Below are 55,494 nucleotides of genomic sequence, written 5' to 3'. Positions count from 1 at the left end.
GGGCCGCGCAGACCGCCGGCGCGGTCGCCGAACGCCTGCCGTCCGTCGCCCCCGAGGCATCCGCTCTGCTCTTCGACTGCGTGCCGACGGGCATGACGCCCGAGACCCCGGCGGCGTACGAGCCGTTCTTCGGTGCGGTGACCGAGGCCGAGATCGAGGCGGGGCGCGCGCAGATGGCGGATGCCACGGCCGAGTTCCTCGCGCGCAAGACGGGCGAAGTGCACGAACTCCTCATCACGCACAACTTCGTCATCGCATGGTTCGTGCGCGAGGTGCTGCAGGCTCCCGACTGGAGATGGATGACGATCAACCAGGCGTACTGCGGCCTGACCGTGATCGCGCAGAAGAAGGGCCGCCCCTGGACCCTGCTCTCGCACAACGACCTCGCCCACCTTCCGGTCGAGCTGCGCACGGGGCTGGTGGACCCGCTTCCGGTCTGAGGTCAGAGCGCGACATCGGTGAGAGAGGCTGACGACGCGGCCTCCCGACGTCGCCGGGCGAGGACGAAGCCTTGCGGGTGCTTCTCGTGCGCCCGCGGACCGCGTCGCTGCGCCGAAACGATGTCGAAGCCCGCGTGGTCGAGCACATCCGCGACCTCGTCCGGCTCGTGCAGGACGGCGCGCAGGAGCACGTCGTGTCCGTACGCCCGCTCGACGACGCGATCTCCCGTCCCCGCCTGGAAGCCGAGGAGGAACGGGCCACCGCCGACCAGGACCCGGGCGGCTTCCTTCGCGATCGCGGCGAGCTCGACGGCGTCGCTGTGGATGATCGCGTACCAGCACAGGATGCCGCGTACCCCGCCATCCGCGAACGGGAGCGCCGTCAACGCCGCGACCTCGATCGCCGCCGTGGGTGCGACCCGGCGGGCGTGCGCCGCCATCGCGGGGGAGAGGTCGACGCCCGCGAGCGGCGCGAGGCCGAGGTGAGACAGGTGGGGGAGCAACCGTCCGGTGCCGCATCCCGCGTCGAGAACGGGCTCGCGCCCTTCCGGCACGATGCCGGCGAATGCGGCGATCAGGTCGAGTTCGGACGCAGCCTCGGCGCCCAGGTCGGGCAGCACCCGCGCGTAGGTGTCGGCGACGGTGTCGTACAGATGCCGCGTGGAGTCCGTCACCCGTCTACAGCGCCTTCGCGTACCACCTGGTGGCGTTGGCGTTGTCGTTGTACGCCGGGATCGCGACGAACCCCGAGCGTGCGTACAGGCCGCCGGCGGCCTCGAGGGTGTGATGGGTGTCGAGGACGAGTTCGGCGGCGCCGCGCTCGCGGGCCCGGCGCTCGAGGTCGTCGAGGATCATCCGTCCCCAGCCGCGACCGCGGCCGGCGTCGCCCACGAAGAGGTGCTTCACCTCGTCGCGCGGTCCCCGCGGTCCGTCGGCGATCCGACGGATGCCACCGCACCCGGCGGCGCGGCCCTCGTCGTCGTCGAGCACGACGAAGACGCCGTCGGGTTCGACGAACGTCGCGGGCGACGGGAAGACCGTGCGGTACCCGCCGCCGGGGAAGATCGAGGCGCGCAGGGCGAAGTATTCCTCGAGCAGCGCGTGAGCATCGGGGGCGTCCACGGGGGATGTACGGAGCGAGACCACCCTTCGATGCTAGGCGAGCGCGGTCCCGGCGCGTCCGTGTGCAGGACCGGTCCGACCGTCGCGCCGCCGCTTAGGCTGGCAGCATGACCACACGCGTTGCCATCGTGGGCGGAACCGGAAAGCTCGGCGGAGTCATCCGTGACGTCGTCGAGGCCGAAGAGGGGTACGAGGTCTCGGCGGTGCTCGGCTCCGGCTCCGACCTCGCCGAGCTCGACGGTGCCGACCTGGTGATCGACGCGTCGACACCGGCGGTGTCGATCGACGTCGTGCGTGCGGCCATCGAGCGCGGCATCAACGTGCTCGTGGGCACCTCCGGCTGGTCGAATGAGCGGATCGCCCTCGTCCGCCCCCTCGTGGATGCCAGCGGTACCGGTGCGGTGTTCATCCCGAACTTCTCGCTGGGATCCGTGATCGGCAGCGCTCTCGCCGCGGCCGCAGCCCCGTTCTTCCCCTCGATCGAGATCATCGAGGCGCACCGCGAGACCAAGGTGGACTCCCCGAGCGGCACGGCCGTGCGGACGGCGGAACTCATCGCCGCCGCGCGCGAGAAGGTCGGTCCGGTGCAGTCGCCGCACGTCGACCAGCGCGCCCGTGGCCAGCAGGTCGCCTCCGTTCCCATCCATTCGCTGCGGCGGCCGGGTGTCGTCGCCCGGCAGGAGACCGTGCTCTCGGGGAGCGGGGAATCGCTGTCGATCGTCCACGACACGATCGACCCGGCCACGGCATATGCTCCCGGCATCCGGATCGCGATGGCCGCCGCGCACGAGGCGCGGGGCGTCGTCGTGGGGCTCGACAGCTTCATCGACATCGGCGTGCGGACGCGGCCCGCCCGGGCAGAGGCCCCCATCGCCGACGGGGACGTGTCGGGGCAGGTCGCCGGCGTCACGAGCGCATGAGGACGCGCGTCGCCGTCGCGGTGATGACGGCGCTGCTGCTGCTCTACATCGTGCTGGCCGGTCAGCGCGCGCTGATCCTGCTCACCAGCGGCGACGGCGTCGGCGTGACCATGGGGGTCGCCCTCATCGTGCTGCCGCTTATCGCCCTGTGGGCCATCGGTCGCGAGCTGTGGTTCGGCGTGCGCGCTCAGCGACTGGGCGAGACTCTGGATGCCGAGGGCGGGCTGCCCGACGAGGAGGTCGAGGTACGGCCGAGCGGACGAGCGACCCGTGAGGACGCCGATGCGCTGTTCCCCGCCTACCGGGCCGACGTGGAGGCGCATCCCGTGGACTGGCGCGCGTGGTACCGGCTGGGGCTCGCCTACGACGCGGCCGGCGACCGCCGACGTGCGCGCGAAGCCGTGCGGAAAGCGATCTCCCTGGAGGCCGCCGAACGCCGGGCCGCCTGACGGCCGGGCCGCTGGACGCGGATCCCGACCACCGCGGCGACCCAGCCCCGCGGAGGTCAGTGCGCGGCGGGGACCGAGGACGCGACGGCGTCCTCGACGGTCTGATGCAGGAACTCGAAGCCGCTGTCCTGCAGCGCGGCGGGGCGCACATCGGCATCCGAGGTCAGGAGGGCATCCGTCGCATCGCGACCGAGGGCGAGCCGCATGCCCCACACGGGGGCGCGGAGGACGTACGGCCGGTTCATCCGCCGGGCGAGCGCGAAGCCGAGGTCGTTCGCGGTGGCGCGGGTCGGCCCGCTGAGGTTCACGGGGCCGTCGATGTCGGAGTCGATGACGTGGCGGATGGCGCGGACCTCGTCCTCGAGCGTGATCCACGGCCACACCTGTGTGCCGCGTCCGATCGGGCCCGACACGCCGGCTGCGGTGAGAAGGAGCAGAGGTTTAAGGACACCGCGCGCGTGTACGAGGGGCGCCGTACGCAGCAGGGCCACGCGCGCCCGCGGCCCGGCCGCGCGGGCGGCGTTCTCCCATTCCTCGCAGATGTCGGCGAGCAAGCCGTCACCTCGCCGCGACGACTCGGTGAGCACCGCGCCCGGCTGCGAGCCGTAGTAGCCCGTGGCAGAGGCGTTCACGAGCGCGGGAGCCTCCTCACCGAGCTTCCGGATGGCCGTGGCGAGCGTGCGCGTCGGGGTGATGCGCGACCACAGCAGTTGACTCTTGTACGACGGCGTCCAGGGAAATCGCCCGATCGACGCACCGTTGAGGCACACCACGGCGTCGGCACCGGCCAGAATGCCGGGGTCCAGCGGGGTGGCATCCTGCAGCCACTGCACCTCGTGAGGGTCAGATGCGGGATGCCGAACGAGCGACGTGACCTCGACACCGTCCGCGCGGAGCGACTCCGCCAGGGCCGAACCGATCAGGCCCGACGCGCCGGCAAGGACGACGCGTCGGGCCGAGGAGGACTCAGGCAAGCGTCGCCTCGAGCGTGATGTCGATGCCCGCGAGCGCCTGCGAGACCGGGCAGTTCGCCTTGGCGTCGTTCGCGATCTTCTCGAACGTTGCGGCGTCGATGCCGGGGACGACGGCGTTGACGTTCAGGTGGCTGCCGGTGATCCCGGTCCCGGGCTTGAAGGTGACCGAGGCGGTCGCGTCGATCGACTCGGGCGGGGTGCCGTTCTCGGCGAGGGCGTTGGAAAGCGCCATGCTGAAGCACGACGAGTGCGCACCGGCCAGGAGCTCTTCCGGAGTGGTGACCGAGGTCGAGCCCTCGCTGCGGGCCTTCCAGTTCACGTCGAACGTGCCGATCCCCGACGACGTGAAGGTGACCTCGCCCGATCCCTCGAAGAGGCTGCCCTTCCAGGCTGTGGTGGCTTCGCTCGTGACGGACATTCGAACCTCCGCGGTTTTTTCCGCGCAACCCGGAATGGCTGCGGCGAAGGTCAGCCTAGCCACGGGCCCCGACACGTCGGGGGTCTTGACAGCCGGTGCAGAGGAACCGGCTCAGGCCGCCGACGGACGGCGGCGCCCGATGAGCCCCGCCCGCTGCAGAAGCAGGTAGAGCTGGCATCCCAGGCACAGTCCGAACGCCGCGTTCAGGAAGGCGGCGAGGAACGCCGCGGCCGCGGCGATGGGCAGCGCCCAGGGCACTCCCGCGAGGTGCAGGAGCAGGCCGACGGCGGTGACGAACAGTCCGACGCCCTGGGCGAAGCGCGGAGGTCGCGGGTCCTCGAACTCCGTCGCCGGAGCGAGCCGCGGCTGCACGACGCGGCGGTAGAGGACGCCCCACGGTGCGGTCCGCGGTGACACGACGCCCCAGAGGAACAGCGCGGCGATGACGAGTACCAGGAGGAAACCGGGGTCCGCGACGCGCGCGGCGATCGGTGCGGACGAGACCGCCCAACTGCCCGGGACGAACGTCTGGTCCGAGAGGGGCTGATACGCGAACCATCCGACGTCGGCGCGAGCCGTCGCGATGCCGATCAGCGACAGGAACGTCGCGATCAGCAGCAGGACGGCGGTGAGGGATGCCGCGAACCGCGGGCCGCGGACGTCGATGCGCTGGACCTCAGGCATGGGCGGACTCCTCCTGCAAGCGGGTCAGTTCGAGCTCGACCACGGCGCGGCCCGGTGTGCCGCCGAAACGCGTGCGGATGGCGCCGTTGCGGTCGAGGACGAGGGTGGTCGGTGTCTGCAGCACCCGGAAGTGCTGGGCGATGTCGGGGCGATGGGTGAGGTCGACGTCCAGGTGACGCACACCGTCGCGGGCCTCGGCGATGTCGGAGAGCATGCGGTGCACGCCGGGGCATCGGGAGCACATCTCGGTGCTGAACTGCAGCAGCGTGGCTTCTTCGCCGAGTCCGTCGGCACCGAGGCGGCGCGGGTCGACGAGCTCGGCGGAATCCACGGTCCGCGCGCGGCCCTGGGCCCGGCGGAAGACGACGCCGGCGCCCACGGCGACCACGACGAGCGCGGCGGTCATGAGGAGAGCGAGAGTCAGGTCCACGACCGACAACGCTAACGCGCGAACGAGGGGCGAAGGCCGATGAGTCGCCGAATGACGCTCTCCTCCGGCGTTTGCTCAGCCCGCATCCAGCCTGAGCCCTCCTCCCCGGCCGCACGATCGACCACATCCTCCGCACCCACCGCCCCCGTGTCGGGGTCCCCGGGTATCGTGAGGGCCGTGACCGCCGACATCGCCACCCCGTACGAAGATCTCCTCCGCGACGTCCTCGAGACGGGCGTGCACAAGTCCGATCGCACCGGCACGGGGACGACGAGCGTGTTCGGTCGGCAGATCCGCTTCGACCTCGCGAAGGGGTTCCCGCTCGTCACCACCAAGCGGGTGCACCTGAAATCGATCGTGTACGAGCTGTTGTGGTTCCTCCGCGGCGAGTCCAACGTGTCCTGGCTGCAGGAGAACGGCGTGACCATTTGGGACGAGTGGGCGGATGCCGACGGCGAACTGGGGCCCGTGTACGGCGTGCAGTGGCGGTCCTGGCCCACCGCCGACGGCGGTGAGATCGACCAGATCTCGCAGGTGATCGAGCAGATCCGCCGCGACCCCGACTCCCGTCGCCTCATCGTGTCGGCGTGGAACCCGGCCGACATCCCCGAGATGGCCCTGGCTCCGTGCCACGCCCTGTTCCAGTTCTACGTCGCTGACGGCAGACTGTCCTGCCAGCTGTACCAGCGCAGCGCCGACATGTTCCTCGGGGTGCCGTTCAACATCGCGTCTTACGCGCTGCTCACGCTCATGATCGCGCAGCAGACGGGGCTCGAGCCGGGTGAGTTCGTCTGGACCGGGGGCGACTGCCACGTCTACGACAACCACCGCGAGCAGGTCCAGGAGCAGCTCTCGCGCGACCCCTACCCGTACCCCACTCTGCGGTTCGCCCGGAAGCCCGCGTCGATCTTCGACTACACCTATGACGACGTCGTCGTCGAGGGCTATCAGCACCACCCGGCGATCCGAGCGGCCGTCGCGGTATGACCAGGCTCGGGCTCGTCTGGGCCCAGGCCCGCGGCGGCGTCATCGGCGCGAAGGGCGGGATGCCGTGGCATGTGCCCGAAGACCTCGCGCACTTCCGCGCCGTGACGGGGGAGTCCGACGTCATCATGGGGCGCCGCACGTGGGAGTCCCTCCCGCCCCGGTTCCGTCCCCTCCCGGGACGCCGGAACATCGTCGTGTCCCGTTCCGCGAACTGGACGGACGAGGGTGCCGAACGCGCCGGCTCTCTGGACGCGGCCCGCGCGCTGTCCACCACGCTCGAAGTCTGGGTGATGGGCGGTGGTCGGCTGTACGCCGAGGCCATCGGGCACGCCGACGTGCTCGAGGTGACGCAGCTCGATCTCGAGGTCGAGGGCGACACGTTCGCCCCGCCCCTCGCGGGGTGGACGCGCACCGCCGCCGACCCGGACGACGGCTGGCGCGTCTCGCGGACGGGCATCCGGTACCGCTTCGAGACGTACGAACCGGGGGATCGGTGACCACGCGGACAGCGCTCGTCACCGGCGCGAGCTCGGGCCTCGGCGCCGAGTTCGCCCGGCAGCTCGCCGCCCGCGGTGCCGACGTGGTGGTCGTCGCACGCGACCGCGCGGCGCTCGCCGCAGTCGCCGATGACATCCGCGCGGTCTCCCGCAGCCGGGTGGAGGTGCTCCCGGCCGACCTGCTGGACGACGACGACCGCGCCGTGGTCGAAGCGCGCCTGTCGGCCGGCGTCGACGTCCTGGTGAACAACGCCGGATTCGGTCTCGACCTGGCGTTCGAGAAGAACGACGTCGCCGATGAGGTGCGCCACCTGCGTCTGCACGTCGAGGTCGCGTTGCGGCTCACGCACGCGGCTCTCCCGGCGATGCTCGAGCGGGGCGGCGGCCGGATCATCAACGTCGCCTCGGTCGCCGGCTTCGTCCCGCGCGGCACCTACGGTGCGGTGAAAGGATGGCTTATCTCCTTCAGTCGCTGGGCGAACGTGGCCTACGGCCCGCGCGGCGTGACCGTCACCGCGGTGTGCCCGGGCTTCGTCCACACGAACTTCCACGAGCGGCTCGGGCTTCCGCCGGGGCAGGAGGGCGTTCCGCCCGGGGTGTGGCTCGACGCCGAGACGGTCGTGGGCGAGGGACTGCGCGACGCAGCCCGCGGGCGCGCGGTGTCGATCCCCTCACTGCGCTACAAGATGCTCGTCGCCGCGTCCCGGCTTCTGCCCGACGCAGTCGTGGTGCGCGCAGCCTCCCGCGGCCGCTGAGTTCAGCGGAAGCGACCGGCGTGAATGCCGGCGAAGGCCAGCGCCGCGATCGTCTCGCCATCGGTGATCGTGCCGTCGGCGATGAGCCCGAGCACGTCGGCGAACGGTACCCACCGCACGGCTTCGATGCCCTCCTCGCGCTGCGAGGACGAGGCATCCGCGATGTCCAGGGCGCGCGCGAGGAACACGTGCTCCGGGGCGTCGGCGATGCCGTTGAGCGCGTTCATGCGGCCGAGATAGTCCCAACGCGCGGCCGTCACCCCGCTCTCCTCCCGGAGCTCGCGACGCGCGGCGACGAGGGGGTCCTCGCCGTCGCTTCCGCCGGCGGGTATCTCGAGCGAGCGCCCGGTGGTGTACCGCTCGAGCTCGACCAGGCACACCCGGTCGTCGTCGTCGAGCGCCACGACGAACACCGCGGGCTGTTGCATCTGCACCACACCGTAGATCCCGTCACCGTCGGGCCCGGTCACCTCGTCTTCACGCACACGGATCCAGCGGTTCTCGTAAACGGTGCGGGAGGAGCGGGTCGACCAGGCCATGAGGCGAGCCTAGGGCGCGGCGGGCCCGGTCCGGACGATGTTCCCTCTCTGCGGGGGCGCGGCCGGAGGGAGGGCGGGCCGAACCGATAACCTGAGAGCATGACGCACTCCGGCAACCCCTTCGGTCAGGTGCTCGTCGCGCTCGTCACCCCCATGACGGCCGACGGCGAGGTCGATTGGCCTGCCGTCGAGAAGCACATCGACGACGTCGTCAGCGCGGGCGCCGACGGCGTCGTCGTCACCGGCACGACCGGCGAGACCTCCACCCTCACCGACCCCGAGAAGCTCCGTCTCGTCGAGGTCGGCAAGGACGTCGCGGCCGGCCGGGCAAAGATCATCACGGGTGGCGGGTCCAACGAGACCGCGCACGCGATCGAGCTCTACAAGGCCAGCGAGAAGGCCGGCGCCGACGGGATCATGATCGTCACGCCGTACTACAACAAGCCGACGCAGGCCGGCATCCTGACCCACTTCCGTCTCGTCGCCGACGCGACTGACCTGCCGGTGATCCTGTACGACATCCCCGGCCGCACCGGCGTCGAGATCAAGTACGAGACGATCCTGCGCCTGGCCAAGCACCCCAACATCCTCGCCGTCAAGGACGCCAAGGGCGACTTCAGCGAGGTCAGCCGCGTGCTCAACCAGACCGACCTGATGTACTTCTCCGGCGATGACGCCAACGTCCTGCCGCACCTGTCGATCGGTGCGGCCGGGCTCATCGGCGTCACCGCCAACATCGCCGCCGCGCCCTACCGGACCATCGTGGATGCCGTGAACCGCGGCGACCTGGCGACGGCCACGGCCGAGCACAAGCGCCTCGAGCCCCTCGTGCGCGCGGTCATGACCCACGTGCCGGGCACGGTCGCGGCGAAGTACATCCTGCACGGCCTGGGTCGCATCGGGAGCCCCCGCGTGCGTCTGCCGCTGGTCGGACCCGAGGAATGGGAGGCCGCCATCATCGAGGACGAGCTCGCGCTCGTCACCGATGTGCCCGGCGCGGACTTCTCCAACTTCCGCCCCGACCGCAACGTGGCCGCCGGCGGTGCCCTGCCGAAGGTGCACGGCACCACGAGATAAGCATCGGCGTCCGCCGAACCGCGGCCAGGGACGCCACACGAAGGGATGCCGCGCGGCGGCGTCCGAGGAGGCACCGAATGCCCACGACCGTCTACGATCCCCCCGCGCTCGCTCCGGGCACGCTGCGCGTCATCCCGCTCGGCGGCCTCGGCGAGGTCGGACGCAACATGACCGTCTTCGAGTACGAGGGCAAGCTCCTCGTCGTCGACTGCGGCGTGCTCTTCCCCGAGGAGCACCAGCCCGGTGTCGACCTGATCCTGCCCGATTTCGAACCCATCCGGCACCGCCTCGACGACATCGTCGGTGTCGTGCTGACGCACGGTCACGAAGACCACATCGGTGCCGTCCCGTACCTGCTCAAGCTCAAGTCGGACATCCCGCTCATCGGGTCCGGGCTCACGCTCGCCCTGATCGAGGCGAAGCTCAAAGAGCACCGCATCCGTCCGTACACGCTGACGGTGCGGGAGGGGCAGCGCGAGCAGGTCGGACCCTTCGATCTCGAGTTCATCGCGGTGAACCACTCGATCCCGGATGCCTTGGCGGTGGCGATCCGCACGCCCGCGGGACTCGTGCTGGCCACGGGCGACTTCAAGATGGACCAGCTGCCGCTGGACGGTCGCATCACGGATCTGCGCGCGTTCGCCCGCCTGGGGGAGGAGGGCGTCGATCTCTTCCTCGTCGACTCCACCAACGCCGACGTCCCCGGATTCACCCCCACCGAGCGCGCGATCGGCCCGGTGCTGGACCAGGTGATCGCGAAGGCTCCTCGGCGCGTCGTCGTCGCGAGCTTCTCGAGCCACGTCCACCGTGTCCAGCAGGTTCTCGACGCCGCGCACGCTCACGGACGCCGCGTGGCGCTGCTCGGACGCAGCATGGTGCGCAACATGGGCATCGCAGCCGACCTCGGCTACCTGAACGTGCCCGAGGGCGTCCTCATCGACTACAAGAAGGCGCGCGACCTGCCCGACGACCGGATCGTCTACATGTCGACAGGGTCGCAGGGCGAGCCGATGGCGGTCCTCAGCCGCATGGCCAACCTCGACCACGCGATCGAGCCGGGCGAGGGTGACACCGTGATCCTGGCATCCAGCCTCATCCCCGGAAACGAGAACGCCGTCTACCGCGTCATCGACGGACTGACCAAGCTCGGCGCCACCGTCGTGCACAAGGGCAACGCCAAGGTGCACGTCTCGGGTCACGCGGCCGCCGGCGAGCTTCTGTACTGCTACAACATCCTGCAGCCCAAGAACGTCCTCCCCGTGCACGGCGAATACCGCCACCTCATGGCCAATGCCAAGCTCGCGCAGGACACGGGGATCCCGGCCGAGCGGACGATCCTCGGCGAGAACGGCACGGTGGTCGACCTGCGCGACGGTCGCGCCGAGGTCGTCGGCCAGCTCGACCTCGGTTTCGTCTACGTCGACGGGTCGTCCGTGGGTGAGATCACGGATGCCGACCTCAAGGACCGCCGCATCCTGGGCGAGGAGGGCTTCATCTCGGTGATCGTCGTGGTCGACCGCCAGACGGGCAAGATCATCTCGGGTCCCGAGGTGCACGCCCGCGGGTTCGCAGAGGATGCAGCGGTGTTCGAGAGCGTGAAGCCGAAGATCGCCGCCGCGCTCGCCGAGGCCGCCCAGTCGGGCGTGCGCGACAACCATGCCCTCTCGCAGGTCGTCCGCCGCACGATCGGCCGCTGGGTCAACCAGTCGCTGCGTCGCCGACCCATGATCGTGCCCCTGGTCATCGAGGCCTGACGCGAAGGCGCACTTCACACCGTCACGGGCGCCGTCCGCGGGGGACGCGCGGGCATCGGTATCATGCGGGCATGCCCGCCATCCCGATCCGCGCGGCACTCCCGTCGGACGGCGCGTTCCTCGCCGATATGACGGTCGAGGCCGCCAACTGGCGCGCTGGAAGCGCCCGCCCGCGCCACGAGGTGCTCAGCAACCCCGACCATCAGCGGTACGTCGCCGGGTGGCAGAGGCCGGGGGATGCCGGGTTCGTGGCGGAGTCGCCCACGGGCGAGGCGATCGGGGCGGCGTGGTACCGGATGCTGCCGCGCAGTGAGCCCGGGTTCGGGTGGGTCGGCACGGGCGTCCCGGAACTCATCATCGGTGTCCGTCCCGTGTGGCGGGCCCACGGCGTGGGGCGGGCGCTGCTGCGGCGCTTGGTCACCCACGCGCGCGACCAGGGCTACTCCCGGATCAGCCTGAGCGTCGAACGGGACAACTTCGCCCGCACGTTCTATCGGAGTGAAGGCTTCGCTGTGACCCGCGCCGGCCAGGGACGCGACGTCATGGTCAAGACGCTGCGCTGAAGTCTGCCGCGTATCGGTCCTGTCTCAAACCTCGCGTCGGTCCGCGCGAATGTCGGACTCCCCGCCTACCGTGGAGGAATGCCCCGCAGTTCGTCCACCTCCGGCGGTCGCGCCCCCGCGAAGGGACAGGCGCGGCCGAAAGCGTCGGCGCCCGCGCCCAAGCGGTACGTCGACGAGCCCGATAAGCCGCCGGTCGCCGTTCGCGCCTGGACGGCCCTGGCCCACGGGGTCGGCGGAATGTTCCGCGTCTTCGGCCCCGAAACCCTCGAACGCGACCAACGGCGCGACGGGTTCCCGTTCCTCCTGGTGGTGCTCGCGGTCCTCGGCGCGGTGGTGGAGTGGTTCTTCATCGGAACCGACGTCGCCGCCACGATCAGCGCCTACAGCTTCGGCGGACTGATCGGCCGCGTGGCGTTCGTCTTCCCGGTGCTCCTGCTCCTTCTGGCGGGGTGGCTGTTCCGGCACCCGTCGTCGGTGCATGACAACGGCCGCATCGGCATCGGTTTCGCGCTGTTCGTCATCTCCATGGCCGGCTTCTGTCATGTGGCCGGAGGCCGGCCGGCGCCGAGCACGGGCCTGCCCACGCTGAGCCTGGCGGGAGGCCTCGCGGGGTGGCTCAGCGGCGAGCCTCTGGCGCTGGTGCTGAGGGACGTGGGGGCCTACATCGCTCTGTCGCTCCTGACGATCCTGAGCGTCCTGATCCTCACGAAGACTCCGCCGAACAGGATCGGTCAGCGCCTCGGCGACCTCTACGCGTGGATGTTCGGCGCCGAGCGCGTCGAGAAGGAGGCGCCGACGGCCGTGCTGCCCGTGGACGCCGACGACGAGACGCCCGCGGAGAAGTCGCTGCCGTGGTGGCGCCGGAACAGGTCGGGCCGCGAAGAGGACGTCGACGGCGATCTCGGCTCCGACGACCTGACCACCCTGCTCTCCCCGGGGGCGACGCAGGGCGGCTTCGAGTCGGCCGTCGTGGCCCCCTCCGCGCCCGCCGCACCGCCCGCACGGCCCCCGCTCCCGCCTGCGCCCGACGCGGTGACGGAGATCATCGACCCGTCCGCGCTCGCCGGCGTGACCACCGGCCGCGGACTCCAAGACGACTCGCCCACCGCGGACGACGTCACCGACGATCTCCCCGGCATCTCGGGTCTCGGCGGCGACAACGCCGGACTACCGCCCTCGGCGAACTATCGTCTTCCGTCGGTGAACGCTTTGGCCGCCGGGACGCCGCCGAAGGAGCGGTCGGCCGCGAACGACGCCGTCGTCCGCGCCATCGAGAGCGTCATGGAACAGTTCAAGGTCGACGCGCGCGTGACCGGCTTCTCGCGCGGTCCGACGGTGACCCAGTACGAGATCGAGGTCGGACCCGGGGTGAAGGTCGAGCGCATCACGGCGCTGACGAACAACATCGCCTACGCGGTCGCCTCGAATGAGGTGCGGATCCTCGCTCCCATCCCGGGGAAGAGCGCGATCGGTGTCGAGATCCCCAACACCGACCGTGAGATCGTCACGCTCGGCGATATCCTCCGGTCGGATGCCGCGGCATCCTCCACGCATCCCATGACGATCGGCGTCGGCAAAGACGTGGGCGGCGGGTTCGTGGTGGCCAACCTCGCGAAGATGCCTCACCTTCTGGTGGCCGGTTCCACCGGTTCGGGAAAGTCCAGCTTCGTCAACTCGATGATCACCAGCCTGCTCATGCGGGCCAAGCCGTCCGAGGTGCGGATGGTGTTGATCGACCCGAAGCGTGTGGAGCTGACGTCCTACGCCGGCGTACCGCACCTCATCACGCCCATCATCACCAACCCCAAGAAGGCCGCCGAGGCGCTGCAGTGGGTCGTGAAAGAGATGGACATGCGCTACGACGATCTGGCGTCGTTCGGCTTCCGTCACATCGACGACTTCAACAAGGCCGTCGTCGCGGGGGAGATCCAGCTGCCGGCGGGCAGTGAGCGCGTCCTCAAGCCCTACCCCTACCTGCTGGTCGTCGTCGACGAGCTCGCCGACCTCATGATGGTCGCACCGCGCGACGTCGAGGACTCGATCGTGCGCATCACGCAGCTGGCCCGCGCCAGCGGCATCCACCTGGTGCTGGCGACCCAGCGCCCGTCCGTCGACGTGGTCACCGGTCTGATCAAGGCGAACGTGCCGTCGCGGCTCGCGTTCGCCGTCACGAGCGTCACCGACTCGCGCGTCATCCTCGACCAGCCCGGTGCCGACCGGCTGATCGGGCAAGGTGACGGTCTGTTCCTGCCGATGGGCGCTTCCAAGGCGCTGCGCGTCCAGGGCGCGTGGGTCAGCGAGCAGGAGATCGAGCGCGTCGTCGCGCACGTCACCCAGCAGGCACGGCCCGAGTATCGGGCCGATGTCCAGGCGGCCGCCGAGAAGAAGGAGATCGACGCCGACATCGGTGACGACCTCGAACTCCTGCTCGCCGCGGCCGAGCTCGTGGTGTCCACCCAGTTCGGATCCACCTCGATGCTGCAGCGGAAGCTGCGTGTCGGTTTCGCCAAGGCCGGGCGCCTCATGGATCTGCTCGAGTCGCGCGAGATCGTCGGCCCGTCCGAGGGTTCGAAGGCCCGCGACGTGCTCGTGACCAACGAGCAGCTCCCTTCCGTTCTCGCCCGCCTCCGGGGTGACGAGCCGCCCGCCGGGTCCGACGCCGACCCCTATGGTCCCGATGCCGTCGAGGCGCAGTTCGACGGGATCCCCGTCGCCGAGGACGACGAAGGTTCGGAAGACGCCTGGCAGCTGACGGGACGCGACTGATGGCCGTCCATCCGCAGCTGCCCAACGCGATCACGATCGCGCGCATCCTGTGCGCACCGGTCTTCCTGTGGATGCTGCTCGCTGACGGGGGCACCGGGGGAGGCCTCCGATGGGCCGCCGCGGCCGTGTTCATCGTCGCCATCGCCACGGACGGCGTCGACGGCTACATCGCCAGGCGGTACGAGATCGTGAGCGACCTCGGCAAACTTCTCGATCCCATCGCGGACAAGGCGCTGACCGGTGTGGCGTTCGTCGGATTGTCCATCCTCGGCGAGCTGCCCCCGTGGGTGACGATCGTCGTCCTGGTCCGCGAGATCGGGATCACGATCTACCGCTTCATGGTCGTCAGCGACCACGTCCTGGCCGCCGCCTGGATGGGAAAGCTCAAGACCGTCGCTCAGGCCGTCGCCTTGTCTATCGCGCTGCTGCCGTTCGCGTCGCTGTCGGATGCCGCGGTGTGGCAGTCCACTGTGTGGTGGGTCGGCGCGACGACGATGACGATCGCGGTCGTGCTCACGATCGCGTCGGGTATCGACTACGTGGTGTCCGAGGTGCGGGGTGCCCGGGCGAAACGGAGTGCAGGGTGATCGACGGCGTCCCCGACGATCTGGATGAGACGCTCGCTCGGGATCCGCGCGAGAGCGCGGCCGTCCTGCTGGACCGGCTCGTGGAACTCGGCTGGACCGTGGCCGTCGCCGAATCCCTGACCGGAGGGATGGTCGTGTCCTCGCTGGTGGACGTTCCGGGCGCCTCGCGCGCGGTCCGTGGCGGCATCGTGGCGTACGCGACCGATCTCAAGCACAGCGTGCTCGGCGTCGACCCGGCACTCCTCGACGCACACGGCGCGGTCCATCCGCGCGTCGCTCGCCAGATGGCGCGAGGCGTCCGCGACGTCCTGGGTCACGACGGGGTCCCCGCCGACGTCGGTATCGCCACCACCGGCGTCGCCGGCCCTGAGCCGCAGGACGGTCAGCCGGTCGGGACGGTGCACATCGCCGTGTCGACGCCTCTCGGCACGCGCGTGGACTCGCTGGTCATCTCCGGCGACCGCGACCGCATTCGACGCGAGGCCACGCATATCGCTGTACGTCGTGCCCTCGCGGCGCTGTGACATCGTGCCGGACCCGGCGATGAAGGGAACATATGATGACACATCCGGGTTGTTCTCAGCGATTCCCATCCAGTGCCCAGCGCGCGGCATTAGGGTGACCTGAAACGGTGTTGTACCGTTGTCCACCCGGGCAGCGGAGGAATCGGTAGTGAGGAGGGGTTCACATGATCCTGGTCCGTCAAGAGATCGGCGAGGTCCTGCGTGAGCTCCGCCAGCAGAAGGGCCGTACCCTTCGCCAGGTAGCCAGCCGCGCCAGTGTCGCGCTCGGGTACCTGAGTGAGGTCGAGCGCGGCCAGAAGGAAGCGTCGAGCGAGATCCTCGCATCGGTGGCGGAAGCCCTCGACGTCCCCATCTCCACGATCATGCGCGAGGTCGGCGACCGTCTGTCTGTTCTCGAGGGTCTTCAGACCTTCCCCGATGTCGTTCCCGACGATCTGGTCGCCGCGGTCGAGCCCGAGCTCTCCCTGCACTGACCCCCGGCATGCGTCGTAGCGAGTTCGATCGCGCGGTCGCCGACGAGTTCGGCGCGCGTGGGAGTTCCCTCATGACCGACCTCGTGCTGTCATCCGTAGGGGGTCGCACGAGTGCGGACGCCCTCGCCGCCGGCGTCGACCCGCGTGAGGTGTGGCTCGCGCTGTGCGACGAGACCGACGTGCCCGCCGAGCGTCGGTACGGTGTCGGGCGGTTGGATCCACGCCGGCGCTGACCTCGATCGGGCAACGCCCTTCTCGCGCTCGGATCCGGCGGGGGTTCGGTACTGACGCTGTTCTTCGCGGCGTGTCATCGAATCTTCGTTCGATTCCGGCGTAGGCTCCTGCACATCGGAGTTTGGGGTGCATCCATCCCCGGAAGGTCGGGTTTCCTCCCTCGATGTCGGAGGCCCTCCCTAACGTGATGGACGTCGAACGACACTCTGAACGCCTTGTCGTGAACGGCCACCGTCGGTGGGCGGCGCGACAGCCTATAGGCGACGGAACGCGAGCAGAAAGAAGACGTCATGCCCTCACCCGCAGAGCGCGAGAAGGCCCTCGAATCGGCCCTCGCCCAGATCGACCGTCAGTTCGGAAAGGGCTCGGTCATGCGACTGGGCAGCGACGAGCGCGCACCGATCGAGACCATCCCCACCGGTTCCGTCGCTCTCGATGTGGCGCTCGGCATCGGCGGTCTCCCTCGCGGCCGCATCATCGAGATCTACGGTCCCGAGTCCTCCGGTAAGACCACCCTGACGCTGCATGCCATCGCCAACGCCCAGCGCGCCGGCGGCATCGCGGCCTTCATCGACGCCGAGCATGCCCTCGACCCCGAGTACGCCAAGAAGCTCGGCGTCGACATCGACGCTCTCCTCGTGTCGCAGCCCGACACCGGTGAGCAGGCCCTCGAGATCGCCGACATGCTGATCCGTTCCGGTGCCATCGACCTCGTCGTCATCGACTCGGTGGCCGCTCTCGTACCCGAGGCCGAGATCAAGGGTGAGATGGGCGACTCGCACGTGGGTCTGCAGGCTCGCCTGATGTCCCAGGCGCTGCGCAAGCTGACGGGTGGTCTGAACACGACGAAGACCACTGCCATCTTCATCAACCAGCTGCGCGAGAAGATCGGCGTGTTCTTCGGATCGCCCGAGACCACCGCGGGCGGAAAGGCGCTGAAGTTCTACGCGTCGGTCCGCCTCGACATCCGGCGCATCGAGACCCTGAAGGACGGCACCGAGGCTGTGGGAAACCGCACCCGCGTGAAGGTCGTCAAGAACAAGATGGCTCCGCCCTTCAAGCAGGCCGAGTTCGACATCCTCTACGGTGTCGGCATCTCGCGTGAGGGCAGCTTGATCGACTTCGGTGTCGAGCACGGCATCGTGAAGAAGTCGGGCGCGTGGTACACCTACGACGGCGAGCAGCTGGGTCAGGGTAAAGAGAACGCGCGGAACTTCCTCATCAAGAACGCCGATGTCGCGGCCGAGATCGAGTCGAAGATCAAGGGCAAGCTCGGTATCGGTGCCCCCGCTGCTGCGGCGCCGACCACTGACGAGCTGGCTGCCCGTCGTCCCGCCTGATGACCGACGACGCTCACCGTCCGCGTCGGGGCTCCCATCCCACGGAGCACGACGCGGGCGGGGGCCGCGGCCCGGACACCCGAGCGCGCTCCGTCGACGCGGCGGGCGACGAACAGCTCGCCCCGGTGATCCCGCTCTTCGGGGCACGCGAGCGCACGGCGGGGTCGCCGGTCGCTCCCGAGTCGGCGGCGCGACATCCCCACTTCGAGGACGCAGCTGCGCACTGGACTCTCCCGGGGGGAGCGTTCGACGCATCGCCGGAAGCGGAGTCGCTCGACGAGATCCGCGACCGCGCCGAGACCGTGCTTCTCCGCAAGCTCCGCAGCCGGTCACTCTCGCTGGCCGAGGCCCGCGCGGCACTGAGTGGTGTCGAGGGTGCAGACGATGCGGTGATCGACGCTGTCGTGGCCAAGTTCGTCGACCTCGGCTATCTCGACGACGAGGCGTTCGCCGAGCAGCTCGCGCTCTCGGCGATCGAACGTCGAGGTCAGGGCCGTCGAGCCGTCGTCCAGACGCTCCGCAAACGCGGAATCCCGCGCGACGTCGCCGACGCGGCGATCGCCGATCTACCCGATGACGACGCCGAGCGTGCGCTGGAGTTCGCCCGCTCCAAGGCGCGCAGCGTGGGCGGGAAGGACTACGACGCGAGCCTGCGTCGACTCGCCGGCCAGCTCGCGCGGAGGGGCTACTCGTCCTCCGTGTCGCTCGATGCCGCCCGGCAAGCCCTCTCCGAGGCGGGGGTGCGCCGAGCCCCGTCCTCGCGGCCCGTGCCGCCGGCATCGGGCGTGCGCTTCACGCCGGATGATTGAGCGTCCTCGACGCGAACGGTCCCCGTGGACGCCCCGCGACCGCCGGGTCTGGGCTGCTCCCGTCCGCCCCCGACGTCGGTGCGACCGGCGCTTAGAATGGCACCCATCATGACGACCCCCGTATCCACGCCGACGCTCATCGCGCCCTCCGCTGCCGCCCGCACGGCAGAAGGGCGCGCCCGCACTTATGAGGTGCGGACGTTCGGCTGCCAGATGAACGTCCACGACTCCGAGCGCCTGTCGGGTTCTCTCGAGAGCGCCGGCTACGTCCGCGCAGAGGCCGGAACCGACGCCGATGTCGTCGTGATCAACACCTGCGCGGTTCGCGACAACGCCGCCGGCAAGCTCTACGGAACTCTCGGACACCTGAAGTCCCGCAAGGACGCTCACGACGGCATGCAGATCGCGGTCGGCGGATGCCTGGCACAGATGGACAAGGACGCCGTTCAGCAGAAGGCGCCGTGGGTCGATGTCGTGTTCGGTACGCACAACATGGGCTCCTTGCCCGGGATGCTCGAGCGTGCCCGGCACAACGGTGAAGCCGAACTCGAGATCCTCGAGTCCCTCGAGGTCTTCCCTTCCACGCTGCCCACCAAGCGCGATTCGATCCACAGCGGCTGGGTGTCGATCTCGGTCGGCTGCAACAACACCTGCACGTTCTGCATCGTCCCGAGTCTGCGCGGGAAGGAGAAAGACCGCCGGCCCGGTGACATCCTGAACGAGATCCGTCTCCTCGTCGAGGATGGTGCGATCGAGGTCACGCTGCTCGGTCAGAACGTCAACTCGTACGGCGTCGAGTTCGGTGATCGACTCGCCTTCGGAAAGCTGCTGCGGGCGGCCGGCGAGATCGAGGGGCTCGAGCGCATCCGCTTCACCAGCCCGCACCCCGCCGCCTTCACCGACGACGTCATCGCCGCCATGGCCGAGACGCCGTCCGTGATGCCCCAGCTGCACATGCCCCTGCAGTCCGGCTCCGACCGGATTCTGAAGGCGATGCGCCGCTCGTACCGCAGCGAACGGTTCCTCGGCATCCTGGACCGCGTGCGCGACCGCATCCCCCACGCCGCCATCACGACCGACATCATCGTCGGCTTCCCGGGGGAGACGGATACCGATTTCGAAGAGACGATGCGCGTCGTCGAAGCATCTCGCTTTGCCAGCGCCTTCACCTTCCAGTACTCGATCCGCGAGGGTACCCCGGCCGCCACGATGGCGGACCAGGTCCCGAAGGCCGTGGTGCAGGAACGCTACGAGCGTCTCATCGCCCTGCAGGAGCGCATCTCGCTCGAGGAGAACCAGAAGCAGCTCGGCCGTTCGCTCGAGGTCCTGGTCTCCACCGGCGAGGGCAAGAAGGATGCCGCCACACGTCGTCTGACCGGCCGTGCCGAGGACAACCGCCTCGTGCACTTCGAGGTGCCGGACGGCTCTGTGCTTCCGCGCCCGGGAGATGTCGTCACGGTCGACGTCACCCACGCCGCGCCCTTCTACCTGCTCGCCGACGCCGCTGCCGGTCGACCGCTTCGGATCCGTCGCACGCGGGCCGGTGACGCCTGGGATCGGTCGCAGGCGGAGTCCTGCGGTGTCCCCGCACCCGTCGGCGAGGAGGGCGGTCCCCGACCCGTCTCCCTCGGCCTTCCGACGCTGCGCATCGGCGGGTGACCGCCGCCGCGCCCTCCGCGCCACGGCTGTGGGTCGTCGTCGGTGCGACCGGCACGGGCAAGACCGGCCTGTCCCTCGATCTTGCCGACGCGTTGCGCCAGCGCGACCGCCCGGTCGAGATCGTCAACGCGGATGCCATGCAGCTGTACCGAGGCATGGACATCGGTACCGCGAAGCTCCCCGTCGCCGACCGGCGCGGCATCCCGCACCACCTGTTCGATGCGCTCGCGGTGACCGACGAAGCGGCGGTGGCCTGGTATCAGAACGTGGCACGCGAGACCATCGCCCGGGTGCACGCGCGCGGCGCCGACGCGATCCTCGTCGGCGGTTCCGGACTGTACGTCTCCAGCGTGCTGTGGGACTTCCGCTTTCCTCCGCGTGACGCCGCCGTGCGCGCCGGTCTCGAGAGCGAGCTCGAGAGGCTCGGACCCGGTGTCCTGTACGAGCGACTGCGCGCGGCGGATCCGGTCGCGGCGGAGCGCATCGACCCGCGCAACGGACGGCGGGTCGTCCGGGCGCTGGAGGTTCTGGCCCAGGGGGGAGACACGCACGGGGGCGCCCTCCCCGCGCAGCCCGAGCCGTGGCATCCGCGGACGTCGATCCTCGGAACAGCTATCGATCGCGACGCTCTCGTCCACCTGCTGGACGCACGGGTCGAGCGCATGTGGGAGCAAGGACTGCTCGACGAGGTCGCCGCGCTGCGCGCCGACGGTATCGAGAGGGGGCCGACCGCCTCGCGCGCCATCGGCTACGCCCAGGCGCTCGCGGAGCTTCGGGGCGAGATGACGCGCGTCCAGGCCATCGCCGAGACCCAGGCTCTCACCCGCCGGTACGCGCGGCGTCAGGTGTCATGGTTCCGTCGTTACGCCGGCGTGCGGTGGGTCGATGCGAGAACCGTTCGCGCGGACGCGATCGTCGAGGAGGTAGCCAGGTGAACGTGCACATCCGTGCATTCGAGGTCGCGGACGAAGACGCCGTGGTGACGTTGTGGGAAGGCGCCGGGCTCACCCGCCCCTGGAACGATCCGCGCGCCGACATCCGCCGCAAGCTCACCGTTCAGCCGGAGCTGTTCCTCGTCGCCGTCGACGGCGACGAGGTGGTGGGCAGCGTGATGGCCGGCTACGACGGTCACCGCGGCTGGCTCTATTACCTCGCCGCGGCCCAGACGCATCGCGGGCAGGGCGTCGGCCGCGCGCTCGTCACCGAGGCGGAGCGGCTGCTGGAAGCGCTCGGCTGTCCCAAGGTCCAGCTCATGGTGCGCCCCGACAACACCGGCGCGCGCGGGTTCTACGACGCCCTCGGATACGAGCCGTTCGAGACGTGGGCCACCGGACGCCGGCTCATCGTCGATGGGCCGGGCGGTCCGGCCTGACATCCGCGCGGCTCGGTTCGTGCCCCGCTCGACCCTCCTCGGCAGGCGGGCAGCACCGGCTCGCTCCCTAGACTGGATGCCATGGCGACTCTCGCGTTCACCAAAGGCCACGGCACAGGCAACGACTTCGTGATCGTGTCCGACCCGGACGGGGAGCTCGACCTCGCCGACGACCAGGTCGCCATCCTCTGCGACCGCCACTTCGGCATCGGCGCCGATGGGCTGCTCCGCGTCGTGCGCTCGGCCGCCATCGACGAGGGAGCGGATGCCGCTGGCTCCGGCGCGGAGTGGTTCATGGACTACCGCAACGCCGATGGCTCGAAGGCCGAGATGTGCGGCAACGGCACGCGCGTCTTCGCCCGGTACCTCACCGACACGGGATTGGCGGATATCTCCGGTGGCCTGCGCATAGGTACGCGGGCCGGAGTGAAGACCTTGACCCGCAGCGACCGCGGCTTCGAAGTCGACCTGGGGGAGTACCGCATCGACCCCGGCGACGTCCTGGTGCGCGCCAAGGGACTGTCGGTCGCCCGCCCAGGTGTCGGCATCGACCTCGGCAACCCGCATGTCGTCGTGGCGTTGTCATCCGACAGCGAGCTCGACGGCCTCGAGTTGACGTATCAGCCGGTGCTCGACCCCGCGCCGGCCCGCGGCGCGAACGTCGAGTTCGTCGTGCCCGCCGACCCGCTCGTCCACGACGGCGTCGGCGCGATCGGCATGCGGGTGTTCGAACGCGGCGTCGGCGAGACGCTCAGCTGCGGCACCGGCGTGGCGGCGGCGGCATTGGCGGTCCGACACTGGGCCGGATCGGCGGCGCCGGATACCTGGGTCGTCGACACGCGCGGCGGCACCCTCGGCGTCCGTGTCGCCGAGGGGCGCGTGTACCTCTCCGGACCGGCCTCCCTCGTCTTCAGCGGCGAGGTCGCTCTGGCCTGACTCGGGCGTGCCACGCCAGACGGCCGTGAGACGATCCACGCCGGCGGAAGCGGGAGTCGACCCGACCCGTGTGCGTCGCGTCAAAGGGGATCGGCGACGATGTCGATGGGTTCGCTCGGCGGCGAGCCATGGCGACGTACCCGCAGCACTCGATAGCCGCGTCCGGTGGCGGCGCGGTGCACGGAGTATCCCGTCGTGAACGTGGCGGCGAGCCACCGCTGCAGCGAGTCCGAGCCGAGGTTGCGTTGCACGACGAACCAGCCGTCGGATCGTTCGGCCAATCGGGGGATCCATCGCTCGAGCATGCCGTGGAGTTCGTTCTTGCCGACCCGGATGGGCGGGTTCGAACGGATCGTGCGGAACGAGATGCCCTCGGGAACATCCTCCGGGCGCACGGCGTTGACATTGTCGAGGCCGAGCCGCTGCGCGTTCTGCCTCACCAGGTCGAGAGCTCGCTCGTTGACGTCGACCGCCCAGACCGTCGCGTGCGGTGCGTCGAGGGCGAGGCTCAACGTGATCGGACCCCAGCCGCTTCCCAGGTCGAGGAAATTCCCGCCGGCGGGCGGGGCCGGGGTGTTGGCCAACAGCACCGATGTGCCGGCATCCAGGCGATCCGGACTGAAGACTCCGCCCGCGGTCACGACTTCGAGCTCACGCCCGGCGAGGGTGACGCGGAGGCGGCGGAACTGTTCGGGACTCGACGGCGACGCGCTGAAATAGTGGTCGCTCCCCATGCCGGAAGCGTAGCGGACCGGAGCCCCCGACGTGGGGGCGACTAAAGTGCGAGAATGCCGCGGCACCGTCCGCGGCCGAAAGGAACACATGACCGAACAGACCACACCCCCGAGCACCAACGTGTCGCCGGCGGACCCGGTCGACCGTGTGCTTTCGCGCGCCGATGCGCACCGAGGGGTCCGGGTCTTCGGAGCGGCGCAGGCCCTGCAGGATGCCGCGACCGCGTATGGCGGGTCCACCGACGGCGACCAGTGGGATCGTGAGGAGCGCGCTGCGCTACGCCGCGTGCCCGGACTGTCGACCGAACTCGAGGACGTCACCGAGGTCGAGTACCGTCAGCTGCGGCTCGAGAACGTCGTGCTGGTGGGCGTTCACCCGCAGGGCGAACAGGCGGATGCCGAGAACTCGTTGCGCGAGCTGGCCGCCCTGGCTGAGACGGCCGGGGCCGTCGTGCTGGACGGCGTGCTGCAGCGCCGACCGCACCCCGACCCCGCGACCTACGTCGGTCGCGGCAAGGCCGAGGAGCTGCGTGACATCGTGGCCGCGGTGGGCGCGGACACCGTCATCGCCGACACCGAGCTGGCGCCCAGTCAACGACGCGCGCTGGAGGACGTCGTGAAGGTGAAGGTCATCGACCGCACCACGGTGATCCTCGACATCTTCAGTCAGCACGCCAAGAGCCGCGAGGGCAAGGCGCAGGTCGAGCTCGCGCAGCTCGAATACCTGCTCCCGCGCCTGCGCGGATGGGGTGATTCGATGTCCCGTCAGGCCGGTGGTCAGGTGGGTGCCGGCGGTGCGGGCATGGGTTCGCGTGGTCCGGGTGAGACGAAGATCGAGCTCGACCGGCGACGCATCCGCACGCGCATGGCGCAGCTGCGTAAGCAGCTGCGCGACTTCGCGCCCGCGCGCGCCGCGAAGCGAGCCGAGCGGAAGCGTCACACCATTCCGTCGGTCGCGATCGCCGGGTACACCAACGCCGGCAAGTCGAGCCTGCTCAATCGCCTCACGAGCGCCGGCGTCCTGGTCGAGAACGCGCTGTTCGCGACCCTGGATGCCACCGTCCGCCGGTCTGAGACCACCGACGGTCGCGTGTACACGCTCACCGACACCGTCGGGTTCGTGCGCAACCTCCCGCACCAGCTGGTGGAGGCGTTCCGGTCGACGTTGGAAGAAGTCGGCGACGCCGATGTCATCCTGCACGTCGTGGACGCGTCGCATCCGGATCCGGCGGCTCAGCTGTCCACGGTGCGCGATGTGATGGGCGACGTCGATGCCGACTTCGGCCACGAGATCGTCGTGTTCAACAAGGCTGATCTGCTCAGCCCGGACGATCGGCTGGTGCTGCGCGGACTCGCTCCCGCGGCCCTGTTCGTCTCGTCGCGCACCGGTGAGGGCATCGACGACCTGCGCGCGGCGATCGAGGAGGCTCTGCCGCTGCCGGCGGTCGAGGTGCAAGCGGTCGTGCCGTACGACCGCGGCGACCTCGTGTCGGCGGTTCACGAGACGGGCCTCATCGTCGCGCAGGAGCACCGCGAGCAGGGCACGTTCCTGCACGCGCACGTGGGCGCGCGTCTCGCCGCGGAACTCGCGCCGTTCGCGGCCTGACCCACGACGACGCCCCCTCCGGCGGGGCGTCGTCGTGTGCGGGGGCTTCAGCCGAGTTCGATCGGAGGGATCCCCGGAGCAGCGAAGCCGAACACCGCACCGAGGAACCCCAGTTCTCGCCGCAGCGAGTCGACGACCGTCTCGGCCCGGCGGAATCCGTGGCCCTCGCCCTCGTACAGGACGTAGGAGTGCGCGACGCCGTGTGCGGCGAGAGCGTCGCGGATCGCCTCGGCCTGCGATGGCGGGACGACGCGGTCTTCCGCACCCTGCAGAATGAGCAGGGGCACGCGGAAGCGCTCGGGGCGCGACAGGGGCGAACGCTCGACGTAGACGGCTTCCGCCTCGGGGAGCGGCCCGATGAGACCGTCGAGGTAGCGGGCCTCGAAGTCGTGGGTGTCCTCCGCCAGCGCACGCGCGTCGCCGACACCGTAGCGGGAGATTCCCGCGGAGAAGACGTTCGTGCGCGTCACCGCGGCGAGCACGGTCCATCCGCCCGCCGACCCTCCGGCGATCGCGAGGCGATCGGGGTCGGCCAGCCCGGCGGAGGCGAGAGCGGATGCCGCCGCCGCCACGTCATCCACATCGACGACGCCCCACTGACCGAGGAGCCGCTCGCGGTAGGCGCGGCCGTAGCCGGTGGAACCGCCGTAGTTCACATCGAGCACGCCGATACCGCGGCTGGTGAAGAAGGCCGTCTTCGCCGACGGTGCGGGCCCGACATGCGACGTCGGTCCGCCGTGGACGAGGACGACGTACGGCGGACGCTCGCCATCGGGGGCGACGACGTCGGGGTTGGTCGGCGGATAGGCGAAGGCGTGCACCGGTCCATGCGGACCCTCGGAGGTGAGGGCGCGGGCGGTGGGCATCCAGCCGGGCCCCGGATGGTCGCCACTGGTGACGAGCGAGGCATCTCCCGTGTCGAGGTCGATCTCCCACAGCCCCGACAGGCCTGACGCCTCCGCTCCCGAGATGAGCGCGTGCGATCCGCGGACGTCCTCGACCGAAGCGCCCGCGACGACCGGGACACCGAGGGGGCGTATGCCGCTGGGGGCGATCTCGACGACCTCGTCGTCGCCGTCGGTGCGCACGGCGATGATGCGTCCGTCGGCCGTGGCGGCGAACCAGCGGGTCCCGAGGACCCACACCGGACCGCCCGTGTCCGCATCGGCCGGAGCGACGGGCTGCGGGTCGCCGTCGAGTCGGCGGCGGAAGAGGTTCCAGCGTCCGCTCGGGTCATCGGCGTACAGCAACTCGTGATCGCCGATCCACACCGGCTGCAGCGGCGCCCGTCGATCGCCGCCCGCGAGTTCGTGGACGTCCCCGGTGGCGAGATCGGCGACCCGGAGCACGGTGGCATCCCAGGGCATGTCGGGATGGTTCCACGCGATCCACGCCAGGTGGCGACCGTCCGGGGAGAGCGCCGGGTGCGCGAGGAACACGCTGCCCTCGGCAAGCACCTCCGTGTCGGACCCATCGACGGGGACGCGCACGATCGCGCGGGCGGGGACGCGCTCGGTTCCGTGGGCCTCGCGGATCGCGAGGAGGTTTCCGTGCTGCCACGACAACCCGCCGTGCCGGACGTCGCCGGCGGCGGGCGTCAGCGCACGCGGCGTGCCGCCCGGTGTCAGCGCATAGATGCGCTGATCGGTCTTCTCGACGTAGAACAGCTCACCGTCGTCGGAGGCGGTCCAGGCACCGCCGCCGTACTCGTGCACCGACGAACGCGCATTCCCCGGTGCGGGCAGGACCGTCTCGACCGATCCGTCCGAGCGCCGCCGCCGCACGGTGACACGTCCCCCCTCGCTCGGAACGGACTCGCCCCACCACACCTCGTCGCCCACGAAGCGCGCGCCGTCCAGCCGCGGTGACGACTGCGCCACCAACTCGGGCGTCAGCGGAGAAGGCCAGGATCCGTAGGGGAGCGTCTGCGGCATGGCATCCACCCTACGGAGAGGGTCGGACATGGCGCACTGAAGGTTCGTCCGACGGTCGGTGGACGGCCGCCCGCGGGGCCATGGAGGAGGGCCCGTCGGTCCGAGGACCGGTCAGCCGCCGACGACCTGACGCGTGACGCCCAGGCGATCCACCCAGTCGCGGATGACCTGTCGCTGTCCCGCGTCGCACGTGTAGCCGTACCCCACATCGACCTCGTAGTACGAGAACTCGTCGATGGCGACCTCGTGGGCGAGCGACCATCCGTCGAGGAACGTCAGTGCGTAGCAGTCGGCCATCGTCTCCACGTCGCCGCCGAACGCCGCGAGGGCGTCCGCGGTCGGCTGAGGGTTGGTGAGCTGCAGGACGTGGGCGTATTCGTGGTACGCGGCGCCGGTGCGGATCCAGTCCGTCACCGTCGGATCGGTCTGGGAGTCAGCCTGCACGTGGACGGTGAAGGGCGCCGTGCTGGACACGCACGCCAGGGCCGTGGTGCCGCACGGCGCGGATTCATCGACGACGGTCGACACCCACCCCCGTCCGAGACGGTCGAGCGTCGTCTCCCACACGGTGCCCGACGCGTTCGAAGCCGCCTGGTCGGCGACCCCGGCCGAGCGAGCGGAGATCTCCGACGTCAGCCTCGTCAGGTCCGCGACGTCCTGATCGAGGGCGGCAGGGTTACGCCGGTGGATCCAGGCGCGATCGGCGAGGTCCTCGACGCGGTACCACGGCACGATGGTCGAGTAGGGCAGCCCCACCAGAGGGTCGACGGTCGCGTACAGGTCGCCCATCGCCGCACCGAACTGCTCTTTGCGATCGATCATCTCCTGCTGTTCGTCCAGGCGTCGCTGCTGATCGCTGATCTGCCGCTGCTGGTCGGAGATCTGCGTGCGCGCCTCCTGCAGCTGCGTGGCCACCCAGACGAAGCCGAGCCCGCCGATGGCGACGGCGACGGCCAGCAGGACGGCGAGGACGACGACGCTCGTCCGCGATCGACGCATTCGCTTCGACCGGGGGAGCGGTGCGTCCTCGGGCTCCGGGGGCGGCGCGCCGCCCGGGTCGGAGGACACGGTGGCCGGAGTGGCAAAGCCTGGGGAAGGTTCGGAGGGCGGGGGCTCTGCGGCGGCGGGACTGGACGACACGGGACTCGCTCTCTCGAGGTGTCCTGTCATGCTAGGGGCGCTCCGCCGTCGGGGAGGGGCACCTGTGGACAAACACCACCCTCGCCGACGGAACTGGATGCCGCTGGTCCCCGGCCTCGGGAGGCGCCGCGCCGACGTCAGACCGCGCGCAACACCGCCACGACCCGGCCGAGGACGACGGCTTCGTCGCCCAGGATCGGTTCGAACGCCGAGTTGCGCGGGAGCAGCCAGATGTGGCCGTCGCGGCGGCGGAACGTCTTGACGGTCGCCTCACCGTCCAGCATCGCGGCGACGATCTCGCCGTTCTCGGCGCTGGACTGCGCTCGGACGACGACCCAGTCTCCGTCGCAGATGGCGGCGTCGATCATCGAGTCGCCCACCACCTTCAGCATGAACAGCTCGCCCTTGCCCACGAGCTGGCGCGGAAGGGGGAAGATCTCCTCGACCTGCTGGTCGGCGGTGATCGGGACTCCCGCGGCGATGCGGCCGACCAGGGGGACGAGGGCGGCATCGCCCACGGCGGGCGCGGTCTCGGCCGGGTTCTCGGCGGCGGTGCCGGGCAGGTCGATGAGCACCTCCATCGCCCGTGTCTTCCCGGGGTCGCGGCGCAGATACCCGCTGAGCTCGAGCTGGTTGAGCTGATGCGTGACGCTGGAGAGCGACTTCAGCCCCACGGCGTCGCCGATCTCGCGCATGCTCGGCGGATAGCCGTGCCGCGCGATCGAGCGCTGGATCACCTCGAGGATGGCGAGCTGCTTGTCGCTGAGGCTCTTCCGGCGCCGGGTCTGCGGCCGCTCGCGGCCGGCCGCGGTCGTCGCGTCGGTCATGTGTGCTCCCCTCGCGCCGCGCTGTCGATGCGGCGGAAATTCGAATGTCGGAGGTCCGTGGTGGGGTCTCCTCGTCGAAACCGTATCCGGTAGACCACTCGATCGCAGCGGAGCTTCCCGCGTGTCGCGTTCGATCGTTTTCCGAGAGCCCCGGTGTTGACACCCTCACAGTATCGAAGATAGATTCGGAATACAGATTCGCACCACCGCCCTCCCGGCCGAGGGCGGGGTGCGAATCTCTCCCCACAGAGGAGCACACCATGAGCAGCATCACCGTCACCGCCGCCCCCACCACCCGTCTGCGTCTGACCGCGCGCGGGCGTCGCGTGTTCGCCTTCCTCGCCGCGTTGCCCGTGGTCGTCGCGCTCGCTCTCGCCGTCGTCGGTGGTGGCGCCGCCCTCGCTTCGAGCGAGACGGGCGCTCCCGCCGATGCCTTCACCGAGATCACCGTCATGAGCGGTGAGACCCTGTGGTCGATCGCGGAAGACGTCGCTCCGGGGTCCGATCCCCGCGATGTGGTTGCCGAGATCACGCGGCTCAACGCGCTCGAGGGCGGTTCGGTCGCCGCGGGGCAGCGAATCGCGATCCCGGCGGCATACGCATCGGCACGGTGAGGAGGGGGCGCGTCGCCGCCTACGATGGGTGAGGTGACCGTGCGCCTCGACGACCTCCCTCTTCGCGACGACCTGCGCGGGATGACTCCCTACGGAGCACCCCAGGCCGCGCTTCCCGTGGCCCTCAACGTCAACGAGAACACGCATCCGGTTCCGTCCGAGGTGGCCGACGACATCCTGGATGCCGTGGCCCGAGCCCTGCGCGACGTCAACCGCTACCCCGACCGTGAGTTCACCGGCCTGCGCGAAGCGTTCGCCGACTACCTCGGCCACGGCTTGGTGCGGGAGCAGATCTGGGCGGCCAACGGTTCGAACGAGGTGTTGCAGCACGTCCTGCAGGCTTTCGGTGGGCCTGGCCGTCGGGCGATGGGCTTCGCGCCCACGTACTCGATGTACCCGATCCTGACGCGGGCGACCGGCGCGGAGTGGATCGCGGGGGAGCGCGAGCATGACTTCGCCTTGAGCCCGGCGTTCGCGGCAGACCAGGTCGTGCGCGAGAACCCCGACATCGTCTTCCTGTGCGCCCCGAACAATCCGACGGGCACGCCGCTGGGTCTCGACGTCATCGAGGCCGTCTACGCCGTGACGGATGGCATCGTGATCGTCGACGAGGCGTACCAGGAATTCGCTCCCCACGATGAGCCGTCCGCCGTGACGTTGCTGCCCGGCCGCCCGCGTCTGGTGGTCTCGCGCACGATGAGCAAGGCGTTCGCCTTCGCCGGTGCTCGCGTCGGGTACCTCGCCGCCGATCCCGCTGTCGTGGACGCCCTGCGCCTGGTGCGCCTGCCCTACCACCTCAGCGCCCTCACCCAGGCGGCCGCGACGGCGGCCCTGGGTCACGCCGACATCATGCTGTCGATGGTGGACGAGATCGTCGCGCAGCGCGACCGCATCTCGGCCACGGTGGCGGCGCTGGGCTTCACGGCACACGAGTCCTGGACGAACTTCGTGCTCTTCGGTGGGGTCGACGATCCCGCGGCCACGTGGAAGGCCCTGTACGACCGCGGCGTACTCATCCGCGACGTGGGCATCGCCCATCACCTCCGCGTCACCGCGGGCACGGCCGACGAGACCACCGCGTTCCTCGACGCCCTGGCCTCGGTAGGATCGCGAGCATGACCGGACCCGCCTCGCCCCGCACCGCCTCGATCGTCCGTGAGACGAGCGAGTCGCGCGTCGAGCTCGCCCTCGACCTCGACGGCACCGGGTCCAGCGAGATCTCCACGAGCGTGCCGTTCTTCGACCACATGCTCACGGCGTTCGCCAAGCACTCGCTCACCGACCTCCGTGTGACGGCGACCGGCGACACCCACATCGACGCGCACCACACCGTCGAAGACACCTCGATCGTGCTCGGTCAGGCCATTCGCCGTGCCCTCGGCGACAAGTCCGGTATCGCCCGCTACGGCGATGCGCTCGTCCCGCTGGATGAGGCTCTCGCGCAGGCGGTGGTGGACATCAGTGGGCGCCCCTACCTGGTGCACACCGGCGAGCCTGCGGGCTTCGAGCACCACCTCATCGGCGGTCACTTCACCGGCTCGCTCGTCCGCCACTCGTTCGAGGCCATCTCCATCCACGCCGCGCTCACGGTCCACGTCCGCGTCCTCGGCGGTCGCGACCCGCACCACATCGCCGAGGCCGAGTACAAGGCGCTCGCGCGCGCCTTCCGCCAGGCGAAATCCCTCGACCCGCTCGTCGACGGCATTCCGAGCACCAAGGGTGCGCTATGAGCAAGCCGATCGTCGCCGTCCTCGATTACGGTTCGGGCAACGTCCACTCCGCCGTGAAGGCTCTCATCGAGGCGGGTGCCGACGCGCGCCTGACCTCGGATCGTTCGCTCCTGCTCGACGCGGACGGTCTGCTCGTCCCCGGTGTCGGTGCATTCCGAGCCGTGATGGATGCGCTCAACGCCAGCCGCGGGGGCGAGATCATCGACCGTCGCCTTGCGGGCGGGCGTCCGGTCCTCGGCATCTGCGTGGGCATGCAGGTCATGTTCGGTCGGGGCATCGAGCGCGGCACCGACACCGAGGGGCTCGGCGAGTGGCCCGGGACGGTGTCGGAGCTGGCTGCCCCCGTCCTGCCGCACATGGGCTGGAACACCGTGTCCGCGGGCGAGGGGTCTCGCCTGTTCGACGGGATCGCCGACGAGCGGTTCTACTTCGTCCACTCTTACGGGGCCCAGCAGTGGGAGCTCGAGGTGACGCCCCCGTTCCCCGAACCCGTGCTGACCTGGTGCACGTACGGTGCGCCGTTCCTCGCGGCGGTCGAGAACGGTCCACTCGCGGCCACGCAGTTCCACCCCGAGAAGTCGGGCGAGGCCGGCATCCGGCTGCTCGCGAATTGGATCGACGGGCTGCGCGCGACTACTGTGTGACCTCGTGCCCGGGCCGGCGAGAGGCGCCTGCCGGCACGAGGAGTTATGAACGATTTCGCGTCCACGCCCGAGCTTGTCCTCCTGCCGGCGGTCGACGTCGCCGACGGCAAGGCCGTCCGACTGACCCAGGGAGAGGCCGGCACCGAGACCAGCTATGGCGATCCGGTGGATGCCGCCGTGGACTTCGCGCGGCAGGGTGCGGCGTGGATCCACCTCGTCGATCTGGACGCCGCGTTCGGCCGCGGCAACAACACCGCGGTGATGCGCAAGGTCATCAAGCAGGTGAAGGGGGTGCAGGTCGAGCTCTCCGGAGGCATTCGCGATGACCGGTCGTTGGAGGCCGCTCTCGAGAGCGGCGCGACCCGTATCAACCTGGGCACCGCGGCGCTCGAGAACCCCGAGTGGGCGGCCGACGTCATCAACCGCTACGGCGAGGCGATCGCGGTGGGGCTCGACGTGCGCGGTACGACCCTCGCCGCCCGTGGGTGGACGCGAGACGGTGGCGATTTGTGGACCGTGCTCGAGCGCCTCGAGGACGCGGGCTGCAGCCGCTATGTCGTCACCGACGTCACCAAGGACGGCACGCTTCGCGGACCGAACCTGGAGCTGTTGCGCGAACTGACCCAGCGCACCCCGAAGCCCATCGTGGCCTCCGGCGGCGTTTCGAGCCTGGACGACATCGCCGCGCTGCGCGAGCTGGTGCCGCTCGGCGTCGAAGGGGCGATCGTGGGCAAGGCCCTCTATGCGGGCCAGTTCACCCTCGCCGAGGCGCTGGATGTCGCCGGGCACTGACGATCACCGCGCCGATTCGGCGGGCGTCCCCTGGGAGGGGCGTCGGTTCGAGTCGAACCCGCACTCCGGCGACGACGGCTCGGCCGATCCCGCGCTCCTTTCGGCCCTGCTCGCTGTCGCAGCGGGCGAGGGCGACGCGGGCGCCGTCGTCGAGGCCTACCGCAGCGCGCGTCTGCTGATCCCGCTGATCGCCGAGAAGGGTGATCACGGCATCGGAGCGCACGGCCTCGAGGTCGACAAGACGCAGGAACTGTCGATCGTGACCGTCGCCGCCCCGGACGGCCGGAAGGTTCTGCCGGTGTTCAGCTCCGTTCAGGCGATGCAGCGGTGGGATGCCGCAGCCCGCCCCGTCCCCGCGGACGGCCGGCGCACGGCAGTGGCGGCAGCGTCCGAGGGCACGGAGCTGATCGTCATCGACCCGGCGTCGGAGACGGAGTTCGTCCTCCGCCGTCCCGCCGTGTGGGCGATCGCGCAGGGCGAGCCCTGGGAGCCAGCGCATGTGTCGCCCGCGGTCTTCACGGGGCTCCAGGAGAGCATCTCCGGTGAGTTGGCGGTTCTCGACCTGGCTGTGCAGCCGGGAGATCCGACAGGACGCCTGCGCGGGCCCGAACTCGTCGTGCACCTGCGACTCATGGCCGGACTCGCCCAGGAGGAGCTGGATGCCGTTCTCGCGCGCCTCGCGCGCCGCTGGGCGGCCGACGATCGCGTGGCGGTGCTCGTGGACTCCCTGACGGTGAAGCTCCACCGGCCCACCGACATCTGACCGGCAGGACGAGAACGGGCTGGCGCCGGCAGCGCCCGGTCACACGGTCGTAAGTCGCCCCGAGGGGCCTAGGTGACGGGACCCGTCCACTTCTCGCCCGGGCCCTTGCCGATCGGGTCGGGGATCACGGATGCCTCGCGGAACGCCAGCTGCAGGGAACGAAGGCCGTCGCGCAGGGACCGTGCGTGCATGTCGCTGATCTCGGGGGCGCCGGCGGTGATGAGACCTGCGAGCGCGTTGATGAGCTTGCGAGCCTCGTCGAGGTCGATCTGCTGCTGCGGATCGTCGGCGAGTCCGACCTTCACAGCGGCGGCGCTCATGAGGTGCACGGCGGTCGTGGTGATGACCTCGACGGCGGGGACATCGGCGATGTCGCGGGTGGCGGAGGCGGAGGCGCGCTCCTGCTCCTCCCACCGGGCGAGGCGCTCGGCATCCTGGTCGGCTCGGGCGTCGTCGGGGGGAATCGTGTCCACGTAGTTCTCTCTGCTAGACTGTGGCGGGCTTCGGAGCGTTCTGCTCCGTACGAAAGAGGATCACATCCCACCCGCGCTTGCCGCTCCAGGCTACCGGGTTCCCGCACTCCGCTCCGTCCTGCACGGGGTTGCTCGGGTGCAGAAGCCGGTGCTCATCGCACCGAGCCGGGTGGCGTGTACTCCTCTTCGCCCGCGATTCACCAGGATCGCGGCGGCCGTCATCCGCAGACAAGAGGAGTTCCGCATCAGCGATCCCCGCACCAACGAGCGCATCCGAGTCCCGGAAGTCCGCCTCGTCGGACCCAACGGCGAGCAGGTCGGCATCGTCCGCATCGAAGCTGCGCTACGTCTGGCCCAGGAAGCGGACCTCGACCTGGTCGAGGTCGCGCCGAACTCGAGGCCGCCCGTGGTCAAGATCATGGACTACGGCAAGTTCAAGTACGAGGCCGCTCAGAAGGCCAAGGAAGCGCGTCGCAATCAGGCGAACACCGTCCTCAAGGAGGTCCGGTTCCGTCTGAAGATCGAGGCGCACGATTACATCACCAAGCTCAAGCGCGCCGAGGGCTTCCTGCAGGCGGGCGACAAGGTCAAGGCGATGATCCTGTTCCGTGGTCGTGAGCAGTCCCGTCCCGAGCAGGGCGTGCGCCTGCTCCGCAAGTTCGCCGAGGACGTCGCCGAGTTCGGCACGGTCGAGTCGAACCCCACGATCGACGGTCGCAACATGGTCATGGTGATCGCGCCGCACAAGAACAAGTCCGAGGTCAAGACCGAGCAGAACGCGCAGCGCGCGGCCAACCGCGAAGCGGCCCGCAGCGCCGCCCGCGGTGACTCGGCTCCCGCGGACCAGCCGACCTCGGCACCGGCCGAGTAAGGCCCCCCGACTCCCGCCCGGCGGGAAACACAACGAAGGAAGAGACATGCCGAAGCAGAAGACCCACTCGGGTGCCAAGAAGCGCTTCAAGGTCACCGGCAGCGGAAAGATCAAGAAGCAGCAGGCGAACCTCCGCCACAACTTCGAGGGCAAGCCCACCAAGCGCACCCGTCGTCTGTCGGCGGACAAGATCCTCGCGCCCGGTGACGCCAAGGTCGCCAAGAAGCTGCTCGGCATCTGAGCGTCCGCGAGATTTAAGGAAGAACAGTCATGGCTAGAGTCAAGCGGGCCGTCAACGCCCACAAGAAGCGTCGCGTCATCCTCGAGCGCGCCTCCGGTTACCGGGGTCAGCGTTCGCGCCTGTACCGCAAGGCGAAGGAGCAGGTCACCCACTCGCTCGTCTACGCGTACCGCGACCGTCGCAAGCGCAAGGGCGACTTCCGTCGTCTGTGGATTCAGCGCATCAACGCCGCGAGCCGTCAGAACGGCCTCACCTACAACCGCTTCATCCAGGGCCTCGGCCTCGCGGGTGTGCAGGTCGACCGCCGTATGCTCGCCGAGCTCGCGGTGAACGAGCCCGCCGTGTTCGCCTCGCTCGTCGCGACGGCCAAGGCCGCGCTGCCCAGCGACGTGAACGCTGCCAAGTCCGCGTAATACGCACCTCACGAACGGGCGCCCTCCTCGGAGGGCGCCCGTTCGGCGTTTCTCCGCTCGTCCCTGGCGCATGCCGGTGGCGTCATACACTGGGGGCGTGCTGGAGAACCCTCGTTCGCCGCGGGTGCGCGCCGTGGCCAAGCTGAGCAAACGCGCGGCTCGGCAGGAGACAGGTCTGTTTCTCCTCGAGGGGCCGCAGGCCGCTCGCGAAGCCCTCGCGTGGGCGCCCGAGACCGTGCTCGAGCTCTACGCCACTCCGACGGCGCTCGAGAAGCACGCCGACGTGCGCGACGCCGCCGTCGACGCGGGCGTCGACCTGCAGTACACGACCGAGACGGTCCTGGATGCCATGGCCGACACCGTCACCCCGCAGGGCATCGTCGCCGTGGCTCGGCAGTCGCCGACGGCTTTGAAGGACGTCCTGTCTGCCGGACCACGGCTGCTCGCCATCTGCGAGGAGGTGCGCGATCCCGGCAACCTCGGCACCATCATCCGCGCCGCCGATGCCGCCGGAGCGGATGCCGTGATCCTCACGGGGCGCACGGTCGACCCGTACAACCCCAAGGTGGTGCGCTCCACCACCGGTTCTCTGTTCCACCTCCCCGTGGCTGTCGACCTCGAGCTGGACGATGTCATCGAGCGCGTGCATGAGGCGGGACTGCGCGTCGTGGCGGCTGATGTCGGAGGTCAGGACTTCGTCGCCTCCCGCGGGCTGCTGTCGGAACCGACGGCGTGGCTGTTCGGAAATGAAGCGCGGGGGCTCGAGGAGTCGGCGCTCGCCCAAGCGGACCTCGCTCTGCGTCTGCCCATCTACGGCCGCGCCGAGTCGCTCAATCTCGCCACAGCGGCGAGCGTCTGCCTCTACGAGACCGCCTTCGCCCAGCGCGCGGGGTGATTCACCCGCTGTTACAGATCGGTTAAGGCGCCCTCGTCGATGTGGTCGCTGTCTCGGCCGTCTCATAGGGTGGGGGAATGGCATCCGTTCCCCCGGCGGGCCTCGAGCCCCTCGTCGTCCTTTCTGGCGTCCAGAAGCACTATGGGCAGTTCCAGGCGCTCAAGGACATCGACCTCTCGGTCGAGCGTGGTGAGGTCGTCGTCGTCATCGGGCCGTCCGGCTCGGGCAAGTCGACCCTCTGCCGCACCATCAACCGCCTCGAGACGATCACGAGCGGCTCGATCACCATCGACGGCAGAGAACTTCCGAAAGAAGGAAAAGGCCTGGCCGAACTCCGTGCCGACGTCGGCATGGTGTTCCAGTCCTTCAACCTGTTCGCCCACCTGACGATCCTCGAGAACGTCACGCTCGGTCCCATCAAGGTCCGCAAGATGAAGAAGGCGGATGCCGAGAAGGAAGCGCGCGCGCTCCTGGATCGCGTCGGCGTCGGGCACCAGGCCGACAAGCTCCCGGCTCAGCTCTCGGGCGGTCAACAGCAGCGTGTCGCGATCGCCCGGGCGCTCGCGATGAAGCCGAAGGTCATGCTCTTCGACGAGCCGACTTCGGCACTGGACCCGGAGATGATCAACGAGGTCCTCGACGTCATGGTGGGCCTGGCGGCCGACGGAATGACGATGATCGTCGTGACCCACGAGATGGGCTTCGCCCGCAAGGCCGCCAACCGCGTCGTCTTCATGGCCGACGGGCAGATCGTGGAGCAGGCCGCGCCCGAGCAGTTCTTCACCCATCCCGAGTCCGACCGCGCGAAGGATTTCCTCTCGAAGCTGATCACCCACTGAATCCGGCGTGGAACGACGGTGTTCCCCTGCCCATCGCCTCCGGCCGAAGACGTGCCGTTCCCCCGTATCCCCTCCGCACAGCACACGTAACCAAGGAGACATCACATGCGCAAGACACGCTTCCTCGCCGGCGCGAGCATCGTCGCGGCCGGCCTGTTGGCCCTGACCGCCTGCAACAGCGGAAGCCCCGGAGCGGCTCCCGGCGCCGACGGCACCGACGGCGGCTCCGACTCCACGCAGCTCTGGGAGGTCGCCTCGGACGTCTCCCTCGACGGCAGCCCGACGTACGACCGCATGGTCTCTGCGGACAAGGTGGTCGTCGGTGTGAAGGAGGACCAGCCCGGCCTCGGCTACAAGGACCCCATCACGGACGAGCGCGGCGGCTTCGACGTCGAGATCGCCCAGTGGATCGCTGCGTCGCTCGGCTTCGACGCCGACAAGATCGAGTACAAGACGATCCCGTCGGCGAACCGCGAGCAGGAGCTGGTCAACGGGAACATCGACTACTACGTCGGCACCTACTCGATCACCGACAAGCGCAAAGAGTCCATCGACTTCGCCGGCCCGTACTTGATCACCGGTCAGGGCCTGTTGGTCGCCGCCGATGACGACAGCATCTCGAGCCCGGACGACCTCGCGGGCAAGATCGTCTGCTCGGTGACCGGCTCGACCCCGCTGCAGCGGATCCGCGACGAGTACGCGCCCGGCGACACGGTCGAGTACGACACGTACACGCAGTGCCTCGAGCAGCTCCGCGCCGGCTCGGTGGACGCGGTCACCACCGACCAGGCGATCCTGGCCGGCTACGTCGCACAGGAGCCGGAGACCTTCAAGATCGCCGGAGAGACCTTCAGCGAAGAGCGCTACGGCGTGGGCGTTCCGAAGGGCGACACCGTCCTGAAGGACCACATCAACGCGCTCTTCAATGACGGCGGCGACGTCTGGACCGCGCTGTTCGACAAGAACCTCGCGCCGGCCGGCATCGAGGGCGAGCAGCCCACCGCCGACGAGTGACCCGTTCGGGGGCGGCGTGGCGCCGCCCCCGAACCCCTCCCGAGACAAGGACCACGCATGGGTGTCATCACGGACAACCTCGACATCTGGAGCGAGGCGCTCGTCGGCACGCTCGTGCTCTTCTTCGCCGGCGGCGCCCTCGCCCTCGTCCTCGGCATCATCGTGGGCGCGATGCGTGTCTCGCCCGTACCGATCGCACGGGGCGTGGGCACCTTCTATGTCAGCGTCATTCGCAACACCCCACTGACGCTGGTGTTCTTCGCCTTCGTCTTCGCCCTTCCGCCGCTTCTCGGACTTCGCTTGACCGGTGACGTCTCGCTGACCCTCGGCATCTGTGCACTGGGCATCTACACCGCCACCTATGTCGCAGAGGCCATTCGATCCGGTGTCAACACCGTCCCGATCGGTCAGGCGGAGGCGGCGCGGGCGCTCGGGCTGACCTTCGGCCAGGTGATGTCGCTCATCGTCCTGCCGCAGGCGTTCCGATCGGTCATTCCCCCGATGATGAGCGTCTTCATCGCCCTTCTGAAGAACACCACGGTCGCCGCCGGCTTCTCGATCGTGAACCTCGGCTCCGTCCGCAACTACCTGAGCGAACGCGGAGAGAACGCGTTCATCGTCATCCTGTGGGTGATGGTCATCTTCGTCGCGCTCGTCCTGCTGCTGTCGTGGCTGCAGCGAACGCTCGAGAACCGATGGAGGGTCGCCCGATGAGCAGCGTCCTGTACGACGTCCCCGGTCCCAGGGCAATCGTCCGCAACCGGATCCTCGGAGTTCTCACGGTCCTGGTCGTGCTCGCGATCGTCGGCTTCTTCGTGTGGCGTCTGGCCGACACCGGGCAGTTCACCGCGAAGAAGTGGTCGGCCTTCACCTACACCAACGTGTGGACGAGCATTCTCGATGCGACGCTGGCGACGCTGGCGGCTTTCGGTGCGGCCGCGATCGGGGCGCTCGCGCTCGGATTCGTCCTGTCCATCGGCCGGTTGTCCGACCACGCCTGGGTGCGCCGACCGTTCACCGCGGTCATCGAGGTGTTCCGCGCCATTCCGGTGCTGGTGTTCATGTTCCTGCTCTACTACGGCTTCCCCGTCATCGGCATCCGTATGGAGCCGTACTGGGCGGTCGTCATCGCGCTCGTCTGCTACAACGGGTCCGTGCTCGCGGAGGTCATCCGCGCCGGCGTGGAGTCACTGCCCCGCGGTCAGGCAGAGGCCGGGTACGCCATCGGCCTGCGCAAGGCCGGCGTCATGCGCCTGATCCTTCTGCCACAGGCGATCCGGGCCATGATGCCCGTGATCATCGCCCAGCTCGTCGTGACGCTCAAGGACACGGCGCTGGGCTTCGTCATCACCTACCCGGAACTGCTGTTCTACGCCAAGTACATCGGGGCGCAGCCCGTCGTGGGCTCTCCGATCGTCCCGGCGACCATCGTCGTGGGCGCCATCTACATCGCCCTGTGTCTGCTGCTGTCGTTCGTGGCGACCCTCGTCGAGAAGCGGCTGCGCCGTTCCCCGCGCGTCGCCGGGGTGGCAGCGGCCGCGCCGGTGGCGCAGCAGGGCGGCACCGACACCGCACTGATCGTTGCCCAGCGCGGGGGACCCGGCCAGGAATGACACCCCCGACGGGCGGGGGAGTGTCCTCGCCCGTCGGTAGACTCGGTTCTCGTGTCTGACGCACCCGAGATCACCCCAGAGGCTGTCGCCTCGGCCGTCGACGCCGCGCTCGCGGCCATCGCCGACGCCGCGACCACGGCCGACCTGAAGGCCGCCCGCTCCGCGCACGCCGGGGAGCAATCGCCCCTGGCGCGTCTCAACGCCCAGCTGCGCAACGTCGCCCCCGAGAACAAGGCCGAGTTCGGCAAGCTGGTCGGCCAGGCGCGGGGCCGCGTGAACCAGGCGTTCGCCGCGCGCGAGGGCGAGCTCGCCGCAGCCGAGACCGCCGCCCGACTGGAGGCCGAGCGCGTCGACGTCACGGCGCTGCCGCAGCGCGCACGTATCGGCGCACGGCATCCGATCTCCCTGCTCCAGGAGCAGGTGTCCGACATCTTCGTCGGCATGGGATGGGAGATCGCCGAAGGCCCCGAACTCGAGCACGAGTGGTTCAACTTCGACGCGCTGAACTTCGACGTCGACCACCCGGCGCGGCAGATGCAGGACACGTTCTTCGTCGACCCCGTCGCCCGCCACCTGGTGATGCGTACGCACACCAGCCCCGTGCAGGTGCGGTCGATGCTCGAGCGAGAGCTCCCGATCTACGTGCTGTGCCCGGGTCGGGTGTACCGCACCGATGAATTCGACGCGACGCACCTCCCGGTGTTCACGCAGTTCGAGGGCCTCGTCGTCGATAAGGGGATCACGATGGCCCACCTCAAGGGCACGCTCGACCACGCGGCCCGCGTGCTGTTCGGCCCCGAGGCCAAGACGCGCTTCCGCGCCAACTTCTTCCCGTTCACCGAGCCGAGCGCCGAGCTCGATCTGTGGCACCCCACCTTCAAGGGCGGAGCGCGCTGGATCGAGTGGGGCGGCTGCGGAATGGTGAACCCCAATGTGCTGCGCGCCGCGGGCATCGACCCCGAGGAGTACTCGGGCTTCGCCTTCGGGATGGGCATCGAGCGCACGCTCATGTTCCGCAGCGACGTGCAAGACATGCGCGACATGGCCGAGGGCGATGTCCGCTTCAGCGAACAGTTCGGAATGGTGGTCTGATGCGCGTCCCGCTCTCCTGGTTGCGCGAATACGTCGACGTGCCGGCGGATGCCACGCCGGACGACGTCCTGGCGGCGCTGGTGTCCGTCGGGTTCGAAGAAGAGGACGTGCACCGCTTCGAGCTCAGCGGACCCATCGTCGTCGGCGAGGTGAGGGAGTTCACCCCCGAACCCCAGTCCAACGGAAAGACGATCCGGTGGTGCCAGGTCGACGTCGGCGACGAGCACGGCGGCGTGCGCGGCATCGTGTGCGGTGCGTCGAACTTCTTCGCGGGCGACAAGGTCGTGGTGACCCTTCCGGGGTCGGTGCTTCCCGGGCCGTTCCCGATCGCCGCGCGCAAGACGTACGGCCACGTCTCCGACGGCATGATCGCCTCGGCGAAGGAGCTCGGCCTCGGCAGCGAGCACTCCGGCATCCTGCGCCTGGTCGACCTCGGCATCGATGCGCCGGTGGGGACGGACGCGATCGCCCTGCTCGGCCTGGACGACATCGCCGTGGAGATCAACGTCACGCCCGACCGCGGCTATGCGCTGTCGTTGCGCGGCGTGGCGCGCGAGTACTCCCACGCCACCGGTGCGGACTTCCGCGACCCCGGCGCGGGCCACGCCGCCGCCCGCGATCGTACGCCGCAAGGATTCCCGATCGCCGTCGAGGACGCGGCCCCGATCCGCGGCCGCGTCGGCGCCAGTCAGTTCGTCGCGCGGATCGTGCGTGACGTCGATCCCTCGCGCCCCACGCCGCCCTGGATGATGACGCGTCTGTCGCTGGCCGGCATCCGCTCGCTCGGTGTCCTGATCGACATCACCAATTACGTGATGCTCGAGCTCGGCCAGCCGATCCACGGCTACGACCTCGATCGCCTCGAGGGCGGCATCACCGTGCGCCGTGCGACGCCGGGGGAGAAGCTCGAAACCCTCGACGGGCAGGTGCGCACGCTGCACGGCGAAGACCTCCTCATCACCGACGAGTCCGGTCCGATCGGCCTCGCCGGCGTCATGGGCGGTGGTCCGACCGAGATGAGCGACCGGACGCGGAACGTCTTGATCGAGGCGGCGACCTTCGACCAGGTCTCCATCGCCCGGACCGCTCGTCGCCACAAGCTGCCCTCCGAGGCCTCCCGTCGTTTCGAACGCGGCGTCGACCCGCTCGTGGCCTTCGTCGCCGCCGAGCGCGTGGCCACCCTGATGGTCGAGCTCGCCGGGGGAACACTGGACACCGACCTGGGCGGGTCGCTCGCCGAGCAGTATGCGCGTGAGTCGATCGCGCTGCCCCCGGGCTTCGTCGGAGGACTCATCGGCGTCGACTACACCGACGACGAGATCGAGCGCGCGCTGCGCCTGATCGGCTGCACCGTCGACCGGAGCGACGCGGGGTGGGACGTGGTGCCACCGTCCTGGCGGCCCGATCTCACCGACAAGTGGACGCTCGCCGAAGAGGTGGCGCGCATCGAGGGGTACGACCGGATCCCGTCGGTGTTGCCCACCCCGCCCTCCGGACGCGGGCTCACCACGGCTCAGCAGGGTCGTCGCCGCGTGTCCACTGCGTTGGCGGCCGCCGGCTTCGTCGAGACGCCGTCGTTCCCGTTCACCACGGCGGAGCAGAACGACCTCCATGGTTCGCCATCCGGCGAGACCCTTCCGAGCGTCAAGCTCGCCAACCCGCTCGATGGTTTGGCCCCGTTCCTCCGGCGTTCGCTGGTTCCGGGTCTTCTCCAGGTGGCGCACCGCAATCTCTCCCGCGGCATCGTCGACCTCGCGCTGTTCGAGACCGGCACTGTCTTCCTGCCCAAGCCCGGGGTGCAGTACGGCACGGCGTCGGTGCCGCCGCTCGCGGTGCGTCCGGACGCGGCGACCCTGACGGCGCTGGATGCCTCGATCCCGCCGCAGCGCCGTCACGTGGCCGTGTTGCTGACCGGCCACCTCGTCGCCAAGCAGCCCGGCCAGGCCGCCGTTCCCGCTGAGCTGGCCGACGCGGTCGACGCGGTGCGTGTGCTCGCCGGTGCGGCGGGTGTCGACATCGAGCTCGTCCAGGCGCAGCGCGCGGCGTTGCACCCGGGCCGGACCGCTCGCGTCCTCGTCGCGGGGGTCGACGTCGGCTACGTCGGCGAACTCCTCCCGACGGTGGCTGCGGCGGCCGATCTGCCGGGGCGCGTGCTGGTGGCGGAGCTCGACCTCGATGCGCTGCTCGAACGCGCGCAGGGGCGCGTGGTCGCGGCATCCCTGTCCGGGTTCCCGGCGGCGACGCAGGACGTCTCCGTGGTCGTTGCCGTCGAGGTGCCCGCGGGCGAGGTGCGGGCGGCTCTGCTCGAAGGCGGTGCGCCGCTCGTCGAGGGCGTGCGACTGGTCGACGATTACCGCGGGCCGGGGGTCGCGGAGGGCGTCAAGAGTCTGACCTTCGCGCTGCGCTTCCGCGCCGACGATCGCACGCTGACGGCGGCGGAGGCGACGGATGCCAAGCTGGCCGGCGTCGCCGTGGCGGCCGAGCGATTCGGCGCCGCCATCCGCGACGGCGAACCGGGCGCCTGATCCGCGGACGGCGGGCCGGGAACGTGCCTGCCCTCATCGCCGACGAGGGGGCAGTCGGAAGTGGTCGGCGATGAGGGCAGGTGCCATGAGCATATCGCGAATTTGTCCCCCAAATGGGGGACAAGCTGCGAGATGTCCCTGTGTGCCGTCTCCGCGCGCCGTGACCGGGGCTTGCCTGCGCGGATTTGCCCCGGTCCGGTCGCGACGGATACTCTCGCGGAATGTCGTCGATCGTCGTTCGCAACGAGGAGCTCTCCGTGAGCACCGTTGCCGCGCGTCGACGTCGGGTCGCACGCCGAGTTTCGGCGACCTCGTAACCCGCCGTCGGTCGGGCATACGGGCGTCGCCGCCCCGGTTCACGCTGATTGCAGCCACAGCCCCGACTCCTAAGGTGGATCCATGACCCTCTCGGTCGCCGTCTCCGGCGCCTCCGGCTATGCGGGCGGCGAGATCCTTCGCCTGCTCGCCGATCATCCCGACGTCGAGATCCGAACCGTGACCGCGCACTCCAGCGCCGGTCAGCCGCTGATCGCCCATCAGCCGCACCTGCGTTCGCTCGCTCACCTCGAACTGCAGGCGACAACACCCGAGGTCCTCGCCGGGCACGACGTGGTGTTCCTGGCTCTGCCGCACGGGCAATCGGCGGTCTACACCGAGTCCCTGGGAGACACCCCCCTCGTCATCGACGCCGGAGCGGACCACCGGCTCACCTCGACCGCCGACTGGTCCGCGTTCTACGGCGGAGAGCACGCGGAGCCCTGGGCCTATGGCGTGCCGGAGCTGCCGGTGGCCGGCGGCAAGCAGCGAGACCTGTTGCGGGATGCCGCTCGGATCGCGGCTCCCGGATGCAACGCCTCCACGGTCTCGCTCTCGCTCGCCCCGGGCGTGGCCGCCGGGGTCATCGACGCGGGTGACATCGTCTCGGTGCTGGCGGTCGGACCCAGCGGTGCCGGCAAGGCCGCCAAGACCAACCTGCTGGCCAGCGAGATCCTGGGCACGGCGAATCCCTACGCGGTCGGCGGCACCCACCGGCACATTCCCGAGATCCGCCAGGCGCTGGCCGCGGCCGGAGCGCCTGCCGACGGCATCCGGATCTCCTTCACCCCCGTCCTGGTTCCGATGGCGCGCGGGATCCTCGCCACGTCCTCGGCACCCATCCGTGAGGGGGTGACGGATGCCGAGATCCGAGCCGCGTGGGAGGCCGCCTACGCCGGCGAGCCCTTCGTCGAGGTGCTTCCCGCGGGGGTCTTCCCTCGCACCGCCGACGTGCTGGGGGCCAACGTCGCGTCGATGGGGCTGGCGATCGACCGCGCGGCGAACCGGGTGGTGGTGGTCACGGCCGTCGACAATCTGGTGAAGGGCACCGCGGGAGCCGCGGTGCAGTCCATGAACATCGCGCTGGGTCTCGCCGAGACCACGGCGCTTCCGACGAACGGAGTCGCCCCGTGAGCGTGACCGTCCCCGCAGGATTCGAGGCGGCCGGGGTCGCCGTCGGCCTGAAGTCGACCGGCGCGCGCGATGTCGCCGTGGTGGTCAACCGTGGGCCGCTCAAGGTGGGGACGGCGGTCTTCACGTCGAACCGGGCCAAGGCCAACCCGATCCTCTGGTCGGAGCAGGTCGTGCGCGACGGGGTCGTCGAGGCGATCGTGCTGAACTCCGGCGGAGCCAACTGCTTCACCGGGTCGTTCGGCTTCCAGACCACGCACCAGACGGCAGAGCGTGCCGCCGAGCTGCTGGGTGTGGGCGCGGGCGATGTCGTCGTCTGCTCGACGGGGCTGATCGGCACGGGAGACGAGGTCTTCCGCGCCAAGGTGCTCGACGGGGTCGAGAAGGGGGTCGCCGCGCTGTCCGAGGACGGGGGCGAGGACGCCTCGCTCGCGATCATGACCACCGACTCGCGGCCGAAGCGCGCCGTGCACCGCGGCGACGGCTGGAGCATCGGCGGGATGGCGAAGGGCGCCGGAATGCTCGCGCCCGGGCTCGCGACGATGCTCGTCGTGCTCACCACCGACGCGGTGCTCGACGCGGCCGCGGCCGATGCGGCCCTCCGCGCGGCCACGCGGGTGAGCTTCGACCGCCTCGACTCCGACGGCTGCATGTCGACCAACGACCAGGTCACCCTCATGGTCAGCGGGGCCAGTGGCATCCGGGTGGATGCCGACGACTTCACCGCCGCGCTCGCCGCGGTGTGCGACGACCTCGCCGCGCAGCTGCAGGGGGACGCCGAGGGCGCCAGCCATGACATCACCATCCGGGTGGTCGGCGCCGCGACCGAGGACGACGCCGTCGAGGTCGGACGCTCGATCGCGCGGAACAACCTCTTCAAGGCCGCGATCTTCGGCAACGACGCCAACTGGGGTCGCGTGCTCGCCGCGATCGGCACGACGCAGGCCGCGTTCGACCCCTACGACGTCGATGTCTGGATGAACGGCGTGCGCGTGTGCACCGCCGGCGGCCCCGACCGCCCGCGCGAGGACGTCGACCTCACCCCGCGGGCCACCGACCTCATCGTCGATCTGCGCGTGGGCGAGGCGACGGCCACCATCCGCACCAACGACCTCACGCACGACTACGTCCACGAGAACAGCGCCTACTCCTCATGAGCGACATCGACATCCAGGACACCGATCCGGCCGAAGCAAGCGAACGGGCTGTGACTCTCGTCGAGTCCCTCCCGTGGGTGCGCAAGTACCGCGACCAGGTGGTGGTGGTGAAGTACGGCGGCAACGCGATGGTCAGCGACGAACTGCAGGACGCTTTCGCTGCCGACATCGCCTACCTGCGCTACGTCGGGGTGAAGCCGGTCGTCGTGCACGGCGGCGGACCGCAGATCTCCTCGATGCTCAACCGGCTCGACATCCCCAGCGAGTTCCGCGGCGGTTACCGCGTCACCTCCACGGAGGCGATCGGCGTCGTCCGCATGGTCCTCACCGGGCAGATCAACCCGCAGTTGGTCGCGAAGGTGAACGCCCACGGGCCGCTGGCGACCGGGCTCAGCGGTGAGGACGCGGGCCTGTTCGGCGGCCGTCGTCGCGGTGTCGTCGTCGACGGCGTCGAGCACGACCTCGGCCGCGTGGGCGACGTCGTCACCGTCGACCCGCAGCCGGTGCTCGACCATCTCGCCGCGGGCCGCGTGCCGATCGTGTCATCGATCGCGCCCGACCTCGACAACCCCGGCACCTCGCTCAACGTCAACGCGGACGCGGCCGCGGCCGCCCTCGCGGTCGCGCTCAACGCGAAGAAGCTCGTCGTGCTCACCGACGTGCCCGGACTGTACGCGGACTGGCCCAACCGCGACTCGCTGGTATCGCACCTGACCTCGACCGAGCTGCGCGCGATGGTGCCGAAGCTCGAGTCGGGGATGATCCCCAAGATGCAGGCGTGCCTCGACGCCGTCGACGGGGGAGTCCCCACGGCCGCGATCATCGACGGCCGAGTGCCGCACTCGGTGCTCGTCGAACTGTTCACCAGCAAAGGAATCGGAACGGAGGTGGTCGCGTGAACGCGGACACGACACAGGAATCTCTCGCGCAGCGCGCTCCTTCGTGGCAGGAGGATGCCGGGCGCGATCTGGTCCGCAGCTTCGGCGACCGGATGGCGCTGTTCGTCCGCGGCGAAGGCGCGTACGTGTGGGACGACGGCGGCAAGAAGTACCTCGATTTCCTCGCCGGTATCGCCGTCGACGCCCTCGGTCACGCCCACCCGACGTTCGTCGAGGCCGTGTCCACCCAGGCCGCAACCCTCGCGCACGTCTCCAACTACTTCGCCACGCCGCCGCAGCTCGCCCTCGCCGCGCGGCTGAAGCGCCTCGCCGGTACGGGGGAGTCCGGTCGCGTGTACTTCGCGAATTCGGGCGCCGAGGCCAACGAGGCGGCCTTCAAGCTCGCGCGGCTGCACGGTCGGGGGACCGAGCGCACGCGCATCCTGACGCTGAAGGGCGGGTTCCACGGGCGCACGATGGGGGCGCTCGCGCTCACCGGCAAGCCGGCGCTCCAGGCCGACTTCCTGCCGATGGTGCCCGGCGTCGAGCACATCGACGCGACCGTCGAAGCTCTGGATGCCGCCGTCGACGACCGCGTCGCCGCGTTCATCGTCGAGCCCATCCAGGGTGAGGCCGGTGTCGTCGAGCTGCCCGAGGGCTTCTTGGAGGCGGCCAGGGAGATCACGTCCCGCCACGGCGCACTGCTCATCGTGGACGAGATCCAGACCGGTGCCGGACGCACGGGTGCGTGGTTCGCCTTCCAGCACGCGGGCATCCTCCCCGACGCCATCACCGTGGCCAAGGGCATCGGCGGCGGGTTCCCGATCGGCGCGCTGGTCACCTTCGGTGCGGCGAGCGAGCTGTTCTTCCCGGGGACGCACGGTTCCACCTTCGGCGGCAACGCCCTGGGGACGGCCGTCGCCGGCGCCGTCCTGCAGGAGATCGAGTCGGCGGGCCTCGTCGACAACGCGGCACGGCGGGAGGCCGAGCTGCGCGCAGGGATCGCGGGCCTGGGCTCATCACTCGTGGCCGGTGTGCGCGGCCGCGGGCTGTTGCTCGGCGTCCAGCTCGCCCACCCCGTCGCGAAGGCCGTCGTGGCCGCGGCGCAGGAGCACGGGCTCATCGTCAACGCGGCGAACGACAAGACCATCCGCCTCGCTCCTCCTCTGGTCGTCGGGGATGCCGAGATCACCGAGTTCCTGGCTCTTTTCGGCGCGGCGCTGAACACCGTCGCCGACGCCCTCATCATCGACGAGCCCGCCGCGTCGGCGGCCGAAGGAGTGCCCGCGTGACCCGCCATCTGCTGCGCGACGACGATCTCACCCCCGCCGAGCAGGCCGAGATCCTCGATCTGGCCATCGAGCTGAAGAAGGACCGCTGGGCCCAGAAGCCGCTGGCCGGCCCGCAGACCGTCGCCGTCATCTTCGACAAGTCGTCGACGCGGACGCGCGTGTCCTTCGCCGTCGGCATCGCCGATCTGGGCGGCTCGCCGCTGATCATCTCCACGGCCAACAGCCAGCTCGGTGGCAAGGAGACCCCCTCCGACACCGCGCGCGTCCTCGAACGTCAGGTCGCTGCGATCGTCTGGCGCACCTACGCGCAGGCGGGGCTGGAGGAGATGGCACGCGGAACGAGGGTGCCCGTCGTCAACGCGCTCAGCGACGACTTCCACCCCTGCCAGCTGCTCGCCGATCTCCTCACGATCCGCGAGCACAAGGGCGAGCTGAAGGGCCTGACGCTGTCCTTCTTCGGCGACGGACGCAGCAACATGGCGCACTCGTACGTCCTCGCCGGGGTGACGGCCGGCATGCACGTGCGCGTCGCCTCTCCCGCCGACTACGCACCCCGGCCCGACGTGATCGCGGATGCGGAGCGCATCGCGAGCGCAACGGGCGGGTCCGTGACGCTCACGACCGACCCCGAGGCCGCGGCATCCGGCGCCGACGTCATCGTCACCGACACCTGGGTGTCGATGGGCAAGGAAGAGGAGAAGATCGCGCGCATCCGCGATCTCGGCGGCTTCAAGGTGACCTCCGACCTCATGGCGCGCGCCGAAGGCGACGCGATCTTCATCCACTGTCTGCCCGCCGACCGTGGGTACGAGGTCGACGCCGAGGTCATCGACGGCCCGCAGAGCGTGGTGTGGGACGAGGCCGAGAACCGGCTGCACGCGCAGAAGGCCCTTCTGGTGTGGCTGCTGCGCCAGGACTGAGTCGACGGACGCGCCGGGCGTGGAGCCGTTTCGACGGCCCCGCCCGGCTCGTCGGGATCGATCTGGCCCGCGGGCTCGCCGTGCTCGGCATGCTCGCGGCGCATCTGCTGACGATCGACGCGTTCGTCGCCGAGGAGCCGTCGACGTGGCTCGACATCGTCAATGGGCGTTCGTCGATCCTGTTCGCCACGCTCGCGGGCGTCTCGATCGCGCTGGTCACCGGCGGGACACGGCCGCTGGCGGGGTCGGCGCGGGCCCGCGCTGCGGGTCGGTTGGCTCTGCGTGGTGCGCTGCTGTGGGTCATCGGCATCCTGCTGGTGATGACCGGGGTGCCCGTGTACGTGATCCTGCCCGCGTACGCCCTGCTTTTCGCCCTGTCGCTGCCGTTCCTCGGGCTTCGTCCGCGCAGCCTGTTCCTCTCGGCCGGGATCGTCGCGGCGGTCATGCCGTGGGCGTTTCCCTTCCTCGATTCCGCTGCGATCTGGAGCGGTCGCGGGGGAGAGCAGCTGCAGGCGTTGGTGGGGTGGGCGTACCCGTTCCCCGTGTGGATCGCATTCCTCCTGACGGGAATGGGTCTCGGCCGTCTCGATCTTCGCCGCCTCCGCGTGCAGGCACTGGTCACGATCATCGGTGCTGCGGTGTCGGCCTTCGGGTACGGGCTCGCGGTCGTGGCCGGCGAGCAGGTGGCGGGGGAGAGCCCGTACCTCGCCGCGGTGTGGAGCGCCGAGGCGCACTCGTCGGGGCTGGGGGAGGTCGTGGGATCGGGCGGCTTCGCGGTCGCCGTGATCGGGCTGTGCCTGCTGGTGTGCCGCACTCCGGTGCGGTGGCTGGTGATCCCCCTGCGTGCCGTGGGATCCATGCCGCTGACCGCCTACGTGCTGCAGATCGTGGTGTGGGCGCTGTTCGCCGCCGCCCTGCTCGGCGACACCTCCGATCTGTTCGGCGTGCGCGACGCGGGGCTCTTCCTGCCGCTGACCCTCGGACTCGTCGCCGGCTGCACGGCGTGGGCGCTGCTCATCGGTCGCGGACCGCTGGAAGCGCTCGTCGACGGCATCGTCCGGCTCGTGTCGGGTCCGCCCTCCCGATCGGATGCCGTGCCGTCCGCATCGAGGCGGTGAGCGGCCGGGCGGTGTCCGGCGCTCTCGCTAGGCTGGGGACATGAGCACCGAGACCGGCCAGGGTACGAACGAGGGCGCGCTGTGGGGCGCCCGTTTCTCCGGTGGGCCCTCTCCCGAGCTCGCGGCCCTCAGCCGCTCCACGCACTTCGACTGGGATCTGGCGCTGTACGACATCTCCGGCTCCCACGCGCACGCCGCGGCGCTGGAAGCCGCCGGGTATCTGTCCGCCGACGAGGCGCGCGACATGCACACCGGTCTCGACGACCTGGCCGACCGCGTTCGGGCCGGCACCTTGGTGGCGGCTCCGGGCGACGAAGACGTGCACGGTGCGCTCGAACGCGTCCTCATCGAGACGGTGGGTCCCGCCCTCGGAGGCAAGCTGCGCGCGGGGCGCAGCCGCAACGATCAGATCGCCACCCTCGTGCGTCTGTACCTGCTCGACCACTCCCGCACCATCACGCGCGAGCTCCTCCGCCTGATCGACGCGCTGGTTTCGCAGGCCGCGGCTCACGAGTCGGCCATCATGCCCGGGCGCACGCACCTGCAGCACGCACAGCCGGTTCTCCTCGCCCACCACCTCCAGGCGTACGGGTGGGCCTTCGTCCGCGGGATCGAGCGTCTGCGCGACTGGTCGGCCCGTGCGTCCGTGTCGCCGTACGGCGGCGGGGCGCTCGCCGGAGCGACGCTCGGTCTTGACCCGCAACTGGTGGCGGACCGACTGGGCCTCGCGCGGCCGGCCGAGAACTCCCTCGACGGGACGGCGTCGCGCGACGTCGTGGCCGAGTTCGCATTCATCGCCGCGATGATCGGCGTCGACCTGTCGCGCCTCGCGGAGGATGTGATCCTGTGGAACACGCGCGAGTTCGGCTTCGTGACGCTCGACGACGCGTACTCGACGGGCTCGAGCATCATGCCCCAGAAGAAGAATCCCGACATCGCCGAGCTGGCCCGGGGTAAGGCGGGCCGACTGATCGGCAACCTCTCCGGTCTGCTCGCCACGCTCAAGGGGCTTCCTCTGGCGTACAACCGCGACTTGCAGGAAGACAAGGAGCCGGTGTTCGACTCCGTCCGTACCCTCGAGCTCGTTCTGCCTGCCTTCTCGGGAATGATCTCCACCCTGCGTTTCCACACCGCCCGCATGGCCGATCTGGCCCCGCAGGGATTCTCGCTCGCCACCGACGTCGCCGAGTGGCTGGTGCGGCAGGGCGTGGCGTTCCGCGACGCGCACGAGATCTCCGGCGCTCTGGTCCGAGCGTGCGAGGAGCGCGGGATCGGCCTCGAGGATGCCGACGATGCGCTTCTGGCATCCGTCTCGCCCGCGCTGACCCCCGAGGTGCGCGGCGTGTTGACGATCCAGGGCTCGGTCGCGAGCCGGACGGGCGCAGGCGGGACAGCACCCGAACGCGTGTCGGAGCAGCGTGCGGAACTCGTGTCACGCGCGCAGACCGCTGCGCACGCGCTGGGTCTTTGATCAGCCGATCACTTATATCTCATGAAAAATAAGCCATAAGCTGATCACATGATCGCCACCGTCATCGCCGATATCGTCCGCTCTCGCGAGTTGCTCGATCGCGCGGAGGCGCAGAAGGTGATCCACCGGACGGTCGCGCGAGCCGAAGCGGACGCGCCTCTCGCGCTCGCACCGCTCACGGCCGTCGTCGGGGACGAGTTGCAGGGCGAATATCCCACGATCGGCGCGGCGGCAGCTGCCCTGCTTCTCGTGCGGCTGGCCCTGCCGGACGGAATCGATTGCCGGTTCGGTGTCGGGCTCGGCGACGTGCGCCCCGTCGAGCTCGACGGGAGGACCATCCCGGAGGGGCCGGCGTGGTGGGCCGCACGGACCGCCGTCGAGCGGGTGGAGACGCTCCAACAGCGCGTCGCCCCCTTCGCCCGCACCTGGTTCGAGGCTGCGGAGGGCACCGATGCCGCCGTCGTGCAGAGTGTCGCGCTGGCCAACGCCTACGGTCTGGCGCGCGACCAGCTCGTCTCGTCGATGAGCGACCGCACGCGCCGGTTGACGTACGGTCGATGCGTGGGCCGGTCTCAGCGCGATCTGGCCGCCGAAGAGGGCGTCACGCAGTCGGCGGTGTCCCAGGCGCTCGCATCGGCCGGATCCGCCGCCGTCGTCGAGGGATTCCAGGCTCTGCGCGCGGGGGCGACATCGTGATCGCGGCCGGGCTGCTTCTGCTCGCCGTCGGCAGCATGGACCTGCTGCGCCGACTGATCGTGCATCGCCGCGCTCTGGTCTTCGCCGTCGCGGGCGTCCTGCTGATCGCGGTGTCGGCCGGGGTGGATGCCATCGTGGCCGGCATCCTCGCCGTCGCGGTCGCGGCGATCTGGGTGTGGGTGGTGCCGGAATCGGGCCCCGCACGGGCGGGCCTGTGGCCGGTGGGCCTCCTCGGCGTCGCCGTCGCCGCGTGCGTGGTCGTCGCGCCGGCGCGCTCCCGCCCGGGACTCCTGGGCACGGTATGGGAGGCGTATGGGCCGCACGCGGACGTTTCGCTCGATGCCGTGCTGCTCATCGCGGGGTGTCTGCTGTTCCTGCTCGAGTCCGGCAACGCGGTCGTCCGCATCGCCCTGCGCGCCGAGATGGGGGAGCGGGTCCTGCCCGCTTCCGGCGACGCGCCGACGGCGCTGAAAGGCGGTCGACTGATCGGTCCGCTCGAACGGATCCTCGTCTTCGCGCTGACCCTCGCCGGCGCCTACACGCTGCTGGCGGCTGTCCTCGCGGCGAAGGGGATCGTCCGCTTCCCCGAGATCTCCCGCGACGGCGAGGACGGTGATCGAGCGGAGTACTTCCTCATCGGCAGCCTCGTCAGTTGGGTAACCGCGCTGGCAGCCGCATTCATCGTGTGGTGGGGTCTGCGCGGCCTATGACGAGTCCGCGACAGAGGCCGTCGCTCCGCCGCTGATAGCCTGAACGGGTGTCCGCGCCCTTCGACGAGCCTTCCGTTCGCGCCCTCGAGCCCGCCAACGACCCCGCCTTCGATTCGGTGTGGGACGAGCTGCTCTGGCGCGGTCTGATCCACGTCTCGACCGATCAGGACGAGTTGCGCGAGCTTCTTTCCGGCCCGCCCATCGTGTTCTACTGCGGATTCGATCCGACGGCACCGAGCCTGCATCTCGGGAACCTCGTTCAGCTGCTGACGATGCGTCGTCTCCAGCTGGCCGGACACCGCCCGCTCGGCCTGGTGGGGGGATCCACCGGCCTCATCGGCGATCCTCGCCCGACGGCGGAGCGCACGCTCAATACGCGAGAGACCGTGGCGGCCTGGGTGGATCGGCTGCGTGCGCAGGTCGAGCGCTTCCTCAGCTTCGAGGGCGACAACGCCGCGCGCATCGTCAACAACCTCGACTGGACCGCACCGCTGAGCGCGATCGACTTCCTGCGCGAGATCGGCAAGCACTTCCGCGTCGGCACGATGCTCAAGAAGGACGCCGTCAGCGCCCGCCTCAATTCCGAAGCCGGCATCAGCTACACCGAGTTCAGCTACCAGATCCTGCAGGGCATGGACTACCTGGAGCTCTTCCGCTCGTACGGTTGTGTGCTGCAGACCGGCGGTAGCGACCAGTGGGGGAACCTCACCAGCGGCACCGACCTGGTGCGTCGCGTCGAGGGCGTCTCCGTGCACGCCATCGGCACGCCACTGATCACGAACAGCGACGGCACCAAGTTCGGCAAGAGCGAGGGCAACGCGATCTGGCTGGATGCCGACATGTGCAGCCCGTGGGCGATGTACCAGTTCTGGCTCAACACGGACGACCGCGACGTCGTCGAGCGGCTGAAGGTGTTCACGTTCCTCACGCGCTCGGAGATCGAGGAGTACGAACGCCTCGTGGCCGAGGAGCCTTTCCGTCGCGCCGCGCAGAAGCGCCTCGCGCGCGAGGTGGTGACGACGGTGCACGGTCCGGAGTCCGTCGACGCGGTGATCGCGGCGACCGAGGCGCTGTTCGGCCAGGGCGATCTCATGGCACTGGATGCCGCGACGCTGCGCAGTGCGCTGGACGAACTTCCGCACGCGTCGTTGCCCTCGGGTGCGACGGTGCTCGACGCCCTGACTGCGACCGGACTCGTGAGCAGTCTGAGCGAAGCGCGCCGGGCGATCGCCCAGGGCGGCGTCTCCCTCGACGGCGAGCGAGTGTCGGCCGACGACGCGGTGGTGACCGGGGCACTGCCCGGCGGGGTATCGGTCCTGCGTCGAGGCAAGAAGACACTGGCCGGAGTCTTCGTCGGCTGATGCCCTTCACGCCGAGCCATGCCGTCGTCGCACTCCCTTTCGTGCGCACGCGGCTGGTGCCGGCGGCCATCGCAATCGGGGCGATGGCGCCTGACCTCCCGCTGTTCCTCCGCGGGATGGTCCCGGACTACGCCATGACGCACGAGCCCTTGTGGCTCCTCCCGACCACGGCGTTGGCGCTGGTGCTCCTGCTCGTGTGGCGGTGTGTGCTGCGACCGGCCGTGCGGGAGCTTTGCCCGCAGTGGGTTGCCACTCGGCTGCCGCGCGGGTGGGATGCGGGGTACCGCTCGGGTCTGCGCGAGACTCTCGGCGGGGGAGGAATCGGTCTGCTCTGGCTGCTGGTCTCTCTCGCCATGGGTGTCGTCACCCACATCGCCTGGGATCTGTTCACCCACGAGGATCGGCTCGGGGTTCAGGTGTGGCCGGTCCTCGAGGATCAGTGGGGCCCGCTCCCGGGCGTGAAGTGGCTTCAGTACGCGTCCGGCGTGGTGGGACTCGGAGTGTTGGCAGCGTTCGCGCTCGTGTGGCTCTCCCGACGGAGCACCGAACCAGCGGCGCGCGTGCTTCCGCACGTGGTGCGGGTCGTGTGGTGGATCTCCTTGCCGCTCGCTCTCGTCGGCGCAACCGCGGTGAGTGCTGTCAGTTCGGCGGCGACAGGTATCGAACTGAATCCCACGGGCTTGGTCTACGGCGTGCTCACCAGGGTCGCCGCGGGGTGGGGCGTTCTGACGGTCGCCCTCGCCATCGTGGTCCAGGTGCGGCGCGGCGCCTGATTTTCCGCGGTTTTTCAGGGTGTGTGGGGGTGCGACACGCCCGGGGTGTGGTGTGGATTGGACGGGTGGGTGGGTTGGGCGTAAGTTATTACTTGTTCGCCCCACAGGGGAGAGCGGAGCGGCCGGAAGGCCCCGCGTCCTCTCAAGTGGTGAACGGATCCCAAGACTTGCTCCGGATGGTGTAGAGTTTTGGTTCTGGTCTTCGACCGGTTTCCACGACGTTGATCCCTTGTTGGGTCCCACAGTGTGAGACGTGGTGGGGGGTCGTGTAAGGTAGTGAAGTTGCCTCACGGGTACGGTTTAACGGCTGGTTCTGTGGGTGCGTCCGTTCCTTGAGAACTCAACAGCGTGCACTTGTCAAATGCCAATTTATTCCTCGTCGGGCCTTTTGGTCTGGTGAGAATTCCTTTGGATCAAAGACCAGCCCTTTTGGGGGTTGGCATTCGGAATCGTCAGTAATGATGTTTCTCTTTGGTCAGTTTCAAACTCGCTGCTCGATCGTTTTTCCCGGTTGGGTGTGCATTTCTTTTTTACGGAGAGTTTGATCCTGGCTCAGGATGAACGCTGGCGGCGTGCTTAACACATGCAAGTCGAACGGTGAAG

The 55,494-nt window shown here is 69.8% G+C and carries 60 protein-coding genes and 1 rRNA gene (1 of these 61 only partly in view); 49 read left to right on the top strand and 12 right to left on the bottom strand.

Annotated features, from left to right (window positions below; translation table 11 throughout):
- A protein-coding gene (locus tag LL239_RS08800) for a histidine phosphatase family protein (RefSeq protein WP_228163061.1) crosses the window boundary here: on the top strand, positions 1-440 show its 3' portion. 163 nt of this gene lie to the left of the window's left edge; the window shows 440 of its 603 coding nt (coding positions 164-603); the start codon falls outside the window, past its left edge; it ends in the stop codon at positions 438-440.
- Positions 441-442: 2 nt separating this feature from the next.
- On the opposite strand, the gene LL239_RS08795 is transcribed toward LL239_RS08800, so the two are convergent.
- Both LL239_RS08795 and LL239_RS08790 read right to left on the bottom strand, forming a co-directional pair.
- Positions 443-1,114, bottom strand: coding sequence for a class I SAM-dependent DNA methyltransferase (locus LL239_RS08795; RefSeq protein ID WP_228163060.1), 672 nt, complete (start codon positions 1,112-1,114; stop codon positions 443-445).
- A gap of 4 nt (positions 1,115-1,118) precedes the next feature.
- Positions 1,119-1,586, bottom strand: coding sequence for a GNAT family N-acetyltransferase (locus LL239_RS08790; RefSeq protein ID WP_228163059.1), 468 nt, complete (start codon positions 1,584-1,586; stop codon positions 1,119-1,121).
- Positions 1,587-1,669: 83 nt separating this feature from the next.
- Here LL239_RS08790 and dapB point away from each other — a divergent pair, with 83 nt between their 5' ends.
- On the top strand, positions 1,670-2,482 hold the full coding sequence (dapB, locus tag LL239_RS08785) for a 4-hydroxy-tetrahydrodipicolinate reductase (protein WP_228163058.1): 813 nt from the start codon (positions 1,670-1,672) through the stop codon (positions 2,480-2,482).
- Positions 2,479-2,931, top strand: a complete 453-nt coding sequence (locus tag LL239_RS08780) for a tetratricopeptide repeat protein (RefSeq protein ID WP_228163057.1) — start codon at positions 2,479-2,481, stop codon at positions 2,929-2,931. Before dapB ends, LL239_RS08780 begins: the two co-directional genes overlap by 4 nt.
- Positions 2,932-2,987: 56 nt before the next feature.
- Here the strand turns inward: LL239_RS08780 and LL239_RS08775 are convergent, their stop codons facing one another.
- The 4 genes from LL239_RS08775 to LL239_RS08760 all read right to left on the bottom strand — a co-directional run bounded on the left by LL239_RS08775 (position 2,988) and on the right by LL239_RS08760 (position 5,437).
- Positions 2,988-3,905 (bottom strand): TIGR01777 family oxidoreductase, encoded by a 918-nt coding sequence (locus LL239_RS08775; RefSeq protein ID WP_228163056.1) that lies wholly within the window; start codon positions 3,903-3,905, stop codon positions 2,988-2,990.
- On the bottom strand, positions 3,898-4,323 hold the full coding sequence (locus tag LL239_RS08770) for an OsmC family peroxiredoxin (RefSeq protein WP_228163055.1): 426 nt from the start codon (positions 4,321-4,323) through the stop codon (positions 3,898-3,900). The genes LL239_RS08775 and LL239_RS08770 overlap by 8 nt, the downstream gene beginning before the upstream one ends.
- A 111-nt stretch (positions 4,324-4,434) precedes the next feature.
- The gene (locus LL239_RS08765; protein WP_228163054.1) at positions 4,435-5,007 is read right to left on the bottom strand and encodes a DUF4395 domain-containing protein; all 573 of its coding nucleotides are present in this window, start codon (positions 5,005-5,007) and stop codon (positions 4,435-4,437) included.
- Positions 5,000-5,437: a TlpA family protein disulfide reductase gene (locus LL239_RS08760; protein WP_228163053.1), complete on the bottom strand. Its 438-nt coding sequence runs from the start codon at positions 5,435-5,437 to the stop codon at positions 5,000-5,002. Before LL239_RS08760 ends, LL239_RS08765 begins: the two co-directional genes overlap by 8 nt.
- Before the next feature lie 177 nt (positions 5,438-5,614).
- Here LL239_RS08760 and LL239_RS08755 point away from each other — a divergent pair, with 177 nt between their 5' ends.
- Genes LL239_RS08755 through LL239_RS08745 form a run of 3 tightly spaced genes read left to right on the top strand, consistent with a single transcriptional unit; the run spans position 5,615 to position 7,676 of the window.
- Positions 5,615-6,424, top strand: coding sequence for a thymidylate synthase (locus LL239_RS08755; protein ID WP_228163052.1), 810 nt, complete (start codon positions 5,615-5,617; stop codon positions 6,422-6,424).
- Positions 6,421-6,921, top strand: a complete 501-nt coding sequence (locus tag LL239_RS08750) for a dihydrofolate reductase (RefSeq protein WP_228163051.1) — start codon at positions 6,421-6,423, stop codon at positions 6,919-6,921. The genes LL239_RS08755 and LL239_RS08750 overlap by 4 nt, the downstream gene beginning before the upstream one ends.
- Complete coding sequence (locus LL239_RS08745) at positions 6,918-7,676, top strand: SDR family NAD(P)-dependent oxidoreductase (RefSeq protein ID WP_228163050.1); 759 nt, start codon at positions 6,918-6,920, stop codon at positions 7,674-7,676. The genes LL239_RS08750 and LL239_RS08745 overlap by 4 nt, the downstream gene beginning before the upstream one ends.
- A 2-nt stretch (positions 7,677-7,678) precedes the next feature.
- Here LL239_RS08745 and LL239_RS08740 read toward each other — a convergent pair whose 3' ends face one another.
- Positions 7,679-8,215, bottom strand: a complete 537-nt coding sequence (locus LL239_RS08740; protein WP_228163049.1) for an NUDIX domain-containing protein — start codon at positions 8,213-8,215, stop codon at positions 7,679-7,681.
- Between the two features lie 99 nt (positions 8,216-8,314).
- Between LL239_RS08740 and dapA the strand changes: the two genes are divergently transcribed.
- From dapA to dapF, 14 genes are all read left to right on the top strand, one after another.
- Entirely contained in the window at positions 8,315-9,292 is a 978-nt protein-coding gene (gene dapA / locus LL239_RS08735; protein WP_228163048.1) for a 4-hydroxy-tetrahydrodipicolinate synthase, read from the top strand.
- 77 nt (positions 9,293-9,369) lie between these two features.
- On the top strand, positions 9,370-11,046 hold the full coding sequence (locus LL239_RS08730; RefSeq protein ID WP_228163047.1) for a ribonuclease J: 1,677 nt from the start codon (positions 9,370-9,372) through the stop codon (positions 11,044-11,046).
- 71 nt (positions 11,047-11,117) lie between these two features.
- Positions 11,118-11,609 carry a GNAT family N-acetyltransferase gene (locus LL239_RS08725; RefSeq protein ID WP_228163046.1) on the top strand — a complete coding sequence of 164 codons (492 nt, stop codon included), beginning with the start codon at positions 11,118-11,120 and terminating at the stop codon, positions 11,607-11,609.
- A gap of 78 nt (positions 11,610-11,687) precedes the next feature.
- A complete protein-coding gene (locus LL239_RS08720) occupies positions 11,688-14,375 on the top strand; it encodes an FtsK/SpoIIIE family DNA translocase (RefSeq protein WP_228163045.1) in 2,688 nt (895 codons plus the stop codon).
- Complete coding sequence (pgsA, locus tag LL239_RS08715; RefSeq protein ID WP_228163044.1) at positions 14,375-14,962, top strand: CDP-diacylglycerol--glycerol-3-phosphate 3-phosphatidyltransferase; 588 nt, start codon at positions 14,375-14,377, stop codon at positions 14,960-14,962. Before LL239_RS08720 ends, pgsA begins: the two co-directional genes overlap by 1 nt.
- Positions 14,959-15,486, top strand: a complete 528-nt coding sequence (locus tag LL239_RS08710) for a CinA family protein (protein WP_228163043.1) — start codon at positions 14,959-14,961, stop codon at positions 15,484-15,486. Before pgsA ends, LL239_RS08710 begins: the two co-directional genes overlap by 4 nt.
- 164 nt (positions 15,487-15,650) lie before the next feature.
- A complete protein-coding gene (locus LL239_RS08705) occupies positions 15,651-15,959 on the top strand; it encodes a helix-turn-helix domain-containing protein (RefSeq protein WP_138174360.1) in 309 nt (102 codons plus the stop codon).
- Between the two features lie 8 nt (positions 15,960-15,967).
- Positions 15,968-16,192 (top strand): DUF3046 domain-containing protein, encoded by a 225-nt coding sequence (locus tag LL239_RS08700; RefSeq protein WP_228163042.1) that lies wholly within the window; start codon positions 15,968-15,970, stop codon positions 16,190-16,192.
- Between the two features lie 291 nt (positions 16,193-16,483).
- The gene (gene recA / locus LL239_RS08695) at positions 16,484-17,533 is read left to right on the top strand and encodes a recombinase RecA (RefSeq protein WP_228163041.1); all 1,050 of its coding nucleotides are present in this window, start codon (positions 16,484-16,486) and stop codon (positions 17,531-17,533) included.
- The gene (locus LL239_RS08690; RefSeq protein ID WP_228163040.1) at positions 17,533-18,342 is read left to right on the top strand and encodes a regulatory protein RecX; all 810 of its coding nucleotides are present in this window, start codon (positions 17,533-17,535) and stop codon (positions 18,340-18,342) included. The genes recA and LL239_RS08690 overlap by 1 nt, the downstream gene beginning before the upstream one ends.
- A 108-nt stretch (positions 18,343-18,450) precedes the next feature.
- Entirely contained in the window at positions 18,451-20,001 is a 1,551-nt protein-coding gene (gene miaB / locus LL239_RS08685; protein ID WP_228163039.1) for a tRNA (N6-isopentenyl adenosine(37)-C2)-methylthiotransferase MiaB, read from the top strand.
- Positions 19,998-20,936, top strand: a complete 939-nt coding sequence (gene miaA, locus LL239_RS08680) for a tRNA (adenosine(37)-N6)-dimethylallyltransferase MiaA (RefSeq protein ID WP_228163038.1) — start codon at positions 19,998-20,000, stop codon at positions 20,934-20,936. The genes miaB and miaA overlap by 4 nt, the downstream gene beginning before the upstream one ends.
- Positions 20,933-21,373, top strand: coding sequence for a GNAT family acetyltransferase (locus LL239_RS08675; RefSeq protein WP_228163037.1), 441 nt, complete (start codon positions 20,933-20,935; stop codon positions 21,371-21,373). Before miaA ends, LL239_RS08675 begins: the two co-directional genes overlap by 4 nt.
- A gap of 81 nt (positions 21,374-21,454) precedes the next feature.
- On the top strand, positions 21,455-22,309 hold the full coding sequence (dapF, locus tag LL239_RS08670) for a diaminopimelate epimerase (protein ID WP_228163036.1): 855 nt from the start codon (positions 21,455-21,457) through the stop codon (positions 22,307-22,309).
- 80 nt (positions 22,310-22,389) lie between these two features.
- Here dapF and LL239_RS08665 read toward each other — a convergent pair whose 3' ends face one another.
- A complete protein-coding gene (locus LL239_RS08665) occupies positions 22,390-23,043 on the bottom strand; it encodes a class I SAM-dependent methyltransferase (RefSeq protein WP_228163035.1) in 654 nt (217 codons plus the stop codon).
- A gap of 88 nt (positions 23,044-23,131) precedes the next feature.
- Here LL239_RS08665 and hflX point away from each other — a divergent pair, with 88 nt between their 5' ends.
- Positions 23,132-24,649: a GTPase HflX gene (gene hflX, locus LL239_RS08660; RefSeq protein ID WP_228163034.1), complete on the top strand. Its 1,518-nt coding sequence runs from the start codon at positions 23,132-23,134 to the stop codon at positions 24,647-24,649.
- Between the two features lie 47 nt (positions 24,650-24,696).
- Here hflX and LL239_RS08655 read toward each other — a convergent pair whose 3' ends face one another.
- From LL239_RS08655 to lexA, 3 genes are all read right to left on the bottom strand, one after another.
- Positions 24,697-26,583, bottom strand: a complete 1,887-nt coding sequence (locus LL239_RS08655; protein ID WP_228163033.1) for a S9 family peptidase — start codon at positions 26,581-26,583, stop codon at positions 24,697-24,699.
- A 111-nt stretch (positions 26,584-26,694) separates the two neighbouring features.
- Entirely contained in the window at positions 26,695-27,582 is an 888-nt protein-coding gene (locus tag LL239_RS08650; protein ID WP_228163032.1) for a hypothetical protein, read from the bottom strand.
- Between the two features lie 278 nt (positions 27,583-27,860).
- On the bottom strand, positions 27,861-28,550 hold the full coding sequence (gene lexA / locus LL239_RS08645) for a transcriptional repressor LexA (RefSeq protein ID WP_228163031.1): 690 nt from the start codon (positions 28,548-28,550) through the stop codon (positions 27,861-27,863).
- A 260-nt stretch (positions 28,551-28,810) separates the two neighbouring features.
- On the opposite strand from lexA, the gene LL239_RS08640 reads away from it, so the two are divergent.
- The 6 genes from LL239_RS08640 to LL239_RS08615 are packed head-to-tail and all read left to right on the top strand — an operon-like array spanning position 28,811 to position 33,093.
- Positions 28,811-29,164 carry a LysM peptidoglycan-binding domain-containing protein gene (locus tag LL239_RS08640; RefSeq protein ID WP_228163030.1) on the top strand — a complete coding sequence of 118 codons (354 nt, stop codon included), beginning with the start codon at positions 28,811-28,813 and terminating at the stop codon, positions 29,162-29,164.
- 24 nt (positions 29,165-29,188) lie between these two features.
- A complete protein-coding gene (locus LL239_RS08635; RefSeq protein WP_228163029.1) occupies positions 29,189-30,283 on the top strand; it encodes a histidinol-phosphate transaminase in 1,095 nt (364 codons plus the stop codon).
- On the top strand, positions 30,280-30,894 hold the full coding sequence (gene hisB, locus LL239_RS08630) for an imidazoleglycerol-phosphate dehydratase HisB (protein WP_228163028.1): 615 nt from the start codon (positions 30,280-30,282) through the stop codon (positions 30,892-30,894). Before LL239_RS08635 ends, hisB begins: the two co-directional genes overlap by 4 nt.
- On the top strand, positions 30,891-31,538 hold the full coding sequence (gene hisH, locus LL239_RS08625; RefSeq protein WP_228163027.1) for an imidazole glycerol phosphate synthase subunit HisH: 648 nt from the start codon (positions 30,891-30,893) through the stop codon (positions 31,536-31,538). The genes hisB and hisH overlap by 4 nt, the downstream gene beginning before the upstream one ends.
- A 45-nt stretch (positions 31,539-31,583) precedes the next feature.
- On the top strand, positions 31,584-32,330 hold the full coding sequence (gene priA, locus LL239_RS08620; RefSeq protein ID WP_228163026.1) for a bifunctional 1-(5-phosphoribosyl)-5-((5-phosphoribosylamino)methylideneamino)imidazole-4-carboxamide isomerase/phosphoribosylanthranilate isomerase PriA: 747 nt from the start codon (positions 31,584-31,586) through the stop codon (positions 32,328-32,330).
- Entirely contained in the window at positions 32,314-33,093 is a 780-nt protein-coding gene (locus LL239_RS08615) for an SseB family protein (protein ID WP_228163025.1), read from the top strand. The genes priA and LL239_RS08615 overlap by 17 nt, the downstream gene beginning before the upstream one ends.
- A gap of 68 nt (positions 33,094-33,161) precedes the next feature.
- Here the strand turns inward: LL239_RS08615 and LL239_RS08610 are convergent, their stop codons facing one another.
- On the bottom strand, positions 33,162-33,566 hold the full coding sequence (locus LL239_RS08610; RefSeq protein ID WP_228163024.1) for a DUF1844 domain-containing protein: 405 nt from the start codon (positions 33,564-33,566) through the stop codon (positions 33,162-33,164).
- A 220-nt stretch (positions 33,567-33,786) separates the two neighbouring features.
- On the opposite strand from LL239_RS08610, the gene infC reads away from it, so the two are divergent.
- The 22 genes from infC to LL239_RS08500 all read left to right on the top strand — a co-directional run.
- Positions 33,787-34,437, top strand: coding sequence for a translation initiation factor IF-3 (infC, locus tag LL239_RS08605; RefSeq protein ID WP_228163270.1), 651 nt, complete (start codon positions 33,787-33,789; stop codon positions 34,435-34,437).
- Positions 34,438-34,483: 46 nt separating this feature from the next.
- Entirely contained in the window at positions 34,484-34,678 is a 195-nt protein-coding gene (gene rpmI, locus LL239_RS08600) for a 50S ribosomal protein L35 (protein ID WP_005048908.1), read from the top strand.
- Between the two features lie 29 nt (positions 34,679-34,707).
- Complete coding sequence (rplT, locus tag LL239_RS08595; protein WP_228163023.1) at positions 34,708-35,091, top strand: 50S ribosomal protein L20; 384 nt, start codon at positions 34,708-34,710, stop codon at positions 35,089-35,091.
- 97 nt (positions 35,092-35,188) lie between these two features.
- The gene (locus LL239_RS08590; RefSeq protein WP_228163022.1) at positions 35,189-35,986 is read left to right on the top strand and encodes a TrmH family RNA methyltransferase; all 798 of its coding nucleotides are present in this window, start codon (positions 35,189-35,191) and stop codon (positions 35,984-35,986) included.
- A 77-nt stretch (positions 35,987-36,063) separates the two neighbouring features.
- The gene (locus LL239_RS08585) at positions 36,064-36,825 is read left to right on the top strand and encodes an amino acid ABC transporter ATP-binding protein (protein ID WP_228163021.1); all 762 of its coding nucleotides are present in this window, start codon (positions 36,064-36,066) and stop codon (positions 36,823-36,825) included.
- A gap of 105 nt (positions 36,826-36,930) precedes the next feature.
- Positions 36,931-37,839: a glutamate ABC transporter substrate-binding protein gene (locus LL239_RS08580; RefSeq protein WP_228163020.1), complete on the top strand. Its 909-nt coding sequence runs from the start codon at positions 36,931-36,933 to the stop codon at positions 37,837-37,839.
- Positions 37,840-37,896: 57 nt separating this feature from the next.
- Positions 37,897-38,553, top strand: a complete 657-nt coding sequence (locus LL239_RS08575) for an amino acid ABC transporter permease (RefSeq protein WP_228163019.1) — start codon at positions 37,897-37,899, stop codon at positions 38,551-38,553.
- Positions 38,550-39,452, top strand: a complete 903-nt coding sequence (locus tag LL239_RS08570; protein ID WP_228163018.1) for an amino acid ABC transporter permease — start codon at positions 38,550-38,552, stop codon at positions 39,450-39,452. The genes LL239_RS08575 and LL239_RS08570 overlap by 4 nt, the downstream gene beginning before the upstream one ends.
- A 51-nt stretch (positions 39,453-39,503) precedes the next feature.
- Positions 39,504-40,544, top strand: coding sequence for a phenylalanine--tRNA ligase subunit alpha (gene pheS / locus LL239_RS08565; protein WP_228163017.1), 1,041 nt, complete (start codon positions 39,504-39,506; stop codon positions 40,542-40,544).
- The gene (gene pheT, locus LL239_RS08560) at positions 40,544-43,069 is read left to right on the top strand and encodes a phenylalanine--tRNA ligase subunit beta (RefSeq protein ID WP_228163016.1); all 2,526 of its coding nucleotides are present in this window, start codon (positions 40,544-40,546) and stop codon (positions 43,067-43,069) included. The genes pheS and pheT overlap by 1 nt, the downstream gene beginning before the upstream one ends.
- Before the next feature lie 399 nt (positions 43,070-43,468).
- On the top strand, positions 43,469-44,518 hold the full coding sequence (gene argC, locus LL239_RS08555; protein WP_228163015.1) for an N-acetyl-gamma-glutamyl-phosphate reductase: 1,050 nt from the start codon (positions 43,469-43,471) through the stop codon (positions 44,516-44,518).
- On the top strand, positions 44,515-45,672 hold the full coding sequence (gene argJ, locus LL239_RS08550) for a bifunctional glutamate N-acetyltransferase/amino-acid acetyltransferase ArgJ (protein WP_228163014.1): 1,158 nt from the start codon (positions 44,515-44,517) through the stop codon (positions 45,670-45,672). The genes argC and argJ overlap by 4 nt, the downstream gene beginning before the upstream one ends.
- Positions 45,669-46,571, top strand: a complete 903-nt coding sequence (gene argB / locus LL239_RS08545) for an acetylglutamate kinase (protein WP_228163013.1) — start codon at positions 45,669-45,671, stop codon at positions 46,569-46,571. The genes argJ and argB overlap by 4 nt, the downstream gene beginning before the upstream one ends.
- Positions 46,568-47,842: an acetylornithine transaminase gene (locus LL239_RS08540; protein ID WP_228163012.1), complete on the top strand. Its 1,275-nt coding sequence runs from the start codon at positions 46,568-46,570 to the stop codon at positions 47,840-47,842. The genes argB and LL239_RS08540 overlap by 4 nt, the downstream gene beginning before the upstream one ends.
- A complete protein-coding gene (argF, locus tag LL239_RS08535) occupies positions 47,839-48,762 on the top strand; it encodes an ornithine carbamoyltransferase (RefSeq protein WP_228163011.1) in 924 nt (307 codons plus the stop codon). The genes LL239_RS08540 and argF overlap by 4 nt, the downstream gene beginning before the upstream one ends.
- Positions 48,741-49,880, top strand: coding sequence for a heparan-alpha-glucosaminide N-acetyltransferase domain-containing protein (locus LL239_RS08530; RefSeq protein WP_228163010.1), 1,140 nt, complete (start codon positions 48,741-48,743; stop codon positions 49,878-49,880). Before argF ends, LL239_RS08530 begins: the two co-directional genes overlap by 22 nt.
- A gap of 40 nt (positions 49,881-49,920) precedes the next feature.
- Complete coding sequence (argH, locus tag LL239_RS08525) at positions 49,921-51,351, top strand: argininosuccinate lyase (RefSeq protein WP_228163009.1); 1,431 nt, start codon at positions 49,921-49,923, stop codon at positions 51,349-51,351.
- A 48-nt stretch (positions 51,352-51,399) separates the two neighbouring features.
- Positions 51,400-52,047, top strand: coding sequence for a SatD family protein (locus LL239_RS08520; protein WP_228163008.1), 648 nt, complete (start codon positions 51,400-51,402; stop codon positions 52,045-52,047).
- The gene (locus tag LL239_RS08515; RefSeq protein ID WP_228163007.1) at positions 52,044-52,757 is read left to right on the top strand and encodes a hypothetical protein; all 714 of its coding nucleotides are present in this window, start codon (positions 52,044-52,046) and stop codon (positions 52,755-52,757) included. The genes LL239_RS08520 and LL239_RS08515 overlap by 4 nt, the downstream gene beginning before the upstream one ends.
- 47 nt (positions 52,758-52,804) lie before the next feature.
- Positions 52,805-54,118: a tyrosine--tRNA ligase gene (tyrS, locus tag LL239_RS08510; protein ID WP_228163006.1), complete on the top strand. Its 1,314-nt coding sequence runs from the start codon at positions 52,805-52,807 to the stop codon at positions 54,116-54,118.
- Positions 54,118-54,891: a DUF4184 family protein gene (locus tag LL239_RS08505; RefSeq protein ID WP_228163005.1), complete on the top strand. Its 774-nt coding sequence runs from the start codon at positions 54,118-54,120 to the stop codon at positions 54,889-54,891. Before tyrS ends, LL239_RS08505 begins: the two co-directional genes overlap by 1 nt.
- Positions 54,892-55,420: 529 nt before the next feature.
- A 16S ribosomal RNA gene (locus tag LL239_RS08500) occupies positions 55,421-55,494 on the top strand; the annotation flags it as partial.

The sequence above is a fragment of the Microbacterium testaceum genome (assembly GCF_020781835.1).
GTDB lineage: Bacteria > Actinomycetota > Actinomycetes > Actinomycetales > Microbacteriaceae > Microbacterium > Microbacterium testaceum_H.
This window is presented reverse-complemented; position numbering and strand designations above follow the sequence as displayed.

Excerpts from the sequence above, each read along its gene's own strand:
- LL239_RS08640 (WP_228163030.1), top strand. The coding sequence starts at position 28,811 with ATGAGCAGCATCACCGTCACCGCCGCCCCCACCACCCGTCTGCGTCTG.
- dapF (WP_228163036.1), top strand. The coding sequence starts at position 21,455 with ATGGCGACTCTCGCGTTCACCAAAGGCCACGGCACAGGCAACGACTTC.
- LL239_RS08655 (WP_228163033.1), bottom strand. The coding sequence starts at position 26,583 with ATGCCGCAGACGCTCCCCTACGGATCCTGGCCTTCTCCGCTGACGCCC.
- LL239_RS08650 (WP_228163032.1), bottom strand. The coding sequence starts at position 27,582 with ATGCGTCGATCGCGGACGAGCGTCGTCGTCCTCGCCGTCCTGCTGGCC.
- LL239_RS08505 (WP_228163005.1), top strand. The coding sequence starts at position 54,118 with ATGCCCTTCACGCCGAGCCATGCCGTCGTCGCACTCCCTTTCGTGCGC.
- lexA (WP_228163031.1), bottom strand. The coding sequence starts at position 28,550 with ATGACCGACGCGACGACCGCGGCCGGCCGCGAGCGGCCGCAGACCCGG.
- miaB (WP_228163039.1), top strand. The coding sequence starts at position 18,451 with ATGACGACCCCCGTATCCACGCCGACGCTCATCGCGCCCTCCGCTGCC.
- argB (WP_228163013.1), top strand. The coding sequence starts at position 45,669 with ATGAGCGACATCGACATCCAGGACACCGATCCGGCCGAAGCAAGCGAA.
- LL239_RS08585 (WP_228163021.1), top strand. The coding sequence starts at position 36,064 with ATGGCATCCGTTCCCCCGGCGGGCCTCGAGCCCCTCGTCGTCCTTTCT.
- LL239_RS08780 (WP_228163057.1), top strand. The coding sequence starts at position 2,479 with ATGAGGACGCGCGTCGCCGTCGCGGTGATGACGGCGCTGCTGCTGCTC.
- LL239_RS08615 (WP_228163025.1), top strand. The coding sequence starts at position 32,314 with ATGTCGCCGGGCACTGACGATCACCGCGCCGATTCGGCGGGCGTCCCC.
- LL239_RS08665 (WP_228163035.1), bottom strand. The coding sequence starts at position 23,043 with ATGGGGAGCGACCACTATTTCAGCGCGTCGCCGTCGAGTCCCGAACAG.
- argH (WP_228163009.1), top strand. The coding sequence starts at position 49,921 with ATGAGCACCGAGACCGGCCAGGGTACGAACGAGGGCGCGCTGTGGGGC.
- recA (WP_228163041.1), top strand. The coding sequence starts at position 16,484 with ATGCCCTCACCCGCAGAGCGCGAGAAGGCCCTCGAATCGGCCCTCGCC.
- LL239_RS08770 (WP_228163055.1), bottom strand. The coding sequence starts at position 4,323 with ATGTCCGTCACGAGCGAAGCCACCACAGCCTGGAAGGGCAGCCTCTTC.
- LL239_RS08725 (WP_228163046.1), top strand. The coding sequence starts at position 11,118 with ATGCCCGCCATCCCGATCCGCGCGGCACTCCCGTCGGACGGCGCGTTC.
- LL239_RS08575 (WP_228163019.1), top strand. The coding sequence starts at position 37,897 with ATGGGTGTCATCACGGACAACCTCGACATCTGGAGCGAGGCGCTCGTC.
- hflX (WP_228163034.1), top strand. The coding sequence starts at position 23,132 with ATGACCGAACAGACCACACCCCCGAGCACCAACGTGTCGCCGGCGGAC.
- LL239_RS08765 (WP_228163054.1), bottom strand. The coding sequence starts at position 5,007 with ATGCCTGAGGTCCAGCGCATCGACGTCCGCGGCCCGCGGTTCGCGGCA.
- LL239_RS08720 (WP_228163045.1), top strand. The coding sequence starts at position 11,688 with ATGCCCCGCAGTTCGTCCACCTCCGGCGGTCGCGCCCCCGCGAAGGGA.
- argC (WP_228163015.1), top strand. The coding sequence starts at position 43,469 with ATGACCCTCTCGGTCGCCGTCTCCGGCGCCTCCGGCTATGCGGGCGGC.
- priA (WP_228163026.1), top strand. The coding sequence starts at position 31,584 with ATGAACGATTTCGCGTCCACGCCCGAGCTTGTCCTCCTGCCGGCGGTC.
- hisB (WP_228163028.1), top strand. The coding sequence starts at position 30,280 with ATGACCGGACCCGCCTCGCCCCGCACCGCCTCGATCGTCCGTGAGACG.
- pgsA (WP_228163044.1), top strand. The coding sequence starts at position 14,375 with ATGGCCGTCCATCCGCAGCTGCCCAACGCGATCACGATCGCGCGCATC.
- rpmI (WP_005048908.1), top strand. The coding sequence starts at position 34,484 with ATGCCGAAGCAGAAGACCCACTCGGGTGCCAAGAAGCGCTTCAAGGTC.
- LL239_RS08570 (WP_228163018.1), top strand. The coding sequence starts at position 38,550 with ATGAGCAGCGTCCTGTACGACGTCCCCGGTCCCAGGGCAATCGTCCGC.
- dapB (WP_228163058.1), top strand. The coding sequence starts at position 1,670 with ATGACCACACGCGTTGCCATCGTGGGCGGAACCGGAAAGCTCGGCGGA.
- LL239_RS08520 (WP_228163008.1), top strand. The coding sequence starts at position 51,400 with ATGATCGCCACCGTCATCGCCGATATCGTCCGCTCTCGCGAGTTGCTC.
- LL239_RS08700 (WP_228163042.1), top strand. The coding sequence starts at position 15,968 with ATGCGTCGTAGCGAGTTCGATCGCGCGGTCGCCGACGAGTTCGGCGCG.
- LL239_RS08750 (WP_228163051.1), top strand. The coding sequence starts at position 6,421 with ATGACCAGGCTCGGGCTCGTCTGGGCCCAGGCCCGCGGCGGCGTCATC.
- dapA (WP_228163048.1), top strand. The coding sequence starts at position 8,315 with ATGACGCACTCCGGCAACCCCTTCGGTCAGGTGCTCGTCGCGCTCGTC.
- LL239_RS08580 (WP_228163020.1), top strand. The coding sequence starts at position 36,931 with ATGCGCAAGACACGCTTCCTCGCCGGCGCGAGCATCGTCGCGGCCGGC.
- LL239_RS08730 (WP_228163047.1), top strand. The coding sequence starts at position 9,370 with ATGCCCACGACCGTCTACGATCCCCCCGCGCTCGCTCCGGGCACGCTG.
- rplT (WP_228163023.1), top strand. The coding sequence starts at position 34,708 with ATGGCTAGAGTCAAGCGGGCCGTCAACGCCCACAAGAAGCGTCGCGTC.
- LL239_RS08740 (WP_228163049.1), bottom strand. The coding sequence starts at position 8,215 with ATGGCCTGGTCGACCCGCTCCTCCCGCACCGTTTACGAGAACCGCTGG.
- LL239_RS08705 (WP_138174360.1), top strand. The coding sequence starts at position 15,651 with ATGATCCTGGTCCGTCAAGAGATCGGCGAGGTCCTGCGTGAGCTCCGC.
- hisH (WP_228163027.1), top strand. The coding sequence starts at position 30,891 with ATGAGCAAGCCGATCGTCGCCGTCCTCGATTACGGTTCGGGCAACGTC.
- pheT (WP_228163016.1), top strand. The coding sequence starts at position 40,544 with ATGCGCGTCCCGCTCTCCTGGTTGCGCGAATACGTCGACGTGCCGGCG.
- LL239_RS08690 (WP_228163040.1), top strand. The coding sequence starts at position 17,533 with ATGACCGACGACGCTCACCGTCCGCGTCGGGGCTCCCATCCCACGGAG.
- LL239_RS08635 (WP_228163029.1), top strand. The coding sequence starts at position 29,189 with ATGGGTGAGGTGACCGTGCGCCTCGACGACCTCCCTCTTCGCGACGAC.